Raw genomic sequence first — 57,671 nt, 5'->3', positions numbered from 1 at the left:
ACTGCAGGTAGTTGTTCGACATTCATCAATACAACTACTAATGCAATGGCGATGTAAGCTAATGCCATAACAGGTACAACAATCTCAGAAACTTTAGCGACTTTTTTAAGGCCCCCCATAATCACTAAACCGCTTAATACAGCAATTGCCACACCCACATAAATCGGGTTCAAATCAAATACAGCAGTCATTGCACCAGTAATTGTATTAGCTTGTACTGCATTAAACACTAAACCAAAACAGATTATCAGTAGGATTGAGAATAGAATTCCCATCCAACGTTGACCAAGTCCTTTCTCCATATAGTAAGAAGGACCACCGCGGTACTGACCGTCGACATCTTTTACTTTATAAACTTGCGCAAGCGTTGACTCAATCATTGCGGTTGCCATACCTAGCATCGCAATTGCCCACATCCAGAAAACTGCGCCGGGACCAGCTGCACCAATTGCGACAGCAACACCTGCCATATTACCGGCGCCGACACGGGCCGCCATACTGGTACAGAAAACTTGGAAAGAAGATAAACCATTGCGACCTGGACGGCGGCTAATGGATAAAATTTTGAGACCATGCGCAAAATGCGTAATTTGGATGAAGCCTAAGCGTACAGTAAAAAATAAACCTGCGCCTACTAGCCCATAAACTAACAATTTACCCCAGAGTAAATCGTTCATGAAATTCACAATCGTTTCTAACATTGCCATTTGCTTAAATTATTCCTTCGAATAACTTTATTTTGTAAAAAGTTGGCTTGTGATTAAGCATCAAAACAAACGCTTCGGACAAAATAAAATTATCGTATTATTTTAATAAGAGCACTCAAGTTCAATTCAGCAGGTATTTCATTTGCTTATCACATTGAATTTCAGTGAGCGAAATATTAGTTATTTATTATTTAGGATTTGATCGAGTTAACTTTACTTTTTTTAGGCACGAATGCCTAGCAAACTTTCTCAATTCTTATCGCTGATTTTTCGGTGCAAAAAATTAGCATAGAAGATCTGAACCAGCAGGTGATCAAGATCACACTTATCTAATTAGCAGCCTTTAGCTGCATCTCAAATAACAATCCTACGCCCTTCACACCCATAAGCTTTAACACAAAACCAACTTTAACCCATTTTAATTATAAAAATATTTAATAAAAAGTTAGACAAAGACCACATTATTGCAACCAAAATAAGAATACAGTGTTCTCATTAAGAATCAAATCAACTTAAATCTTAAAATACTGAGGTCACTATGACACAAGCAAATGAAATCACTTCGCTGAAAAAATTTGTTAGAGCAACGAACTTCCTTGCCACATCTCAAATCTACCTAAAACAAAATGTATTGTTCAAAAGAGCATTACAGCATGATGATATTAAGCCAAGACTGCTCGGCCATTGGGGCACTTGCCCAGGTATTAACTTCGTATACGCCAACGTCAATCGCCTCATTGTTAAACATCAAAGAGATTTCATCTACTTAGTTGGCCCAGGTCATGGCTTCCCTGCTGTACAAGCTAACCTTTTTGTAGAAGGCTCATTAAGCCATTTTTATCCAGAAACCATTCCTTATAATGAATCTGGCATTGAAGATATCTGTAAAAAATTCTCAGCAGCTTATGGCTACCCTTCTCATGCTAACCCAGAAGCACCAGGTCAAATCCTTGAAGGCGGTGAGTTAGGTTACTCGCTCTCTGTCGCATGGGGCTCAGTGCTTGATAATCCAAATCTTATTGCAGCATGCTTAGTCGGTGATGGTGAGTCAGAAACAGGTCCATTAGCTGCATCTTGGTATGCTAACCGACTTGTAGATCCTGCAACCAATGGCGCAGTACTTCCTATTGTTCATATCAACGGTTACAAGATCTCTGGTCCGACTCGCATGGGACGTATGGATCACGAAGAACTTGATCTTGAGTTTCGTGGCTTAGGTTATCACCCAATTATTGTCGATGATGAGCTTGAAGAAGATGTTTTTGTGCAAATGGCAAATGCAATGGATCTGTCTTATGAAATGATCAATGACATTCAAACTCGCGCAAGAAATGGCGAAGACGTCTGCAAACCACGTTGGCCTGTTATTTTAATGCGAACAGCGAAAGGCTGGACTGGCACTGCAGAACACGGTGGTAAAAAGCTTGAAGGTAACTGTGAGTCGCATCAAGTCATCGTTAATAAATGCGCAACGGATCCAAGCCATCTTAAAGCATTGAATGACTGGCTAGAGAGTTATAAGTTCGATGAGTTATGTGACATCAATGCTGATGGACAAATTAGCTTCGATAAAGATATTCAATCGCTTATACCACCTAAGCACTTATGTTGCGGTAGACAGCATCTAAGTTACGGCGGAGAAGTTGTACGTGCTCTAGCGCAACCTGACTTAAAACAATTGAGCTATGGGCCAGAAACACCACGAGGCACTCGAGGTGTATCTATGTACAAAATGGGTGAATGGATGCGTGATGCGTTCAAATTAAACCGTGATCAACGTAATTTACGTATCTTCAGCCCTGATGAAACCTACTCAAACCAACTTCAAGCTGTATTTGAAGAAACAGACCGTGCTTGGCAATGGCCAATTAAGAGCTGGGATCAAGATATGGCAAGAGACGGTCGTGTCATCGAATTACTGTCAGAAAACTTGTTATTCGGCATGATGCACGGTTATACCGTAACAGGTCGCCATGCAATGTTCCCAACCTATGAAGCCTTCTCACAAGTTGTGTCTTCAATGGCAGATCAATACTGTAAATATGTTTATGCAAGCCAAGGGGTTCATTTCCGCAAACCTGTACCTTCTTGTAATGTTGTGTTGTCTTCTTTATTAGAACGTCAAGACCATAATGGCTACTCTCATCAGAACCCATCCTTCTTAGGGGCAATGTTAGAGAAACACCCTGATATTATTTCAGCATACTTACCTGCAGATGGTAACTCGACTCTGACGTACACCGAGCGCGCTTATGAAGATCGCGATAAGTTAAACATCTTAGTTGCAGGTAAAAAAGAACTACCACAATGGCTATCGTTAGATGAAGCACGTAAGCAAACTCAAGACGGTGTCATGGTTTGGGATTTTGCATCGGATGAGAATCCAGATGTGGTTCTCGCTGGCTGCGGGGATTATGTCACTCAGGAATGTATGGCATCTTTAGTACTTATCCGTGAGCTATTACCTCGAGTTCGCATTCGTTTTGTCAGTGTAACTGAACTCAATAGTAATGGTTTAGGTAGTCGAGACTTCCAAGCTAAACCTTGGATGATGGATGAAATATTTACTGAAGATAAAGGCGTGGTATTTAACTACCATGGTTACCCAAATACCATCAAGAAACTTGTATTTGATTATAAAGGTAGTCGCCGCTTTAGAATCAAAGGCTACGAAGAAGAAGGTTCTACTACGACACCATTTGACATGGGTGTCCGTAATGGCACCTCACGTTATCATTTAGTGATAGATATGGCTTACAAGCTATTCCAACAAGGTGTAATTGATGAAACACAGCACGTCGCCATCACAACCGATATGTTACAACGCTTAGTTGAGCACCGTAACTACATCAAAGCAAATGGTGTAGACCCTCAAGAAATTGAAAACTGGGTGTGGACTCGATAACGGTTAGTAGATAACGATAACTCGACTAGGATATAAAGCGCCATTTGGCGCTTTATATCTTCAAACTTTATTTACCTCACCTCAAATGCGTCACTTCGGGCAAACTACACAATTGTTAAAAAGCACACCTCGCTTGCAACATTCTTACGAACTCCCTCCCCTTAAAACAGCCCAAAAAGCAAAGATTGTTAAATTAATACCAACATTGTTCTTTATTACTATGGAAAACCATTGAAATTACGACGATAATTAGCACGCTGACAAAAACATAATAGGAACACCACATAAGCGTCAGCGACACTTGTATTAAACAAATCATTTACATGTGTTTTGGTGGAGTAAAATAACAATGGACTTATACATGATGAAGAACACATTAAAAGTAGTATTACTCACCTCATTGTTACCTTTTGCTGCTTCAGCAGAGCAAGAGTTAACACCGTGGTATGTTGGTGGTGGTCTTGGTGTTAATAATTACGAACCAAACTGCGATCAAAAAACAATGAAAGTATGTGGTGAAGACGACCCTTATGCATGGGATGTTTTCGGTGGTTACTTATTCAATGATTACTTTGGTGTTGAACTCGGTTACCGTGATTTAGGTCGCGCAGAATGGACTGACTACAGCAACAAACGTAATGATGTTGGCGCTAGAGGCATGGCGTTAGGCTTAGTCGGTTTTTATCCATTTGCTGATAAGTGGAGTTTATCGGCTGAAGCTGGTGCGATGAATTACCTTATCTCAAACAAGAAAAACTATAATACTGAATATTATAGTGACAGTGGTATAGCACCATACATAGGTGCAGGTATTGGATATAACTTTACTGAAAACTTAAAGTTACAAGCTAAATATCGCCGCTACGAAAACTTAGATGACGATAAATACAATACCCTTGATATGGAAAGTAATTACTGGGGTCTTGAATTAAGCTATCGTTTCGGTGTAGATAAACCCGCTCCAGCGCCAGTCGTTGCACCGGTTGTTGCTGCACCAATTGATTCTGATAACGATGGCGTGACAGACGATATGGATAAATGTCCAGACACCCCATCGACTCACAAAGTAGATGCCCAAGGTTGTACTATTTATGAAGATGCACCTATTTCATCTCGTATGGAAGGTGTTTATTTTGATAATGATTCTGCAGTATTAAAACCTGAATCATACACTCGTCTAGAAAAAGGCGCTAAATACTTAAAAGATAATCCGCACACAACTGCAGTGATTGAAGGTCATGCATCGTTAGTAGGTAATGCTGATTATAATATGGATTTATCTGAGCGCCGTGCACAAGCTGTTGTTGACGCTTTAGTTGAAAAATACGGCATTGACGCAAGTCGATTAAAAGCCGTTGGTTTTGGTGAAGACAATCCAATTATGGAAGGAACATCACCTGAAGCTAACAAACAAAACCGTCGTATTGATGCAGTAGTAAGTGGTGCAGAGAAACGCCCTGTACTAAAATAAGTACCCAAGCTTAATTAGCCCAAATAAAAGTCGCTGCTTGCAGCGACTTTTTAATTTTGAAAGAAAAGTGACATATTTAAAAACCACAGCAGCAAAGGGATGTTATCGGTAACAATTATTTTTCATCATTATTTTTTACCTAAATAGCTAATAAATCAGGTATTAAATAACAAGATTTCATGTCTAGTTGCTCAAAAATTACTTTTTTATGTAATTTTTTTACAAATACAGTTGGAAAATACAGTAAAATCGCTTCTAATAACCGCATTCAACAAAACAACTTTGTTACTTGAGAGGGAAATTTCCATGGCGAACACGTTAGCTCAACTTAAAGCACTGACAACTATTGTTGCAGACACTGGCGACATCGAAGCAATCAAACGTTACCAACCTGAAGATGCGACAACAAACCCTTCTCTGATCTTAAAAGCAGCTCAGATCCCTGAGTACGCACCACTAATTGATGATGCAATTAATTGGGCTAAAGCTCAGTCAAATGATGTAGCGCAACAAGTAGAAGACGCAGGCGATAAATTAGCAGTTAATATCGGCGTTGAAATTCTTAAAATTGTCCCAGGCCGTATTTCGACAGAAGTTGATGCTCGCCTTTCATTTGATAAAAAAGGTTCAATTGAAAAAGCACATAAGTTAATCAAGCTTTATAAAGAAGCTGGTATCGATAAATCTCGTATTCTGATTAAACTTGCATCAACGTGGGAAGGTATTTGCGCAGCAAAACAACTTGAGCAAGAAGGCATCAACTGTAACTTAACTTTACTATTCAGTTTCGCTCAAGCACGTGCATGTGCTGAAGCCGGTGTTTACTTAATCTCACCTTTCGTTGGTCGTATTTTAGATTGGTATAAAAAAGACACAGGTCAAGATTACACTGCTGAGACCGATCCAGGTGTTGTATCAGTAACCGACATTTACAATTACTACAAGCGTCATGGGTATAATACCGTTGTTATGGGCGCAAGCTTCCGTAACATTGGCGAGATCATCGAACTTGCTGGTTGTGACCGCTTAACCATTGGGCCTGCATTACTTGAAGAGCTTGCTAATAGCGATGCAGCTATCACACAAAAGTTAGCACCAGCTACGTCAGTTGAAGCAGCACCAACCCCACTTACTGAAGAACAATTCCGCTGGGAATATAATCAAGATCCAATGGCTGTAGATAAATTAGCAGAAGGCATTCGTAACTTTGCCATTGATCAAGGGAAACTTGAAGTCATGTTAAACGAGAAGCTAGGCTAATTAATTAATCAATGGAGTGATTTGCATGACCCATTTAACTCAGAGTAATACCTGGCAGCAGTTAATTCAAAATGCATCTGTATTGCCTCATATGCGCGAACTTTTTGCTCAAAATTCACAAAGGTTTGAGCAACTCAGTGTTAAGGACTGTGGTTTATTACTAGATTATTCTAAAAACCGCATTAATGATGAAACCTTATCTTTGCTGTTCAAGTTAGCTAAAGAAGCTAACCTAAGCGATAAGATTGCAGCCATGTTTAATGGCGACATTATTAATAACACAGAAGGCCGTGCAGTACTTCATACGGCACTTCGCAGTAAGCCTGAACAGGTAATAATGGCTGAAGGCAAGAATATCGTACCTGAAGTACAGCAGACACTGGCTAAAATGCAGCAGTTTGTTGAATCAGTGCAAGATGGCCACTGGAAGGGTTATACCGGTAAAACCATTACTGATATTGTCAGCATTGGTATTGGCGGCTCCTTTTTAGGTCCAAAAATTGTCTCTCAAGCATTACGCCCGTACTGGGTTAAAGGTCTTAATTGTCATTTTGTTGCCAATGTTGATGCCACCTCTATCTGTGAAAAGTTAAAAGGTTTAGATGCAGAAACAACCCTGTTTGTTATGTCATCTAAATCATTTGGCACTCAAGAAACCTTAACCAACACGCTTAGCGCTAAAGATTGGTTCTTGGCGAATGGTGGCTCGCAGACTGATGTTGCAAAACACTTTGTTGCAGTGACTTCAAACGTCGATAAAGCCACAGAATTCGGTATTGACGCTGAAAACATTTTCCCTATGTGGGACTGGGTTGGCGGTCGTTATTCATTATGGTCAGCAATTGGCTTACCCATTGCCTTGCTAGTCGGCTTCGACAACTTTACACAGTTACTAGACGGTGCTCATCAGATGGATACACATTTTGCTCATACACCACTTGAGCAAAATATGCCTGTCATTATGGGCATGCTATCAGTGTTATATGGCAACTTCCATGATGCGCAGTCTCATGTGGTATTAACCTATGACCATTACCTGCGTGGTTTACCGGCTTACTTCCAGCAACTTGATATGGAAAGTAATGGTAAATCAGTCATGCTAGATGGTACTCAAGTTGACTTTAGTACTGGTCCGGTAATTTGGGGCGGTGAAGGCACCAATGGTCAACATGCTTATCACCAATTACTGCATCAAGGCACTGCACTCATTCCTGCTGACTTTATTATGCCGCTTCAAAGCCATAATCCGTTAGGTGAACATCATAACCAACTTGCTTCTAACTGCTTTGGACAAACCCAAGCATTAATGCAAGGGCGCACGTATGATGAGGCATACGCTGAGCTTGCAGATAAAGATATGCCAGAAGCAGAAAAAAGCCTTATTTCACAGCACAAAGTCATGTCAGGCAATAAGCCTAGCAACACATTATTAATGGATAAGCTAACCCCTACCACTTTAGGTGCTTTAATCGCACTTTATGAGCATAGAACCTTTGTTCAAGGTGCTATTTGGCAAATTAACTCTTTTGATCAATGGGGAGTTGAACTTGGTAAGGTACTTGGAAATGACGTTCTTGATAGGATTGGAGCTGAAAAAGACGCTTCAGAGCTAGATTGTTCGAGTAATGCATTAATTAATTTATATCGACAAGGTCAGATATAAACCCTAAAAAAGCCAGCATAAGCTGGCTTTTTTATTCCCTCTTATTTCTTCACATAGCACAAGTCACTAAATTAGCCAGTAAAGCTTCATTAAATTGTCAGCCCGCATTAACAAAAATGAAACAAAGCTATTGCACAATAGCGATGAAATATGATACTTATTTGCATAGAGACATCATAATAACAAGGGAGGTTTACCATGGATCGTTTAGACTATGGTGGTGCGCTAGACCAAGTTGTTGAAAGACCAACTCGCTCAAAAAGCTCAAACAAAAAACGTAAATGGCGGGAGATAGAAGCGTTAAAGGACAAACAGCGTCTACTCAAAGAACTTCAAGACATTGATACAAGTTTTGATTTTGATTTTGAAACAATGCCATTATAAGCATTAAAACTAATTGAATAGTTATTCATAAATCAAAAAATAAAAAGAGCGCATATAGCGCTCTTTTTTTTGTTTCATTTAGTTAACATTTCAAACTAAGCCTATATGCGCTTTTAAATCTTCAAAGATACTTTCATCATTGTCACTAAATAAAGGATCATCCACTAATTGCTTTTCACATTGAGATTTAATCGTATCCCAGTCCTGTGCGGTGAGTTGTTTTGCAAATAAAGGAAACAATTCACTTTCTTCGTAGTGCATATGGCTGCGCTGAATATCGACATAAGCTTGCAAATCTGTCACTAACTTTTCACGAGAAATAACCACATCAGATAGAATAAGATTCAAGCTATACATTAATGCACCCGAATACTCAGCAAGCTTTGTGTGTTCTTCGTGTAGTTGAGTATTACAGGGGCTAGAAAATTGTTTAACAAAGTAATTGTAAGTGATGTCTTCTAAAGGGTGATGACTATGCTCAGCATAGACTTGCATATATTCGACAACATCTCTGATCAACGAAAAGTTAACCGCTTCACCTTGGGAAAGTTTGTGATTTTTTTTAGCTAATACATCAAGTAAAACTGCAATATGCTTATGATCATTCATTAGCCTTTTCAATATCATTTTATCCATAACCACAATTCCTTCATGTATATAGATTAATCACACTTCGAGTATTTACAATCTACACTAGTGGTTGAATTCTTGTTATGACGAAGATCATAAAATAAATGATTGTAATAACCCCCTTTAAAAGCAATGAAAAAGCATATTCCTGAGCAATTTTTACCATAAAAAAAGCACCTTTACGGTGCTTTATAGCTTTAAACCCTACTCGTTAATTTAAGGTTTTAAATAAGTGTGCTTTTAATTGCTCAAAGTCAGGCGCTAATTCCGCTGACAATATAGGTTTATTAACCACCGCCTCAAGTTCTACAGGTAAAGGAAGGTTAATATGTAATTGCTCATCCACAACATCCTTAAACTTAGCAGGGTGAGCTGTGCCTAAAAATATGCCTGTTTCGTTAGCCTCAAGCTCATCTGTCAAAGCTTGAGCCGCAATCGCAGCGTGTGGCTCTGATTGGTAACCTAATTGGTATAAGTCACTTAACGCTTTGGTGGTTTGCAATTCCGTTAACGCTACGCCTGTTATCGATGATAATGGCCATCCCATTGTTTCGCATATTGCTTCAACTCTTGGCCAATTTGATGGTTCAGAAACATCCATAGCATTAGACATCGTCGCAACAGTCGCATTTGGTGCCCAATCACCAGCTGATAAATAACGAGGAACGGTATCATTTGAATTAGTTGCAGCGATAAAGCGCTTGATAGGTAAGCCCATCGCTTTTGCAAATAACCCAGCAGTTAAATTACCAAAATTACCACTAGGTACTGACACTACAATCTCGTTGTTACCTTTTTGCTTTGCTTGTGCAACCGCTTCAAAGTAATAACAAATCTGTGCTAATAAACGACTGATGTTAATTGAATTAGCCGAGTTTAAATGTAGCCCATCACGAACATCACTATCATCAAATGCTTGTTTTACCAAGGTTTGACAGGCATCAAAATCAGCAGTTACCGCAACAGTATGAATATTGCGCCCCAATGTAGTGAACATTTTTTCTTGTAGCTCACTGATTTTGCCTTTTGGGTACATCACCACAACTTGTACGGCATCTAAGCCATAAAAAGCATCAGCCACTGCCGCGCCGGTATCTCCAGAAGTCGCCGTTAAAATCGTTAACTTTTTATCACCAGCAAGTAAATTAACGCACTGGGCCATAAAGCGTGCACCAAAATCCTTAAATGCTAAGGTTGGTCCATGAAACAATTCTAAACAAGCGCGCTTATCATCAGCAGCAACTAACGGCGCATCAAAAGTAAATGCATTCTCAACTAACTTATCAACACTTGCTTGACCAATTTCATCAGCGAGCCAAGCGCCCAGCACTTTCTTACTTCGCTCAGCAAAAGGAAGCTGTAGCAGCTCATCAATATTCGATATTGTTGGTATTGATTTAGGGAAAAACAACCCTCTATCCTTTCCAAGTCCAAGTTGTACCGCTTCACTGAAACTGACCACTTGAGAAGGATGTTTTAAATTATATAATTCCATTTTGGTACGCCTATACAATAATAATTGAGTTACACACAACGGGTGCCAGCATCGTCGAGTTGGCAGACATGGGCAAAACCACCAGCCTGTGATAAATAATGTTTCTCAAGCCACGATTTAGCTTGCTCTGCAACGGCTAAATCATCGGTCACAGAAAATAAAGTCGGCCCACTGCCTGAAATACCTGTTGTTAGCATACCCAGCTCGGCTAATGCCTCTCTTGCTGCTGTATAGCCGGGAATAGCACTGGCACGATACGGCTCAGCCATAACATCTTTTAGCACACTGATGGCTAATGAGGCGTCTTGCTGATAGCTTGCATGGACAAAAGCACTAAGGTGTCTTGCAAAGTCAATCGCCACGGACTTGTCATATTGCTCGGGTAATAGCGCTCGCATCTTAGCCGTCGACAACGAAATCCCTGGATAAGCAACAACCCAATACCATTGTTTAAAGCTAGGGATCGTTGCGCAAACCTGTTGTGGGGTATTCAACATGAGCTGCATTCCACCTAAATAACACGGTGCCACATTATCAAAGTGAACACTACCAGAAATCATACCTTCAAACTCACCCATTAATAATAACAAGGCTTGCTGGTCAAACGGTTGTTCAAAGTGTTCATTAAGCGCATACAAAGCGGCAACTACTGAACTGGCACTCGAGCCTAATCCACTGCCGACTGGTAAGTTTTTTTCGAGCCTAATAGCAACACCTTGTTGAATCGCTAGCTTTTTAAGAAAAAACTCAGCGCACTGATAGACTATATTGTCTTTTCCATCTGCAGGTAACTTATCTGCCCAAGCGCCTGTTTGAGAGTAATGTACACCAGACTCAGCTGACTCAATCATCACCCGGTCACCAAGTAAGCTTCCATCAATTGGAGCAAGTGCAGCCCCAAGTAAGTCATAGCCGACACCGACATTCCCCATAGATGCTGGTGCATAAACTGTTATGCTCATAGCCCAACCTCTCGTGTCCAATTAAGGGTTCTTAATACATCTGCAAATGCGCCTGCAGCTGTTACATCAGTTCCAGCGCCATAGCCTCTTAGCACAAATGGGATAGGCTGATAGTATTGGCTGTAAAATGCTAAGGCGTTTTCGCCGCCTTTAACACTGTAAAGTGGATCACTTGAATCCACTTCAGCAATACGTACATAGCACTTTCCATCTTCAATTTGACCAACATAACGCAGTAACTTACCTGCAGCTTTTGCTGTTTCAACTCGCGCACTCACTTCAGCATCAAGTTTAGGAAGGTTTGCCATAAAGGTGTCGATATCCCCTGATGCATCGAAAGATGCAGGTAATACTGACTCTACGATGACATCATCTAGCTCAAGTTCCATGCCCACTTCACGCGCCAAAATTAAGACTTTTCGTGCGACATCCATACCACTTAAATCTTCACGAGGATCAGGTTCAGTAAAGCACTTTTCACGAGCAATCGACGTGGCTTCAGATAGACTCATGCCTTCATCTAGCATGCCAAAGATATATGATAATGAACCAGATAATATGCCATTAAATCGTTGCAATTTATCACCTGCAAATAACAGCTTTTTCAAGTTATCAATAACAGGAAGCCCTGCACCGACTGTTGTCTCATATAAAAACTGACGACGTTGCAACAACGCTGTGCTTCGCAATTGTTGATAATATTGATAATCACGAGTGTTGGCTTTTTTATTTGGAGTAACAACATGAAAACCAGCGTTCATTGCATCGACGTATCTGTCAGAAACCAACTCACTTGAAGTACAATCCACCAACACAGGATTAAGTAATTGCTGCTCTTTACCCCAAGCAAACAAAGCGGGTAGATCATAACTTGTTTGACAATCAGCGAGTAAAGCTTGCCAATGAGTTAAATCAACACCATCACTGTTTAACAACATTTTACGAGAATTAGCGATGCCACACACTCGCATTGTGATGTGCTGCTCTTTCAGCATTTGAGCTTGTTGGTGAATTTGCGCTAATAAACCCGCTCCTACATTGCCCGCCCCGACGAGGAACACATCAAGATATTGTTGAACATCGAAAAAAGCTTGATGACAAGCTGCAATAGCATGCTTAGTTTTACGTTGTTCAATCACAGTCGAGATTGAACGCTCAGATGAGCCTTGTGCAATCGCTACGATGTTCACACTGGCTTTGGCTAACGCACTAAAGAACTTCGCCGCCGCCCCTTTATGAGTTTTCATGCCATCGCCAATTAATGAAACAATCGCTAAATGTTGTCTTAGCTCGATTGGTTCAAGTAGCTCTGACTGGATTTCTAATTCAAACTCAAGCTCAAGCGCTTGTTTGGCCTTTTCAGCTTCATCTGTATTAACACAAAAACTAATGCTGTATTCAGATGAGCTTTGCGTGATCAAAGAGACAGAAATACCACTGCGAGAGATGGCATCTAATGTCCGACTGGCCATACCAACCATGCCTTTCATTCCCGGGCCAGAGATATTAAACATTGTTTGATCGTCAAGGTTTGAAATAGCCTTAACTTGCAATCCGGTCTTGTCAGCCTCGTTCGATACTAAAGTGCCAGGCGCAGAAGGATTAAAACTGTTTTTGATATAACAAGGGATATGATACTGAGCTATCGGTGCAATGGTTTTAGGGTGCAATACTTTAGCGCCAAAGTACGACAGCTCCATGGCTTCTTGATAACTTAACTGTTCAAGTAACTTAGCATCAGCAACAACGCGGGGATCAGTATTATAAACACCATCGACATCAGTCCAAATTTCACAACTTGATGCATCTATACATGCAGCCAAAACTGCAGCTGAATAGTCTGAGCCATTCCGACCTAAAGTGACCGTTTTACCTGACTCATTTGCCGCAGTAAACCCAGGCATAATCCAAACTCTTGCCTCTTCTAAATTTAATGCAGCAAAACGTTGTTTACTTGCTTTAATATCAACAACTGACTCTAAAGGCTTACCATGAGCTAAAAAAAGCTGCCTAGGATCAAACTGTGCAGCAGTCAACGATTTAGCCTTCATAACCTGCTCCATTAACGCAGCAGAAAGACGCTCACCCGATACAACAACTTGCGCCCTTACATGGTCAGGACATTCTCTCAACAAGGCGATTCCAGTTAATTTATCCTTCCAATCCGCCAGTTGCATAACCAACTTTTCATCTAAAACTTGTTTCTGCTCAGCAGAAATAAGCGTCTGTGCGGCACTGGAAAATAACCCTATAAACACCTGCTCAATTTGAGTTAACGTCGCGCTGTAGTCCTTACCTTGCTGCGCTAAATCCACTAATTCTAATAGTCCATTTGTTACGGTTGCAGGCGCAGACAAGACTGTTGCAACAGACTCTTGAGCCGATGACTGCTCAATAATATCTGCCGCCATGAGAAAACGTTGCCAATTGGCTAACGAGGTGCCGCCAAACTTCATTACTTTCATTTTATTACTCCATTAACTCGTTAGCTTTAGCTAAATTTATTCATAATTTATGCATAGAAACAAAAAAGCCCGCTTCTTTGTGGGAAGCGGGCTTTCGATAAAATCTTTAGGGTGTACTTAGCCCGCCCCCACAATAGTAATTGTGGTGGTTGTAGTAATAATGGTAGCTACAACATATTGATGGACATTCATTCGAACACTCTACTTATTTAAAATTTGTTTTCTTTTGTACTATTTTTGCTATTAAATTGAAAGAAACAATGCAATTAACACGAGCAAATATGTACTTGTTTTGAATTAATAACAGAATTGCTTTTTTTGCCCTCTGTTGTCAACCCCTAATAAAGCTTTATTTTTAACCGCTTATTCCAGATTGTTCTAAAATCATTGAGAAATAAGCTGCTGATGACAGTTTTTATCCGCAAATCATACAAAATGTCGCACAAAAACCCTGTTTACGTAAACGTAACCTCTTGAATGCGAAAACATAAAAAACCTAGAAAACAGCTACTTAAACTGTACCCAAAAGGACAAGTAAAGATAAAAGCATGAATAATACGATTACCAGTACTGATTGGCCGTCAACTCAACATAATAAGATGTTTTAATCTCCTCTATCATCAACTTGCTTGAAATTGTTTCATTTTAAACAAATTCAGAAACATGTGATTGAATAAGCAAAAGCTGATACAAATCATCGCACACAAAGTTAAAAAGTATTATCATGCCGCCACATTAAGAATTGGAGTCGATATGAAAATCACAAAACATTCAGCAGTGACTATTCACTACCGCTTAACAGACGCTAATGGCGAACTGATTGAAAGTTCATTTGAAGCAGAACCAATGGTTTACCTTCATGGCACAGAAGGATTAATTCCGGGTCTTGAGGTTGAACTTGAAGGCAAAGTTGCTGGTGATAAATTCGATGCAAATATCCCAACAGAACAAGCTTACGGGGAATACCACGAAGGCCTAAAACAAGAAGTGCCTTTAGAAGCTTTTGGTGATATCGAAGATATCGTTCCAGGTATGCGTTTCATTGCAGAAACAGAAATGGGTCAACGTCCTGTTCAAGTGACAGAAGTAAAAGATACCGTTGTCGTTGTAGACGGCAACCACCCTCTTGCAGGCCAAGCCCTAAACTTCAGTGTCGAAGTGATGGATGTTCGTGAAGCTACAGCTGAAGAAGTGGCTCACGGACATATTCATGCAGCAGGCGGTTGTGGCCATGATCATGCTCATGAACACGAGCAATGTGATACAGAAAAGCCTGGCTGTGATGGCAATGGTGGCTGTGGTTGTCACTAACTCAACAGCGGGTGTGAAGTGCTTAATGCTTAATTCAATGACTTAGGCTCTCAGCACTACGCCAAAAGTTTGAAATCAAAGATACGTTAGCCAATTTCATGGGTAACGTATTTTTTTTAAGTTATTATTTAAGGAGTATAAAAAAACAGCAGTGAGTATCGACAAAGATTATAGCGTTAATTTTTGATACTAGCTGATGATTAATAACAAGCGACGGAGTGCTTATGTTAATTAAACCAATCTATGAAATCCTACCATTAACTTATCTGGTTATTGGGGCTGGAAGTGTTGCCCTATTAAAAGAACCTTATGCCATCATAGCATCGTTACTGGTATATTTTTATGGCGCTCACATTTGGAATCAACGCTCGCGTAACCGCCGAACCGACAGGAAGCGAAAACGTATCGATGGGATTTTACCTGAGAGTATTTATGGTTATTTACCCTTCATTTACATTATGTCTGCGGGACTTATATTTCGATTCCTACCACGAGATTCAGGTGTCGTAATCTCTATCTGTTTATTGACCTACGGTTTATACATTTTGCTGCGCAGAATTAGCTACAGGCACCATAAGGTCCCAGTCGTTAAAATGCAGCGTTGGTAATCAAAGTCAGATCAAAATCATCGTGACCATAAAGACCCATTTATCATTAACGAGCCTTACAAAATCATATTACGGATCAATTCACGGTGTTCATTATTCATATTTTTTAGATAATTTGAACATCGTGTAATTGTAGCAATACTGACCTGATAATCTGCTGATATTTGTCGCTGACTGAGTTCACCTTGAAGTAGTAATTGGAAAACTTTTAAACGACCTGCAACGGCACTGCGTTCTTCTTCAGTTAATAGCAATTGAAATAACACATTCAACTCGTCTGAATCAGGATAACTCAACACTTTCTCAATCACGGATTCCCAATTTGCGCGCATATTGCTCTCTTTTAGTAATGCTTCAACAGTACAAAGTGTACCAAGTTTTTCTCGATAGAAATAAAAAATTTTGAATCTTTTTTATTATTGCTAAGTTTTACTTTTTACTTACAAATAGACACAAACAACACTCGCACTCAGTTCAAAATTATGTGTAAAATGTGACATGAACCTAGATGACATTTCTTAACCATATAACTAGAAAATAAGAGAAAGCTTATGAAAAGCCAGATATTAGCAATAGCAGTGAGTGCACTACTTATACCAAGTGTCAATGCGCACAACTTTGAAGATGCAGATGACGCGATTGATTATCGTAAATCAGGATTTAGCTTAATCCGTTACCAATTTGCAGACATGGGTGCCATGTTGAAAGGTAAAAAAGATTTCGATCTTAATGTTTTTCAAACTCGTGCAGCAAACCTTGAAGCGTTAGCAAAAATACCACATGAAGGCTTCATTGATGGTTCTGACAAGGGCGATACTGAAGCGCTAGCCAAAATCTGGTCAAACAAAGCTGACTTTGATAGCAAAATGACGACTTTCCAAGAGAATGCCGCTAAGTTATCAGTTGCAGCTCAAAGTGGCGATAAAAAACAAATCAAGCAGGCTTTTGGTAATACCGGCAAGAGCTGTAAAAGTTGCCACGATATGTATAAAAAAGATTAATTAATTTAATTAATCAATACAAATTAAAAGCCCACTACTAAAGTGGGCTTTTTGATCTTAACAAATCAATATCAGAATAATTAAGTATCGATTTATAAGAAAGCAACAATAGGTGCAATCAGCCAATACCCAATTACAGCACTTAATATAAGCACTAAGCTCATCGCTAAGATAGATGAAGCCATTTTCGGCGTATTTGGTAACATGCTTAACTCTTCATCTGACAGCTTTTTATTACCAGAAATCATCGCAGAAACTAAATTATTGCCTCTAATGGCATAAATCAATATGACTGAAATATGGAGGATGATACAAGCCAAAATGACGTTAAAATTGACTTTATGCAGCCATGTAAACCAACGACTAACATCTGAAGAAACCATTGAATATAGGGGACCTTCAGTAAATATGTCGTCACTAGAAAATAGACCACTGACCAATTGAAGGCTTAACACGGCCAGCATAAACAATACCATGTAACCACCTAATGGGTTATGACCAACGACTGGTGAAGTCTTTTTTCCAGTAACATAGGCCATGACTTTTTTAGGGCCTGCAATAAAGTCACTAAAACGGGCAGTTTCACTGCCTATAACCCCCCATAACAGCCTAAATATAATCAAAACCATGAAGCTATAGGCACATATTTGATGCCACTCCATTTCTCCACTATCAGCAGTCCACCAAAGTGAAAATAATAACCCAACCGTTAACCAATGGAATAATCGAGTTGGTATGTCCCATACCTTAATTTTCTTTTGTTCTATACTCATATTATTTGTCATCAAAGTTCATAGATTGTTTAGCAGTATAAAGACACTAGACCTGCTCTCATAGAGGTCTTGCGTAAAGAAGCGTAATTTTTTATGTCAATTTAACCGCTTATCAACTTATTTAGCCAAGGCTGTACAAACTAGGTGAGTTCCATGCTTGCCCATTCATTTTTACAGTAACATCGGTCAACTATCAGCAAAAAGAGTGACACTCATAAGCAAAGAAAAAGAAGTGATGGAGCAAGAGAGGATTTATGAGGTCATTTTATTATAAAAAGTGGGTCAAAAATGAATCATCACTTGGAGGCGTAAGTCATGTTATCCATTCCAATATGAGCCGATTAAAACAGGAATTCAAGCAATTTTACTGAGTTTTTTACCAAAAACGTCTAAGCGATCAAATATGAATCAAACAGTCTATTATTGGATTGAAAACGTGATTCAGATCACGCTTTTTGTTTATAAGCTTGGTAATCTGAACTTAAGCAAACAACAGAAGGTTCGAAATATGCTGAAAATCACTAGCAAGCAACTTGAAGTCACTGCACCAATTCTTGAACGTATTGAAGGACAGTTTGAAAAACTCACACGACACGATATTCAATTAATTAACCCGCACGTTATCATCACTCAGGAAAAGCAGATCTTTAAAATTGAGTCTTCTGTAGGCTTGCCAAGTGGAGAATTATTTGCCCAGGCGAAAAACGAGAACCTTTACGCAGCAATTACTGCAATGGGTAAAAAGCTGGAAAAACAGCTAAATCGCCTGACCCACAAACCACAAGCTCAACGTCACGTTTCGCCAATGGCTGAAACCGATAATGATTTTGAGTATGACTACAAGGAGGAAACAGCAGCTTGACGATCAATTTACATAACAACCAAGAGCGCATCCTCGGATGCGCTTTTTTATGTATTTAGCATTAATAACCTCAGTTTATCGATAATCTTGAGCATAATTTAATTGACACAACCTGCTCTGCACTTTAGTTTTAATGACATGAACAAATTCATTCCAAGCAATTTTATTTTCTTTTTTATTCAGCCCCCACATTGAGGCGGATTTTTTGTGTAAAAACGAAAATGAAATTAGAAGCCTCCCACTTGGGGGGCTTTTTATTAATTTATTCCTGATGCATACGGCAGTAAGTATCTCTAAGCAGTCTTTATAGAGGCAATAATGAAAAAAGCACCAGAATTAAATCAAACCCGAGAGCAAATCACTGCCCTAGACAAAGAGTTACTATCACTTCTCTCAAAGCGAAGAAGTTTAAGCTTGGATGTTGCACGTAGTAAGGAAGTCGATGTCAGACCTATCCGAGATACCAAACGTGAAAAAGAGTTACTTGCAAGACTGGTGCAACAAGGTCGAGAACACGGTTTAGACGCACATTTTGTTATCTCTTTATATCAAAGCATTATCGAAGACTCTGTACTTAATCAGCAAGCATATCTTCACGGTCGGGCTAACCCTGAAATTCAACAACCCCAATCGACTATTGCGTATCTAGGTGCTCGCGGTTCTTATTCTTATTTAGCTGCCAGTCGTTTTTGCCAGCGCAGACAAGTGGAAATGATTGATTTAGGCTGTCAGAGCTTTGATGAAATCGTAAAATCCGTAGAGCTTGGTCATGCTGACTTAGGTTTTCTGCCTATAGAAAATACTTCATCAGGTTCCATCAATGAAGTTTACGATGTTTTACAACACACATCTCTTTCTATTGTCGGTGAAACGACCATTGAAGTGGGTCATTGCTTATTGACCAAAGACGGAGCAAGCCTAGAAGATATCAAAACAGTATTTGCTCACCCGCAACCCATTAGCCAATGCAGTCACTGGCTATCACAACACCCTAAATTAACCTTGGCATATTGCTCAAGTAGTGCTGAAGCGATGCAAAATGTCATTGATGCTGACGATAATAGCGTTGCTGCTATTGGAAGTGCAGAAGGCGGAGCGCTTTATCAGCTAAGTGCGGCTGAAAATGGTTTAGCAAATCAAAAAATAAATCAAAGCCGTTTTATTGTTGTGGCAAGAAAAGCGGTCGATGTGCCTTCTCAGTTACCCGCTAAAACAACCTTGATTATGGCTACAGGCCAAAAACCTGGTGCGCTAGTTGAAACGCTACTCGTACTCAAGGCTCATAATATCAATATGAGTAAATTAGAGTCTCGCCCTATTCCTGGAACCCCTTGGGAAGAGATGTTTTATTTAGATGTTGATGCAAACTTAGCGACTGCAGAGCTTCAACAAGCGCTTAAAGAATTAGAACGCTTAACACGCTTTATTAAAGTGCTAGGTTGTTACCCATGCGAAACGGTAAAACCGACTCAATTAAATAATAGTCAATTACTTATCGAGCCCGTCAGCTCAAAAGAAACCAGTGAAAAAAGCAACACTCTCGATGATGCCCCAAAACATTCAACTTTATATCGCCAGCAAAAAACGGTCATAGAGGTTAAACAATTCAACGTCGGAAAAGGCGAGTTTGCGGCCATTAAACAACTTGATATTCCAATGGCGAATGATGCCTTTGCAGCACAAGTGAAACAAATCAAAGAAACTGGATATCAAGCAGTGTTAATGCTTAATACAGCAACAGAAAGTGTTTCCTTATCTGAGATAAAGCAATACTGTCACTTACTAGACCAAGCTGGCTTAACTAGCGTCGTGGAAGTAAATTCAGTCAGCGAAATTAACGACACGGTGAAAGTAGCTGATATGGTCTACATTTCAGGCAAAGAAATGTATAACGATGAATTGTTATGTTCTGCGGGCTCAGTGACAACACCAGTATTGTTAGAACGAAATACGATGGCAAGCACCGCTGACTGGCTTGCATCGGCAAACAAAATCCTGACGCAAGGTAATCAGCAATTAATACTCGTTGAAGCTGGTGTAAGAAGCTTTACAACACCGGAGCAATTATCTCTAGACCTTGCAGGGTTAATCGAAGTTATCGCACAAAGTCACTTACCAATACTAGGGAACACTAGTTTTGCTGTTGAAGATAATCTCGTCAGTCAACAAGCTAAAGCGATTAAACAGCTAAGTGCAAGTGGACTGATTATAGGCAATAAGCAACTAACTGACATAGCACAACAGACTGAACTTTTACATCAATTGCATCAATAGCAAACTTGTTATTAAAATCTAGCTTCTGTTAGCTTTAGCTAGCTAAATTAACAAGCAACAAAAAACCGAACTAAAGAGTTCGGTTTTTTATTTTTAGTCTTACTGTATTTGACCTTACTTTAGGTGCAAGGCTTTAGCCGTTGTTTAGTACATATTCACACTGTCATTTAGCCCTAACCAACCTTTAAAAATACGGTAGCTAAACCAAGTTAAAGCAGCCAAAAAAATCGGGATGCTGAGCCAGAGCAAAGGAATAAAGTAACCAATCAACAATAAAGTGACTAACCCAGTAATACTGTTACGTTGCCAACGTAAATGCGATGACAGCAATGAATGTGTCGCTATATTAGTTTGTGACAGGTTAATCAATAAACTAAAGAAAACAGGCAAAAAGAACAATGGAAATGCGCTCATGAGCGCGTATAAAAAGTGGCCGAGTGATAAATCTTCTGCGGTGTAAACCTCAGTCTCTGTCATTAGACTTCACTCCTATTCACGTTAAATTTAAGGGAGTTACTCAGCGTAACTCCCTTATAACCATAATCCTAGTTTCGTCATTTCGCAATATTTAGCTGACTTTTACAACCGAATTGAAACTAATTCGTTTTCATATCATTAACTGACTGCAACATTGCACGGCTTTCATGTTGAAATTGTGGAGCAAAATCACCGAACCATTTAGCCACATCTTTAAACTGGGCAACAAAAGCCTCACGATTACCAGTTTGAAGTAATGTCAGCGCATCACGATAATTATCAAGATAATCACTAATCGCAACTTGGCTGCCTTCTTGTGCAAATATTATATCGGCATACAACTCAGGATCTTGAGCAAACAAGCGACCAACCATCGCTAACTCAAGACGGTAAATCGGAGAACTAAACTGCAATAAACTCTCAATATCAGCCTCTTCTTTACACAAATTCACCCCATAAACAAAACTGGAAAAATGGCGCATTGCTTGAACTAACTGCATGGCTTTATCATGCTTTTCGGCATTTTCATTGACAATTCGAGCCCCCCAAATGGTTATTTGCTCAAGTAGCCATTGATAAGACTCCGCTCCACGGCCATCACAGACAACCACAACTTGTTTCGCTAAACTGCCAACATCAGGACCAAACATTGGATGTAAGCCAACTACAGGGCCCTTATGGGCTGCTAACATTGCATTTAACGGTTCAGACTTAATAGATGTTAAATCAGCTAATATGCACTGCTCAGGTAAGTTATTTAATTTGTCTCTGATCAGATCGCATGTAATCTTGATAGGCACAGTGACAATCACCATTCCAGCACCATCAAAAAGTTCATCAGCACGATGCCAATCATCTTTATCTAAGCTTTTAACTTGATAACCAGACAGCGTCAGCATTTGACTAAAAAGCCCACCTAATTGACCTTCGCCACCCACAATAACAATATGACCAAGATCCGTTTTAACTTGCTTGAAACCAACATCCTTCTCATTTAAATAAGACTCACGCATTAAACGACGCAAAATATCTTCAATAAGTTGAGGAGAAATATCCATCTCACTCGCCTCTTTACGGCGTTTAGCCAGCATTGAAGCTTCACGTTGCGGAGCATAAATTGGGACACCTGCAGCATGCTTAACCGTGCCGACTTGCGCAACAAGATCTAAGCGCTTTCGTAGCAAATTCAATAACTGCTTATCTACGCCATCTATTAACTCTCGTAAATTTTCTAAATCTAATGTCGTTTTTTCGTTCATGGTAGTTCAATCTCTGCAGTATTGGTCAACTACTTAGCCTCAAAGCGGGTAGGTAAAATTGCTTTTAATGATTCAGCATTACGACGCAATAATGACTCAGTCGTCGCCCAATTGATACATGAATCTGTGACAGATACGCCATAAGCAAGCTCGGGTAATGGTTTATCGCAAGCTTGATTTCCTTCATTTAAATGGCTTTCTAACATGACACCAATTACAGAGCGGTTTCCGTCGGCGATTTGCTGAAACACATCTTCGCAGACTAAGGTTTGTCTTGTGTAATCTTTAGATGAATTACCATGACTACAGTCAATGATTAATCGCGCATTCAGTTTGGCTTTATGTAATTGATTTTCACAAACGGCGACACTTTCTGCGTCATAGTTTGGGGTTTTACCACCACGTAAGATAACGTGCCCATCTGGGTTACCTGCCGTTTGCAATAATGATACTTGCCCTTGTTGGTTAATCCCCATAAAGCGATGACTACTGGCAGCTGACTTTAATGCGTTAATAGCCACATCTAGTTTGCCATCAGTACCATTTTTGAATCCCACCGGCATAGATAAGCCCGATGCCATTTCACGGTGTGTTTGCGATTCAGTCGTTCTTGCTCCAATAGCAGACCAAGTAACTAACTCTGACATGTATTGCGGACTAATAGGATCAAGTGCTTCTGTTGCCACAGGCAATTCAAGCTCTGCAAGCCAAATCATCAGCTCACGCGCCATTCTTAAGCCTTTCTCTACATCAAATGATTCATTCATATCAGGATCATTAATAAGCCCTTTCCAGCCTACTGTGGTGCGAGGTTTTTCGAAGTACACTCGCATTAAGATGTAAAATTCACCACTTAACTCATCGTGAAGTTTTTTAAGTTTTAATGCATATTCTTTTGCTGCATCGATGTCATGAATAGAGCAAGGACCTGTCACGATTAGCACACGATTGTCGCGCTTATGAACAATATCCGCCACCGTTTGGCGAGCATCTAAAATATATTGATAAGCATGATCTGATAACGGTAACTCATTTTTTAACTCAGCTGGCGTAACCAACACCTTTTCAGAACTAATGTGGACGTTGTTAATCGTATCTTGTTGCATGCTCTATACTCACTTCTGTTCGTGTTAACTCTATCTAAAAATACCACTGTAACGCTACACCATTACAAGATTGAGCTAACTATGCCTTGTTCAAGTTCACTTAGCAACCTAAAAATTTTTAATTTTGACTAATAAAACAAAAACCCGCCATATAGGCGGGTTGTTGTGCGAACACTGCATCTAATTTTTCAAGCGGGTAACTATTACTTAGTTGCCAACTTCTCACGGATACGTGCAGATTTACCTGAACGCTCACGTAGGTAGTAAAGCTTAGCACGACGAACACGACCGCGACGCTTAACTTCGATGCTAGCTACTAGTGGACTGTGAGTTTGGAAACCACGCTCAACACCTTCGCCATTAGAGATTTTACGTACAGTGAATGCAGAGTGAAGACCACGGTTACGCTTAGCGATTACCACACCTTCGAACGCCTGTAGACGCTCTTTTTCACCTTCTTTAACACGTACTTGAACGACTACTGTATCACCAGCACCAAATTCAGGTACGTCAGTTTTCATTTGCTCATCGTTGAGCATTTTAATGATATTGTTCATAACTTACTCCGTTCTAGGATTAACTGAGCTTCGACTAAACAGGTTTGTCTAAATTGTTAACAAACTCTGCTAAAAGAGTCTTTTGTTCGCCAGTCAGAGCTAGATTTTCAAATAATTCTGGTCGTCGTAAAAAAGTCCTACCAAGACTTTGTTGCAACCGCCAGAGTCTAATTTTTTCGTGGTCACCGCTTAACAACACTGCCGGAACACCAACACCATCCAAGTTTTCAGGGCGAGTATAGTGAGGACAATCCAATAAACCATCAGAGAAAGAATCTTGCTCTGCTGATGCTTGCTTACCTAGTACACCAGGTACTAGCCTTGCAACTGAATCAATGAGAGTCATCGCAGGTAATTCTCCGCCCGAAAGCACATAATCACCAATTGACCATTCTTCATCAACTTCAGATTGGATGATACGTTCATCAACACCTTCGTATCGACCACATACCAGTACCAAACTCGATGATTGACTTAACTCACTGACACCTTGCTGATCCAGCTTGCGCCCTTGAGGCGATAAGTAAATCACCTTCGCACCGTCACCTGCAGCTGCTTTCGCAGCATGAATCGCATCGCGTAACGGTTGCACCATCATCAACATACCAGGACCACCACCGTAAGGGCGGTCATCAACAGTATTATGTCGATCATGTGTGAAATCACGAGGATTCCATGTTTGCAACTCTAACAGTCCGTTTTTAACGGCTCGACCCGTCACTCCAAAGTCTGTAACAGCACGAAACATCTCAGGAAACAGGGTTACAACCCCTAACCACATATGTTGTACCTCGACTTAAAAGTCTGGATCCCAATCCACTAATATCTGTTTACTTTGCACATTCACCTCAAGGATGAACTGCTCAGGGACAAAGGGAATCATGCGTTCCGCTTTGCCAAAAGCATCTTTAACGTTAGCTTTAACAAGTAACACGTCGTTAGATCCTGTTTCCACGATCTGGTCAACACTGCCCATGTCATAGCCTTTAGTGTTTGTCACAGTACAACCAATTAAGTCACGCCAGTAGAATTCATCTTCTGACAAGTCTTTAATTTGGTCATGCTGGATGGCAATCTCACAGTTAGTAAGCAGTTGCGCATCTTCTCGGTTGTTTACGCCTTCAAGACAAGCAACAATAGCTTTACCTTGATAACGCCACTGAGCGACCTTAACTTCACGCCATTCACCTTGTTCTTTAATTAGCCAAGGCGAATAATCAAAAATACCTTCAACAGAATCGGTATAAGAAGTGATTTTCATCCAACCTTTAATACCATGACTAGAACCAATTTTGCCTAGTACGATGGGTTGTTGATTACTACTCATCTATTTATACCTTAACGCTATTAAGCAACAGCTTTACGAGCGTCTTTGATCAACTTTGCTACGCGTTCTGAAGTTGCTGCACCAGTAGCAACCCAGTGATCTACACGGTCTAGATCTAAACGTAAAGTTTCTTCTTGGCCTTTAGCTAAAGGATTGAAAAAACCAACACGTTCGATGAAACGACCGTCACGAGCATTGCGGCTATCAGCAACAACGATATTGTAAAATGGACGCTTTTTTGCGCCGCCACGAGCTAAACGAATGGTAACCATGCGTTTTAATTCCTCTAATGATTTGCTAGTTAGCAAAATAAAAACTGGGACTCCGTGTTCGCGAAGGGCCCCAGAGAAAGCCGCAAGATTTTACCTGATTTTACAATTAATGCAACCAAATCCGTCGTTTTTTAAACCAAGACATTTAAGGTTGCATCAATGAGAATTCAATCTTTACGGGACAAATTGAAAAGTCTTTATTGAATAAGGCTACGAATCAACGCCCTGGGAACTTCATTCCAGGAGGCATCATTCCGCCCATGCTGCGCATCATTTTCTTCATGCCCCCTTTACCAGACATTTTTTTCATCATTTTTTGCATCTGGGTAAACTGTTTCAATAGACGGTTAACGTCTTGAATTTGAGTACCTGAACCTAATGCAATGCGGCGCTTACGCGATCCTTTGATAATATCTGGACGTTGGCGTTCGCCAGGCGTCATAGAGTTAATAATGGCTTCCATTTGATTGGTCATTTTACCATCTTGAACTTGAGCTAATGCTTCTGGTGGAAGTTGGCCTACACCAGGCAGTTTCTCAATCATGCCCATCATGCCGCCCATGTTTTTCATTTGCTGCAGTTGTTCACGAAAATCTTCAAGGTCGAATCCACCACCAGACTTCACTTTCGAAGCAAGCTTCATCGCTTTTTCTTTATCAACACCACGCTCAACTTCTTCAATCAGGGACAATACATCGCCCATACCAAGAATACGTGATGCTATACGTTCAGGATGGAAAGGTTCTAGTGCATCGGTTTTTTCACCAACACCTAAGAACTTAATTGGTTTACCGGTAATGTTTCTGATAGATAGTGCGGCACCACCACGAGCATCACCATCAACTTTTGTCAGAATAACACCCGTTAACGGTAGCGCTTCATTAAATGATTTTGCCGTATTAGCTGCGTCTTGACCTGTCATTGCATCAACAACAAATAAAGTCTCAACTGGGTTAATCGTGGCATGGAGATCTTTAATCTCATCCATCATAGCTTCATCAACATGGAGTCGACCCGCAGTATCGACTATCACCACATCAATGAACTTTAATTTCGCATGAGCAATAGCCGCCTTTGCGATATCAACTGGCTTTTGGCTAACATCTGATGGGAAAAATTCAACTTCAACTTCAGTTGCTAGTGTTTCTAACTGTTTGATCGCTGCAGGACGATAGACGTCAGCGCTGACCACCAGTACAGATTTCTTTTCACGCTCACGCAAAAATTTCGCTAATTTAGCGACACTGGTCGTTTTACCCGCCCCTTGTAAGCCGGCCATCATTAATACTGCAGGTGGTTGAGCGGCTAAATCTAAAGCTTCATTCGCCTCACCCATTGCCTTTTCAAGTTCATTTTGGACAATTTTAATGAATGCTTGTCCTGGACTTAAACTTTTAGAGACTTCTTGACCTACGGCACGCTCTTTTACGCTATTAACAAATTGGCGTACAACGGGCAATGCAACATCAGCCTCAAGTAGTGCCATACGCACTTCTCGCAAGGTTTCTTTAATGTTGTCTTCGGTTAAGCGACCACGACCACTAATATTCTTGAGGGTGCGCGACAGTCTGTCGGATAGATTCTCAAACATGCTCTGCTGTTTACCTTAAAACGATTCGATAATTGGCGCCTATTATACCCAAACTACTTCAAGATGCGAGATTAGCCTTCAGACAGAGTATTGATGTAGGTCATTATTCGTAAATTATTTGGCGTTAAATGGAGGAAACTGTTAAATTTTGGGTCTTAGGTCACTGCCCTAATGACCTTGGTTCATGTTAATCTAAGATAAATAATTTTGTGCTGATTTTATTTTTAAAAACAACCTGCACTACTAACTTGATAGGTTTATTCCAGATGGTCATTTTTTCAGCTTCGGCTATGTTGTTTTACTGCATCGCACTTGTACTTGTTACAAGTCGATTGTTTCATGCAGAAGGACCCAACCGTAAATTAGTCGCAATCTTTGCTTCTATTGCAGTTGTGCTTCATGGCATAGCGCTATCACAAACCATTTATACTGCTGAAGGGCAGAACTTTAGTTTAACGAATGTCATTTCGTTAGTTAATTGGATCATTGCCTTTAGCTTCACCATCATAATGCACCGTTTAAAAGTGATTGTTGTCGTGCCTGTGGTTTATGCTTGTTCGGTAATATCAGTTGCCGTACTCTGGTTAATTCCACCACAGTACATTATTCATTTTGATGGCCACCCAGAAATACTCGCTCATATTGTTTTATCATTAATGGCGTATAGTGCCCTGATGATTGCCGCACTTTATGCGATTCAACTATGGCTAATTCAAAATAAATTAAAAAACAAAAAGACCATGATGAGCCCTGGTATGCCGCCATTAATGACGGTTGAAAAGCAGTTATATCACTTGGTTACTATTGGTGTGATGTTACTTACTTTATCTTTAGCAACAGGCTTTATCTTTTTAGAAGACATGTTTGAAGACGGTAAAGGCCATAAAGCGATTTTATCTATTCTCGCTTGGGTCGTGTACAGCATCATGTTATGGCAGCATTACACTATCGGTTGTCGTATTCGCACTGCCGTTATTTATACGCTTTCAGGGGCTGCCTTGCTATCGCTTGCTTATTTTGGCGCACGAATAGTAACCGAGCTCATTTTGCGATAACCCGATAATTATTTAATTAGCCGCAAGCAAACTTGACACTTATGACGAATGATTGATACTCATCATTCGTCTTTTTTTTACTACATTAACTGGAGCTATTTTTGGACGCTATTTCTACCAGCGCACTCTTCCTTTCTCTTCTGGTATTAATCCTAATCTCAGCTTACTTTTCAGGCTCAGAGACGGCGATGATGACATTAAATCGTTATCGACTTCGCCATCTTGCAGCAAATGGTCATAAAGGGGCACAACGCGCCCTAAAAATGTTGGAGCGACCAGACAGGCTTATTGGTTTAATTCTTATCGGTAATAACCTAGTTAACATTCTTGCCTCAGCAATCGCTACGATCATTGGAATACGCTTATTTGGTGATGTGGGCGTAGCCATTGCCACTGGTGTACTCACATTAGTGGTACTGATTTTTGCAGAAGTAACCCCAAAAACCGTTGCAGCCTTACACCCTGAAAAAATTGCTTTTCCATCAAGCTGGCTATTGCGTGCCCTACTCTCAGTATTATGGCCATTTGTTAAAGCGATTAACTTAATCACTTCTGGTTTTCTTCGCTTACTCGGCATTAAAAATGTCAGTGTAAATGATGCCTTAAGCCAAGAAGAATTAAGAACAGTTGTTCATGAAGCTGGCGCCCTTATTCCACAACGACATCAAGAGATGCTGATATCGATTTTAGACTTAGAAAAAGTCACGGTAGAAGACATTATGATCCCTCGTTCAGATATTTACGCAATCAATGTTAATGATGATTTTAAAACCATCAATAAACAAGTCACCCAAAGCCCACACACCAGGGTTTTGGTATATCGAGATAATATTGATGATGCTGTCGGGTTTATTCATTTACGTGATGCATTACGCCTGCAATCAAAAGAAGAATTCAGCAAGTCATCGCTATTAAGAGCCGTTAAAGAATTATACTTCATCCCTGAAGGCACTCCTCTGACTGTGCAGCTATCGAATTTTCAGCAAAACAAAGAGCGTTTTGGATTAGTTGTTGATGAATATGGCGATATACAAGGCTTAGTCACCCTTGAAGATATTTTAGAGGAAATTGTCGGCGACTTTACCACTTCGATGATTACCACTGCCAGCGAAGACATTGATATTCAACAAGATGGTAGCTTCATTATTGATGCCACAATCAACATTCGTGATTTAAATAAAGAAATGAAGTGGGACTTTTCGACAGAGGGCCCAAAAACGCTGAATGGAATCATTATCGAGTACCTTGAAGATATCCCTGATGCAGGTACCAGATTAACGATTGATAGCTACCATATCGAAGTCATAGATGTCTCGGATAATATGATAAAAACGGTTAAGGTCATTCCATTAGTGAAAGAGCCCACCAATGAGGAAGCTGAAGAGTAAAACACCAACGCTTTCTTCATCCCATAAATAAAGGCGCAAAATGCGCCTTTATTTATGGGAGAACGGCGGCGTTTACGCTGCTTGTTTTCTTTTTGCCTCAAGTGCGCGACGTTTGTCTCGGGCTATCGGCGTAATCTCTTGCTCGAGTGCTTTATTCATACCCAGCATAAAGTACAGTTCAGCCATTAAAAAAAACGGACCTATTAATAACTGATTCAAATCATCAATAAAAGCCGGTTTTGCTTTTTCGTATTTATGACCAATAAACTGAATTACCCAACCAATAAAAAATACGCCAATACCTATCATCCAAGCGCCATTAATTTGTGACACTAATGAGGATGTGATTAACACAGGAATAATAAAAATCGTCAAACCTAAGGCTAGTCCTCTGTGTAATACAAAGTAGTAAACTAAAGTGCCTATGGCGAATAGAGTTGCTACGTTCAGCTTAATCCCCTCTTCAGCGAATAAGACAAAATTAACAGGAATAAGATTAAGCAACAAAAAGACTGACCAAATAATTAACGGTACACCAACGAAGTGGGTTCGAATGTTTTTTGGGTTTAAATGCACACTTTTATAGGTTGCGAGTTGTTCTACGGCCGATTTCATCTTGAGTCCTTATTATCATTATTATGTAACACCTTGTTAACTTACCTCAAGTTAGCAGTGGAGCTCAAGCTCTAGCTTTTTCAATCAATGCCTTTAGACCAGTTATTTAATTTTCGGCACAAATAAAAAAAGCGCCGAAGCGCTTTTATAAAAACTAAAATGAGTTATTGTCGATACAACTCGTTAGGACTCAATAACCACGGTAGCAACTGCGTAGTGCTGCTCATCAGCAATTGTCAGATGCCCGCTTGTGGCGCCGAGTTCATGCATTCGTGCAAGCGCCCCGTCGGTAAAGCTCACTTGCGGTGCACCACTATCGTTATTACTGATGTGAATATGCTGAAACGATACACCTCGGCCAATACCTGTACCTAATGCTTTTGCTGCCGCTTCTTTTGCAGCAAATCGCTTTGCAAGAAAGCGATGAGGCGCACTTGAGGCTATATACACTTGTAACTCTACTGGTGTGAGTACTCGCTTTGCCAGCTTATCTCCCAAACGGGCATACTGTTGTTCAATGCGATTGATTTCAACAATATCTGTGCCAAGTCCCTTGATTGCCATTACTCGCCTCTGCGACCTTCTAGCATCAGTTTCTTCATATCTTTAACTGCGACAGCTAAGCCATCAATGGCTGCTCTAGCAATCACTGCATGACCAATATTCAGCTCATACAGTTCAGGAATAGCAGCAATCGCTTTGACATTGTGATAATGCAAACCGTGTCCCGCATTCACAACTAAGCCCTTGCTATGCGCATACTTAGCCATTTCAGTGATACGTGCTAATTCCAATGCTTGCTCTTCATCAGTTTTAGCGTCAGCATAGCAACCAGTATGAATTTCAATATATGGAGCACCAGAGGCCACAGCTGCATCGATTTGCGCTTTATCAGCATCAATAAATAAAGACACCTTAATCCCATGGCCTGCTAAACGCGTCACTGCATCAGTGATTTTATCCATCTGACCGGCAACATCTAAACCACCCTCAGTCGTTAACTCTTCACGCTTTTCTGGAACTAAACACGCATAAGCAGGTTTAACATCACAGGCGATAGAAATCATTTCTTCAGTCACAGCAAATTCAAAATTCATTCTGGTTTTTAGCGTCTTTGCTAAAAGATATACATCTCGGTCAACAATGTGGCGACGATCTTCTCTTAAGTGAATAGTAATACCATCTGCACCTGCATGTTCTGCGACTGCTGCTGCATGTACAGGATCAGGATAATCTGTACCACGCGCTTGTCGTAGAGTAGCAATATGGTCGATGTTAATTCCTAATAAAATTCCACTCACGGTAGCGCTCCTTAATCACAATAATATTTAGCGTAAATGGGTTATTAACCTCATTCACCTAGCTTAAATGACTTCTATAAATTCACTTAGCTTATTTTTTAATAAATAGTTTTCTACTTAGTAATGGCTTTGTCCCCAATAACGGTGACAAAAGTAATCTCATTAGCCCTTTTGCTTGTACCAAGTTTTCAGGCGTCAATGTCTTAGCTTTAAGGTTAATCAGCATTTCGCCTGATAACAGTTGCTTACTGTGGGTAATATGCGTGCTCGCTTGCTGAGCAACAGGTAAAAAACCTTCATCAGCGATAATACGGTAACTCATCACTGGTTCAATTTTTTCACCTTGAGTATCATAATCTAATGAAGGTAACGCCCCTAATTCAGCTAATAATTCCATTTCAAAATATCGCAGATGCTCGGAGCTAAATTCACTCGCAAGCGACATAATGCAACGGTGATAATGAATAAATAGACCTTCTGCATGTTGCCCTGAATCAAGCACCCTTACTAACAACTCATTAAGATACATCGCGGAATACAAGCTGGTAGAAGTTAACGGTAATGCAGGGGCAGCAGGCTCTATTTGGGTTATAAATTTAAGGCTTGAATCTGAAGTGTCAGATTTTGAATTGAATTGAAATATCAGTGGCTGAAAAGGTTGAATGATACTTTTAAGGTTTTTTTTACCGCTGCCCACCCGAACAAGTGCATCTATGCGACCAACACCATCGACTAACAGATTAACAATCACACTGGATTCTCTGTATGGTCGATGATGAAGTATATATCCGCGTAACATGTTAGTTATGAACAGCGTAAAACAAAACTGGTACTGACACTTGGTTAGTCTTCGCCATAGCCTAAACTGCGAAGTGCACGCTCATCGTCAGCCCAACCCGATTTAACTTTGACCCAAATTTCGAGGAAGACTTTATTATCAAACAAGGTTTCCATGTCTAATCTAGCTTGGGTGGCAATTGTACGAATACGCTCACCTTTATTACCAATTACCATGCGTTTTTGGCCTGTGCGTTCCACAAGGATTAGCGCATTGATTTGATAAACACCGTTATCCATCATCTTAAATTGTTCAATTTCAACAGTAGCATCATAAGGTAACTCGTCACCTAAGAAGCGCATGAGTTTTTCACGAACAATTTCAGATGCCATAAAACGCTGAGAGCGATCTGTCACATAGTCTTCAGGGAAGTAAAACTGCCCCTCAGGTAACGAGGCTTGCGCTAAATCTAAAATGCGTTGCACATTGGTGCCTTTGGTTGCAGATATTGGCAATATCTCATCAAAGGTAAACTTTTCAGACAGCTCAGCTAGATAAGGAAATAACGCTTCTTTATCTTTAATATTATCGACTTTGTTAATGGCTAAAACCGTTTTACGCTTACCACTGCCTTGTTGCAGCTTATTAAGCACCATTTCGTCATCTTCAGTCCAAGTCATACCGTCAACAACAAATACAACCATAGACACATCAGCAAGAGAACTGGCAGCAGCACGGTTCATTAAACGGTTAATAGCCCGTTTTTCATCAATATGAAGACCTGGGGTATCAATAAAGATGATTTGTTTCTCTTCATCAGTATGAATACCCATAATACGGTGACGAGTTGTCTGAGGCTTTTTAGAAGTAATACTGACCTTCTGCCCAAGCAACTTGTTTAATAGTGTAGATTTACCTACATTTGGTCGACCGACAATTGCAACCATGCCACAAAAAGTCACTTCATATTTGGCTTTTGCAGCTGGTGCAGCACCGTTCATCCTTGCCAATAATTCATCTAAGCTTGGCTCTACTGGCGAGCTTTCTGGCAAGTCTGTTTTTTTGGTCATTTATTAATTAACTCCAATACCTGAGCGGCTGCAAGCTGCTCAGCTTTTCTTCTTGAAGTACTGACACCCGTCACTACTTTATCTAATTCAGAAATACGACATTCGACCGTGAACGTCTGATTATGCGCATCACCTTTTACATCAACCACATTATATTCGGGCAACGGCTTTTTATAGCCTTGCAAGTACTCTTGCAAAATGGTTTTAGGATCTTTTTGATTTATACCAGGTTTAATCTCAGCTAATCGTTGCTTATACCATGTCAGTAGTAAGCGTCGACACGTTTCGATATCGGCATCTAGGTATATCGCACCGATGATGGCTTCTACAGCATCGGCTAAAATAGATTCCCGTCTAAAACCACCGCTTTTTAACTCACCAGGCCCTAAATAAAGGTAATCACCTAATTTAAACTCTTTTGCAATCACGGTTAACGTTTCACCTTTCACTAAGGTTGAACGCATACGGCTTAAGTCGCCTTCTGTGACTTTCGGAAACTGGTGATATAAAGCATCAGATATCACAATAGATAAAATCGAATCACCTAGGAACTCCAAACGCTCATTATGCTTTGATGATGCGCTACGATGAGTTAAAGCATGAGTCAGTAGATCTATATTCTTGAACTCATAACCTAATGTGCGACATAAACGGGGTAAATTTTTAATTGGTTCCATTACTTAATCGCACCTACTCTGTCAAAACGAACACCTGTTGGCACCCAAGTTGGTAACCAACTACTAGCAGGACGTTCAAACTCAAAGCTTATCCAAATCGCAACCGCTTTACCGACTAAATTGGCTTCAGGAACAAAGCCCCAAAAACGGCTATCTGTACTGTTGTCACGGTTATCACCAATGGCAAAATATTGTCCTTCAGGGACAATAAATTCGCCTACCGCTGTACCAGGCTGTTCAAAGAAGTGATTACTAAAGTCAGGGCGCGAAGGATTAATTAAAATATCATGTTCAACGTCGCCTAATTGCTCAGTGTAACGAGATAAAGGAACTCCTTCTTGAGTAAACTCACCACGATTAACACTGCTTAACTTAATCACTTTAGCACCAGGACACGCTGACTTATCTTCGCATTTAGGTTGAATCAGAAACTGTTTATTTTGATAAACAACTCTGTCGCCCGGTAAACCGATTACTCTTTTAATATAGTCGATTTCTGGTTGTTTAGGGTATTTGAATACAAACACATCACCGCGTTCTGGTTCGCCTGTTTCAACTAATTTGCTGCGCCAAACAGGATCTCGCAAACCATAACTGAATTTTTCAACCAAGATAAAATCACCAACAAGCAGTGTCGGTTTCATAGAGCCTGAAGGAATTTGAAACGGTTCATAAATGAATGAGCGAAGGATCAATACAAAGGCAATCACAGGGAAGATAGAGTGAGCAAATTCAACGACCACTGATTCACGTGTGATATTTTCTTTTGCTTCGTCTGATAAATCAGGCGTTTGCGCTTCAGCGAGTGCTAACTTTTCACGTCGTTTAGGGGCGAAGGCTATTACGTCAACAAGCCAAATTAGGCCGCTGACTAAGGTTACAATAACTAATATAAGAGAAAAATGGGCTGCCATTAGGGTTTAAGCTCCTGCCTTAACACTGTATATAGTTCAGTGTATGACACTAATAAAAAGTGATTATCCTATGTCGTGCTGTTAGGTTCACTCTGAGTAATGTTACAAAGTATATAAAATCACTTCATATGGAAAATTAACTTTTGCTCATCAAACGATAAAAACGATTATTAATGCCGGTTAATAATCATTTTTTAACTCACGTTTTTAATGATTTTTTAATAGCAACGCCGCAAGCAGCGGCGTTGTTATCACTCTTAATGTTAAATCAGTTTTCACTGACAAATTAAGAGCTTAGTCATTCAACTTTAACACGGCTAAGAACGCTTCTTGAGGTACTTCGACGTTACCGACTTGCTTCATACGTTTCTTACCATCTTTTTGTTTCTGTAAGAGTTTCTTCTTACGTGAAACATCGCCGCCGTAACACTTAGCAGTTACGTCTTTACGCATTGCTTTGACGTTAGAACGGGCAATAATTTGGCTACCAACAGCCGCTTGAATCGCAATATCGAACATTTGTCTTGGAATAAGCTCTTTCATCTTATCCACAAGCGCTAAACCACGATGGCGAATATTAGAACGGTGAATAACCATAGCTAACGCATCAACACGGTCGCCATTAATCATGATATCTAAACGTACCATGTCAGCAGGCTCAAAGCGGATGAAGTTATACTCAAGCGATGCATAACCACGACTGGTAGACTTAAGGCGATCGAAGAAGTCCATAACCACTTCAGCCATTGGCAGTTCATAAGTCACAGATACTTGATTACCGTGATAAACCATATTGGTTTGTACACCACGCTTTTCAATACACAAGGTGATGACGTTACCTAAGTACTCTTTTGGTACAAGCATATTTGCTTCTACGATAGGTTCACGGATTTCAGCAATGTTATTGATCGGCGGTAAATCTGATGGATTATCCACATACAAGATTTCACCACGTGTCATCTCAACTTCATAAACTACTGTTGGAGCTGTGGTGATTAAATCTAGATTGTATTCACGCTCTAGACGTTCTTGAATGATTTCCATGTGCAATAAACCTAGGTAACCAATACGGAAACCAAAGCCTAATGCTGAAGATGATTCTGGCTCGAAGAATAATGACGCATCATTCAAGCTTAATTTATTCAATGCCTCACGGAAGCTTTCGTACTCATCGGTAGAAATTGGGAATACACCAGCATAAACCTGCGGTGTAACCTTTTTAAAACCAGGAAGCGGCTCTTCTGCACCGTGCTTAGCATGGGTCAATGTATCACCGACTGGAGCGCCGTGAATCTCTTTAATACCAGAGATAACAAAACCCACTTCGCCCGCTTTAAGTTCTGGGGTGTCAGTTTGTTTTGGCGTAAAAATACCTACGCGATCAGCATTGTAGTTCTGACCGGTTGACATGACTTTAAACTTATCGCCTTTCTTCAATACGCCATGTTTAATACGCACTAAAGAGACAACGCCTAAGTAGCTGTCGAACCAAGAGTCAATAATAAGCGCTTGAAGCGGTGCATCAATGTCACCTTCAGGCGGTGGAATGTCTGAAACAATTGTTTCGAGTACATCCTTAATACCAATACCTGTTTTCGCTGAACAGCGAACAGCTTCCATAGCGTCGATGCCGACAATATCTTCAATCTCTGCAGCTACACGCTCAGGATCAGCTTGAGGTAGGTCGATTTTATTTAAAATCGGCACCACGTCTAAGTCCATTTCTAAAGCGGTATAACAGTTAGCAAGAGTTTGGGCTTCGACACCTTGGCCAGCGTCAACAACTAATAATGCACCTTCACATGCAGCAAGTGAGCGTGATACTTCGTAAGAGAAGTCAACGTGACCTGGTGTGTCAATGAAGTTCAGTTGATAGGTTTCGCCATCATCAGCTTTATAGTCGAGTGTAACACTCTGTGCTTTAATGGTAATACCACGCTCACGTTCGATATCCATAGAATCGAGAACCTGAGCGGCCATTTCACGGTCTGATAAACCACCACAAAATTGGATAAGGCGATCAGACAATGTAGATTTGCCATGGTCGATATGGGCAATAATTGAGAAGTTTCTAATGTGTTTCATTTGGCTGAAATGACTACTACTAAAATGATGGAAATAATGGTGCCAAATTGTACCTGAATAAGGGGTTAATACCAATCAGAATAAATGACACTGTAGAAATGAATATAAAAAAGCACCTAATAACGGATAAGAATGCGCATTTAACCGCGTTGCAAACTCACACCTTGGCCCAAGTAAGCCGTAATAACTGGGGTGGATTCAGCTTCTAACTTTGATGCTTGTCGCTTACCAAGAAGCCACGCGCCTATTCCACCTAAGGCTCCCATGACTATCGAGCTGTAGTCAGGGTTAATCAGTAGTAAATGGCTAAACCAAAGTCCTATTAACGCACCGATAAACAATCCGATTAAAGGGAAAATATAAACTAATAATGCGGCCTTAAGAATCACGCTCTCTGGCAGCGCAAGTTTGAGTAAATCCCCTACTTCACAAGCTTTGTCACTCTTAAGGGAAAACTGTTGGCGCTTAATAGAAAAAGCTTTAGCCACAGTCGAAGTGCCACAATTTTCATTATTTGAACAATGATTACAGGCACTTTTAAGTTCAATTTCAACCGTTACCCACCCCGTTTCATCATATGCAATAACGGTCGCCACTTCTTCTAACATAGATTGTGATAGTGATGTAGAACGGCTTGCATCAAGCAACTTGTTTGATTCAAGCTGCGTTGACGCATTGTCATTTGGGGTAGTTTTTGGTGGCGTAGATTGATTGGCCATAATCTGACTTATTTTAAGATAAGACTTTTAGCGATACGGTTTAAGGTATCAGAAGGCACTTTACCGACAGCAACAACTTCAACATTACCGACTTGCTCAACCACCATGGTTAAGCCATTACGTGTAATCAACTCATCAGGCATAGGGCTGTCCCCCATTCTGGCAACATACACAGAGATATTAACCAAGCCGTCTGTCAATGCGATATATTCAACCGACTCGTCGCTACCTAACAAACGGTGATGATCCTTAACCACCATATGGAAACCTGCGGGCAACCAGCTAAATTGCCAATTTTGGCCAGCAATACGCTCAGCAGGATTCATCACTGGCGGCAAGCCCTGACGTTCAGCTTCAATTAAAATACTGGCGGGTTCATTAAGTTCTAATAGTTCAATCACCATCATTTGCTCAATCAATTGTTTATCTTGATTGATCATGTCATAACGAAGTGGCAGACGGGTTTCCATATCAATCCATATCTGAGACATGAACCTATGCTCATCAACAGGCATGATTCTAATCATTTGACCTGGACGCCCAGCAATGCGGCTGCGACCTCCGAGCACAAATTGGTAGCCACGCTCAAGTGATGCTACATCTGTCGCAAAAATCGTTGGCCAAATCCCTTGAATGCGGGGGGCATTGATACTGTATGCAGGTTGATCGTGTTCGATAAACGTCACGGTATCTGCAACACGCACAGCATTTTTAGGAGGACCATTCAAATATTCTAAAAAGGCGACTTCTTTGTCGTTAACCGTGCCGTGTAGATAAACGAGAGGACGGATATGATCCGCTTGTAACTGGATAATGGAAGATTTGTATTGTTTGGTTTGAAGTGCTTGGCTCATACTTTCAAGCCAAGCTTTCGCAGACATTTCTTCTTCGGGGATACCTTCTGCTGCAACAGGGAATACCATTGCAGCAAGTACTAACAGGATTAGACGCAAGCTAACTCCAGATTAATTATTAATGTTGTTATCAGTATCGTTATTGTGCTGTACAACAACACCTGAATTCAACCTTTGTTGTAGCATGTGGTCCTGAATATATGAATTTATTCTGCGACGTTGCTCTACAACATTATCATTGTTTACAGCCGATTGACTCTGTACTGCACCTGTTTGCAAGCTAACTGGAGAAGCTGTACCAATCAATGGACGAGTATTCAGTACTGGTAGTGGCGAATCAGCATTTTGATCTTGACCGTAATTTTGAACGCCAACAATAGCAACCATAGCAACCGTAGCCGCAATCGCATACTGGCCAAATTGCTTGAAGAAAGGAACAACATTGTCCTTCTTGGTTTCTACTTCTGTGACTTTTTCATCATGCTGAGAAACTGTATCAGTTTGCGGTGCAATTATCGCAGGTTCGAGTTCGATAGCAGCAGCAATGCTTGCTGTTAGATCTAAATCAATTGTCTGCGGTAACTCTCCGCGCATAGCATCACCAATCATGTGATAGTTTTGCCATTGCTTATGTGAGCTTTCGTCTGCTGATAACTCTGCTAATGTTTTAGCATCAACTTCGCCATCAACTGCTGATGAAACCCATTCTTGACCTGATTTAAGCATTTTTCACCTGTGTCAATAAAGACTATTACTGTTCCAGCAAAGGCTGGAGTTTCTTATCGATTGATTCCCTAGCACGGAAGATACGTGATCTTACTGTACCAACAGGACAATCCATGATGTTGGCAATATCTTCGTAACTCATACCATCAAGTTCACGTAAAGAAATTGCTATCTTCAATTCTTCTGGCAACGTTTCTAAGGTTTCAAAAATCACCTTATTAATTTCATCAGACAAAACGAGACGTTCTGGTGATGCAAATTCTTTTAATGCATCGCTGCCTTCATAATATTCAGCTTCTTCTGCATCAACACTGTTAGCCGGTGTTTTTCTGCCTTGAGAAACCAAATGGTTTTTTGCAGTGTTTACTGCAATGCGATACAACCATGTGTAAAAAGCACTTTCACCACGAAAATTAGGTAATGCACGGTAAGCTTTAATAAAGGCTTCTTGTGCCACATCACTGATGTCTGCTTGATTTCTGATATAGCGTGAGATCAAGCTCATTACTTTATTTTGGTATTTCTGTACTAACAGATTAAATGCGTTTTTATCGCCACGTTGTACACGCTCAACTAACTGTTGATCACTTATTTGTCCACTCATCCGAGCCGACTACTCCTAAATCTATAATACTGATTTCTCAGTCGCTCGAATCATATTCACATTAAAGTAGACTCGCATGCTTTGAAAAAGTTCGATATTGAATGAAAAAAATTTAATTTTTTATAAAAAATGGCTAAATCTCGCTTAATAGTAATGTCTCAGTACCCAATAAAGCGGTTTTGATTTACCATTATAGAACCATATTAAGTCACCCATGATACCTTATGAAACAAGCAGTTGAACACCAATCTGATATTTTGGTTATAGGTAGTGGTGCAGCAGGACTCACGCTTGCACTCCATCTAGCTGAAAAGTCACAAGTTATTCTCCTTTCGAAAGGACCTTTAGCTGAAGGCTCAACCTATTATGCACAAGGCGGAATCGCCTCTGTATTTGATGAATCAGATACGATTGAGTCACATGTGAGCGACACGCTTATCGCTGGTGCAGGGCTTTGTGACAAAGATGTGGTGACTTATACCGCTGAGAATGCCAAAGAGTCGATGAAATGGCTAATTCAATGCGGCGTTGCTTTTGATAAAGAAGAAACCAGTGATGGCGACCAAAGTTCAGCACCTTATCATCTAACTCGAGAAGGTGGTCATAGTCATCGACGTATTCTTCACTCTGCTGATGCAACGGGTAAAGCGGTCCAAACGACACTTCAAGATCAGGCATTAGCGCATCCGAACATCAAGGTACTAGAGCGTTATAACGCCATTGATTTAATTACGACGAGAAAGCTTAATCGCCCTGGAAATCGTGTTGTTGGCGCATATGTATGGAATCGAGATGCTGAGCACGTTGAAACTGTCACAGCCAAGTTTGTCGCGATTGCCACAGGTGGAAGCTCGAAAGTTTATCAATATACCTCAAATCCCGATATTGCCAGTGGTGATGGTATTGCCATGGCTTGGCGTGCTGGGTGCCGTGTAGCGAATATGGAGTTTAATCAATTCCACCCAACCTGCTTATATCATGCTGATGCTCGCAACTATCTGCTTACTGAAGCTTTACGTGGCGAAGGTGCTTACTTAAAACGTCCCGATGGCACACGCTTCATGCCTGAGTTTGACGAACGCGCCGAACTTGCACCCCGCGATATTGTTGCCCGTGCGATAGATTATGAAATGAAGCGATTAGGTGCCGATTGCTTGTACCTTGATATCAGCCATAAGCCTGCCGACTTTGTCATCAAGCATTTTCCTACCATACATAAACGATGTTTAGAGTTTGGCATCGATATCACAAAGGATCCTATTCCTGTGGTACCAGCCGCGCATTATACCTGTGGTGGTGTAATGACTGACTTACACGGTCAAACAGACATCAATGGTTTATATGCCATTGGTGAAGTGGCCTACACTGGACTGCATGGCGCGAATCGCCTTGCGAGTAATTCGTTATTAGAATGTTTAGTTTTTGCCCGTGCTGCTGCACAAGATATTGAAAGTTTACTCAGTAAAATTCCAGCCCCAGGTCCCGTGCCCCATTGGGATGAAAGCCAAGTCAGTAATTCAGATGAAGAAGTGGTTATCGCCCATAACTGGCATGAGTTAAGATTATTCATGTGGGATTACGTCGGTATTGTTCGTACCGATAAAAGGCTAGAACGAGCATTACGACGTTGCGCCATGCTACAACAAGAAATTCAAGAGTATTACAGTAACTTTAGAGTGAGTAATAACTTACTAGAGTTACGTAATTTAGTTCAAGTTGCTGAATTAATTATTCGCTGCGCCATGGAGCGAAAAGAAAGCCGTGGCCTGCACTATAATGCTGATTACCCAGAGCAATTAGATAATCCTCAGCCCACAATTTTACAACCAGAGCGATAATCGAAGCTCGTAATGCTGGCTTGTTTCTCTGTTAAAATAAGCCAGCGTTCTATAGCAAACAGCTAAAGCAAACTGCTAGCCCATTTAATGTCAAAGCGTAGACTGCAGTTTTACTAACTCCCTACACAAACTTCTGTACTCTTTATCACTCAACATATCTGACCAAACAATTACTAACTGCTTGGTCTTTTTAAGCTTTTTAGCCGCCGTTATTTCGAACTCAATAAATATTACGGATGCAAAAACGGTCACTATTGGCGCTCGCCATTGAATAAATTCATATTGATGATTTAGCTTCCCCACACCTTGTTCTAGTAACACAAATTGAGTGTGAAATTGGCGTAAAGTAAACAAATGCTGAATGAAAAAAATCAATGCTATTGTCAGCGTTACTGCAAATACAAGCTGATAAGCCCAATGATGGATATCCGGCCAAAGAATAAAACTCGTCAAACAAATAGCGATAAGCACAAGATGAGAAAGCACTTGGCTGAATGAGGTTGTTAACGTGAACGGCATACAATACTCCTGAAATTAAGCCCGAAATTAATCAGGCTATTTGGGAGTCTCATGGCGAATAAATGGATAGAATGTTTAAGGTTGAGGACGACCACGGACAGTATTGACCATTTCTCTTAGCGCTGGGTCGGGGCAAACCTCGTGGCCCATAAACCATGCAAATAATTCCGGATCTTCACATGCCAGTAAGTCTATGAAGGTTTGTTTATCGGTATCGGAAAGTGTTTCATATTGTGAATCAACAAAAGGTTGAAACAAGACATCTAACTCTAACATCCCACGACGACAAGCCCAACGAACTCTAGCAATATTCATTAATTCCAACGCTATTCTCCTAACATCTTCTGCGGATACTTTATCTTTGATGCGAACTTCTGTATTCAACATCTTGTATTTGGGGATCGACACCTGCAAATAAATCGGTAAAGTCAGTGTCTAAAAGACGCTGAACTGCCGGATGCTGAATCATTCGCTCAGCAAACATCACATGATATTCTTCATGTATATCTTCAGTTTCACCAATCAAAACCATGCCTTGGGACAGTATATCATGTCGATAAATAGATGGAGCGACAAAAATTCCTCGCTGGAATAAACCAAATGCTTTCATCATCGCAGCATCATCGAATTCACCAAGAATACTGACATCAAGGTTTTTTTCAGCAAACCATCGATGTAACTGCTGACCTAGCGATGTTCTTTTACCTGGAATAAGTAACTTTTCTTGCTCTAAACATGCAGGGAAGTCTAAAGATGGTTTAGATGCCGCAAAAAAGCTGATGCCACACTGCCCTAGTTTCTTAGATAAAATCTCAGGATATTTTAAAGATTCACCTGCCGAGTCAGATAAAATCATATCCAACTTGTGTTCTCGTAAGCGTTGAATGAGATTTTCATGGGTCGATTCATAACAACTTAGGTGCATTGAGCCATCATTTGGAATGACAGTCAGTAAGACCCGACTCGCAAGCGCTTTTGATAGAGCAGCAGCAAAGCCAACTTCAAATAGAATTGATTCGTCTTTTTGGTAAGCCAGTAAATCCAGCATCTCATAACTTAAACTATACATTTTGTCTGCATAGCGAAATACCAATTCACCAAGCTCAGTGGGTTCTAGCGAGCGGCCGACTCGTTTAAATAGACTGCCGTTAAGACGATCTTCTAATGAGCGGATTTGACCTGTTATAGTCTGAGGTGCGAGACATAAAGCTTCGGCGGCCTTAGCCACCGAACCTTTCTTTCTAACCATCCAAAAATAATATAGATGGTTATAATTTAAATGTTGCATGTAAATAAACCAGCTAAGAGCGTTGGTTTATTTTAATCGCTGACAGTCCAACAAGCTATCAATTAATATCGATAACTCATTTAAGTTGTTAACGTTTTTAGCGGCGGTTTGTTCCTGAATAGCTAAAACGATTTCATCTTTATGCGGTTTTCTGTCTGCACAATAACTGCGATTAGCCTCTTGATAACGTTTACCAGCTCGATATTTAAGTGCACGAGACTCATATCCACTATCAGCTTCAAGACGGCTACTTGATGCATCAGTGTGATACATCAACGCACCATCTACAACGCCGTCTAAATAACTTTTACATTCGCTTGACTCAACGTTTGCTTGGCAAACATTAAACGAGGTTGCTTGAGCAGGTGCGGTAATCGCACCCATTGCTAAGGCTAACATCAACAGTTTTGTTTTCATTTTTTGCTCCGATACTACTTTGCTTCAGCTTTAGCTTTAGGAAGTACTTTATCAAGCCATACATAACCGATAACCGCAGCTAGCATAGATCCCATTAAAATACCTAAGCGAGCAAAGTCACCTAATTGTGCAGGGGCCGATTCGAATGCAAGTGATGAAATAAACACTGACATAGTGAAACCAATACCACACATAATTGAAACAGGGATAATTTGATTCCAGCTAATCCCAGGAGGTAGCTCAGCTAATTTTAGTTTTACTGCAACAAAGCTAAACAGTAATACACCTACAGGCTTACCAAGTAGCAGACCTAAAATAATACCGATAGTCACAGGCTCTGCTAATGAAGTGATGCTCATTCCCGATAGCGATAGACCAGCATTAGCGAACGCGAACACAGGTAAAATAAAGAATGTACTCCATGGGTGCAAACTATGCTCTAAATGCTCTGAAGGAGATGAGCCATCTTTAGCTCGCAGCGGAATACAGAATGCGATAATGACACCAGCCAATGTCGCGTGTACACCAGACTTAAGTACAGCTACCCAAAGGATAACGCCTAACAAACCATAAGGGATTAACGAGCTAACTCCTTTACGATTTAGCGCCACCATTAATGTGATAGAAATAGCAGCAACAATTAAACTTGTCATTGATAAATCAGCACTGTAGAACAATGCAATAATCACAATAACACCTAAGTCATCCATAATAGCTAGGGCTAATAAAAAGACTTTAAGAGCAACAGGTACACGGCTACCAAGTAAGGCCATAATACCTAATGCAAAGGCGATATCTGTTGCAGCAGGAATTGCCCAACCAACCTGAGTAACAGGGTCTGAGTAGTTAAATGCTAGATAAAATAAAGCTGGAAATACCATGCCACCAACAGCAGCAAAAGTTGGTAATGAAGCTTTAGCAACACTAGATAGTGCGCCTTCTAATAATTCACGCTTTACTTCTAAACCAATCAATAAGAAGAAAAGTGCCATCAAACCATCGTTAATCCATAATAATAATGGCTTATCAATATCTAATGAACCTATACGCACTTGGACTTCTGTATCAAGGAATCCACTGTATAAACCAGCTAATGGCGAGTTTGCCATTAACATAGCCAGTGCTACAGAGATCATTAAAATGATACCCCCTGCAGATTCTTGACTTAAGAAATTCTTAATTGCACGTTCCATAATTCACTCCAAAAAAAACAATTAATTCGAGTCTATCGGAATTTTTCAAACAATCATAATCGTTAGTTTCGCATTAATACCTCGGTATTTTCGAGGTATGTATCAAAACGCAGTGAGATTAATCACACAACACCCGCTAAACGCGAAGCAGATCGACGTTTAACTCGGAATATGCGCATTATTCAAGTTTAGGCGCATATTTATTTATTCACAATAAATTGCTCAACTGACGAAATAACATACATTACACTGTTTTAGCTGATGAATTATTAATAAAAAACTATCGAAAAAATCCAGCAAGAATAAAAGGCTATTTATTAACATAATCAGCCAAACAGACTTAAGCTAATTTGACTGCTTCCCATTGAATAACTATTAATATGAAATCAGTATAGGAATTCACTGTGAGTTTTAAACAGAAGTGAAATACAGTGTCTAAAGCGCAAAAAATGCTAACCAAGTAGGATACAACTAGTTTAGCTTGTTTTTTAGGCTTCCAGATGCAATCTCAAACAAAAAATGAAGTGAGTTAACACGAATCAGTGTAGTCGTTTATGAAGTGAATTTGAGGGAGTTTAGCTGTCATTACAGTGTAATTTACAATAACCAAATGATTTTAACGGTTTATCATAAGTGAAAAACCGTTAATACAATGAGTTAGCTTATCTGATCAGCATTAGACCGAAAAAGGATACTTAATCGCTTCATGATGCTGATAACCCACAACTTCAAAATCATCCATTGTCACCCAAGTTTCTAAATCCTTAAGGCTCTTAATGTCTGGGTTAATTTTTAATTGTGGTGAAGGAAATGGTTCGCGAGTTAGCTGCTCATTCTTCATTAGATCTAACTGGTCTTCGTAAATATGTGCATTAATAATTTTATGGTATGCGGTACCCGCCTTATTACCGGTAATTTGTGCCATTAATGCTAAAAAGGTAAACACTTGAATCTGATTAAAGTTAAGACCTAATGGCACATCACATGAACGTTGATAACTCGTTAGGTGCAAAGTATCACCTAGTAATGAGAAGGTATGTGTATGCATACATGGTCGTAAACAACCCATATCAAACTCACCTGGATTATAAAATGTAATAATCTCACCACGGTCATCAACTCCTTTGGACAAGTTATCAACAATCTTGGCTAACTGATCAACAGTACCACCTGAGGTTTTCTGCCAACGTCGACCTTGAACGCCATATACCCGCCCCATATCGTCTTCTCCTTTACGATGTGGATTAGCAAGCCAGCTAGCATTATCATTCGCGTTCATATCCCAAGTTTTAGTGCCCAAAGCCCTAAAATCTGCAGCATTATCATAACCTCGAATATAGCCAATAAGCTCAGCAATCGCAGCTTTATAAAAGCTTTTACGAGTGGTAATAATTGGGAATTGGTTATTTTTAACATCGTACTCTAAATCAGCATTAATGATGGTTAAACAACGTTTTCCAGTGCGTTCATTCTCTATCCAATGACCATTGTCTACGATGTTCTGACATAAATCTAAATACTGACGCATTGTACATTCCTATATAAAAGCTCGATAAGTTTCGGTTACCTGAAGAGACAGTCTCCGATTATTGGGTAGATGATAACAAGAATTTTATGCGGTTATCGCCATTTTTAATCCAATAACCATTAATAACAGTGCAAATATCTTTTTAAGCACAGCAGTCGGCCATACGCTTGCCATTTTTACCCCTAATGGTGCGACTAACATTGAGCTGATAATGATCCCAAACAAAGCGGGTAAGTATATAAAGCCAATGGTGCCTTGGGGTAAGTCAGGTGCATTTAAGCCTGCAATGATGTATCCAGCGGTACCAGCTAGTGCAATAAGACAACCCGTTACCGAAGAAAACCCTACAGCACTGCGCATTTGAATGCCGCAAAAGCTCAAAAATGGCACAAACAGTACCCCACCACCAATACCCATTAATCCAGCAACGATAGCAATAATCGAGGAAACCAAAAATAACACGGTAAATGCAGGCATTTGCTCATTTGCTTTAGGCTTGAATGGGAACGCCATTTGTATGGCCATAAGTATCACAAATATCGAAAATGCGGTTTGTAAATCAGCAGATGGAATTTTTTCTGAAATAAACCCAGACGCTAGTGCCCCTAACATGATACCCGGCAACATGGGTTTAAATAGATTCCATGGAACATTTCCACGTTTGTGATGAGCTAACGCAGACGAAAAAGAAGTTAAAATAATAGAGGCTAATGAGGTTGCAATAGCAACATGGGTTAACTGAGATGACTCAACACCAACCCAAGGAAGAAGATATAAAAGGGCTGGGACAATGATTAAGCCTCCGCCGATACCTAATAAGCCAGCCATGAAACCGACAAATGAGCCCAGTAACAAGCAGATTGAAAAAATCAGTAAAAGATTGTCCACAGTAAAACCTTATCCGTGTATAGCTAAATCGGCTAATGCAAAATGGCAGATAAGCCGTTTTCAGCTAAAAAGTCATTGAGTAATGTCCTGACTTGCTCCCCGTTAGAGAGTGTCAGGGCGGTATCCAAAATTTGTTCTAATGACTGTTTATCAATCCGGCGTAATAAATAATTAATTCGAGCAATACTGCCTTGGTTCATACTCAATTTGTCATAGCCCATAGCGACAAGGAGTAATGCCCCCATGGGTTCACCAGCTAGCTCTCCGCAGATACTGGCATCCAATTTATAGCGTTTACAATCAGTAATTGTCCATTTTAACGCTCTTAACACACCAGGGTGAAAGCTATCGAAAAGTGAGCTAACACTGGGGTTATTTCTATCAACGGCGAGTAAATACTGAGTTAAATCGTTACTGCCAACTGAAACAAAATCGACTCTCTTAGCCACATCTTCTAACTGAAAAAGTAACGAAGGCACTTCTAACATAACCCCAATTTTAGGTTTAGGGATTCTACGCTGTAATTCGTCAGTTAATTCTGAATAAGCTTGTTCTAGGTATAATAAAGTCCTATCAATTTCATCAAGGTTACTGACCATAGGTAGCAAAATTTGTAGCTGTGATGAGTCTACATTTGCCGTTAACATTGCCCGTAGCTGCATTAAAAATAACTCTGGATGGTCAAGGGATAATCGAATACCTCGCCAGCCAAGAAAGGGGTTATCTTCATTGATAGGAAAATAAGGTAAGGGTTTATCTCCTCCCACATCTAATGTTCTCATAACCACAGGTCTATCACGAGCAGCCGATAACACTTGTTTATACACATGAACTTGCTCAATTTCACTCGGAAATCGCTGATGTAGCATGAATGGAATTTCCGTACGATATAACCCAATCCCATCTGCACCCTCGGCCATGTCGGTACTTAACCCACTTAATAGACCAGCATTCAGATATAACTGAATACGATGGCCGTCCGTTGTCTGCGCAGGTAATGACAATTCAGCTGAGAATTGGCGTTGCTGTTCCTGATTTTCCGAAATTAAAGTGTAATATTCACGAAGCACGGATTCTGAAGGAGAAACAAGAAGCTGACCGCTAGTCGCATTAAGAACGAGTTTTTTATCGTCAATATTCGCCGCAATGACTTGATCAACGCTGACAATGGCTGGCACGCCTAATGCACGAGCTAAAATAGCGGCATGGGCGTTAACTCCCCCAAGTTCAGTGACGATCCCTGCTAGTTTCCCACGTGGGAATTCAGCTAGTAGTGTCGCATCCACTTCTTTAGCAACTAAAATAACAGGTTTTGAAGGGGCTAAATCTAACTTATCTGGCTCTATAAGTTGGCGTAATACTTTTTGTCCGAGTTCGCGAATATCGCTAGCGCGTTCTTTTAAGTAAGGATCTTCCATTGCCATAAACTGATCAATATAGCGAATTGAAACGCGGCTAACGGCAGATTCAGCTTGCCAGCCTAAACTCACCTCTCGTATGTATTCACCACCTAAACTAGCCTCATTAAGCAAGAGTTGTAACGCTGAAAATATAGATGCTATATCATCCACGTTTTCACGGTCAAAACGCTGGGACAAGGCACTGATTGCATCTTTACAACGCTGCATTGCAGCTTTCAGTCTAAGGGTTTCTTGCTCGGTATCGCTACATTGTTGATCTGGCTGCACTAAAGATATCGCGCCGCCTAATACAAATGCATCTGCAATGGCGATCCCTTTAGATGCGCTAACCCCTTTGAAAACGACTTGTTGCTGAACATTGCTAATCGCCGCTTTGTTCTTGAGGCTACGAATGACCACCGCCAGCTGCGCTGCCAGCGTCATTAAAAAGGCTTCTTCATTCTCACTAAACTGTCGAGGCTGTGGCTGCTGAACGACAATAACTCCAACCACTTGTTTTTGAAAAATAATAGGAACAGCAAGAAACGCTCGGTACTCTTCCTCTTCGACTTCAGGGAAAAACTTAAAGCGTGGGTGTGTTTTGGCGTCGGCAAGGTTAACGGCTTCTTCTTTTTCAGCAGCTAACCCCACCAGTCCTTCAGAAAGGGGCATTTTAACAAAATTGATGGCGGCAACAGCCAAGCCGTCTGTCGCCGATAAGACAAGGTGTTGTTGCTCAAGAATATATACTGAACAGCACTGAGTTTGCATCGCTAACTTTGTTTGCGAAACCAACTGTGTCAGTGCAGACTCAAGACTGCTAGCTCCAGCAACCGCTTGAGTTATATCCCTGAGCGTGTTTAACACGATTTTATCCCCTATCAGTTTACATTAATTACGGTGTCGCCCTCGTTTGCGATTAGGCTCACGTCCTTGAAACGCTAAAGTGGTGAATGCAAACTCTTTCATAACCTTACGATAAACATCTCGTTTGAAAGAAACAACTTGCCTTACTGGGTACCAATAACTCACCCAACGCCAGTCATCAAACTCAGGGTGTCCACAGGAGTTCAAATTAATACTGTCATCGCTATCTTTAAGCTGTAATAAGTACCACTTTTGCTTTTGACCAATACAAATAGGTTTACTTTCTTGTCTAATCAATCTTTTTGGTAAACGGTATCTTAACCATGAGCGTGTTGACGTTAAAATTTGTACATTTTCCGGCTTTAAACCAACTTCTTCATACAATTCACGGTACATAGCTTGTTCAGGACTTTCTCCGTCATCAACGCCACCTTGTGGAAACTGCCATGAATGTTGTCCAAACCGTCTGGCCCACATAACTTGACCAAATTTGTTACAGATTATAATGCCCACATTTGCGCGAAAGCCGTCGCTATCAATCACATGGACTCCAATGTCACTACAAATTAATGATTAGATTGTTTCATAAAGCACGGCTACGGGCAATCAACTAATAACGGCATAACTTGGGATAAAATTTAAGAATTATTACTTTTATCAACAGAAGGAAAAAATATTAATGCACATTATCCACAAAATCTGTGGATATCTCTGTTCGAAACTCACTAATAACAGTAAAACCTACATTAAAGAACATAAGCTACCGCATAATAAAAAAGTCAAATAACTAAAATAAAACTATAAAATTCAACACTATAACCCAAAAACAAAGACTAACTATAGTTATCCTAGATGACCAAAGGTCACTTTTTGACCAGGTAAATTACTTATTAATAAATTCATTTTACGGGTTTTAAGTTATACACAAAAAACAAGAGTTTTATTTCATTAATATTAAAATAAAGCTATTTTTAAGCATTGACGAACAAAAAATTATCCGTTAAGTGATACTTTTTTAAAGTTATCCATCAAATCTGTGGATAAGTATGTGTGAAATAGTAGAGCAAAAGGAGAGTAACTTAATAAATTGGTAAAACAGATTGACCAATTTAAACAAAAAAACATATTAATCAGTACATTGGGATTATTTTACTCAGTGAATAACTTTCAACAAAATCGCTGCGCAATTAATAACCAATAACAATAGATGCGTAAAAACTGCCAAACAAGTAAACTTATAATGACCAAGCCTATTTAGGGGAAAGTAAGCAATAATGATGAATAGCCAGCCAAATTCCATCGCAGAATTAATGCAAAGAGCCAATGATATGGCCGGTGTCTCATTAGGAGATATTGCAAATGAGCATCAACTCAATGTACCTGATAATTTGAAGAGAGATAAAGGCTGGATTGGTCAATTGATTGAGATGGAACTCGGCGCAACAGCAGGTTCTAAACCCCAGCAAGATTTTTTGCACTTAGGAGTCGAACTTAAAACCATTCCCATAGACCAATCTGGTCGCCCTATTGAAACAACTTATGTCACAGTTGCACCGTTAACAAATATCCAGGGCCTTACATGGGAAAACAGTGTCGTATTTCATAAGCTACAACAAGTCTTATGGATACCAGTACAAGGTGATCGAAGTATTCCGGTAGCAAACAGAAAAATAGGCACCCCTGTACTATGGAGCCCAAATCCTGAACAGTTAACCGCGTTACAACAAGACTGGGAAGAGATAATGGAGATGATCGCATTAGGGCAAGTTGAAAAAGTGACAGCTCGACACGGAGAAGTATTACAACTAAGACCTAAGGCTGCAAATAGTCACTCATTAACTGAATCAATTGCAGAAAATGGCTTAATTAAACTATCTAATCCAAGAGGTTTTTATTTAAAGATCAATTTCACCCACCAAATACTAACAAATGCGTTTGGATAACATTACAATAAATCAACATTCATAATCTATTTTGAAAGTTATTAGAATACCACTATGACAAGTAGGGTAATTTTCTATAAACTAGCCTGTCTCAAAATATCAACGGATCAGATATAAACCAGTGAAAGCACGTCGACAGACGAGAAAGCTATTATTTGCGATATTAGCATGGTGTTTAGCCATGGGCGCATTTGTCTTTTTTCGTTATTCACAAGCCCCTGAACTCCCCCAATGGGCTATGGGAAAATCAGACCTTGCCACATTAGCCATCTTCATGGGTTTTGTGTTTGGTTGTCTGCATTGGATGTCGAATTTAATCGCTGACTTTAGTGCAATCAGTCGTTTACCCTATATCTTCTCAGTTATTTTTAAAGGCTTGTTTCTACTGTTAGGCGCAATGACGCTTGCCTATGTTACCCAATTCCTAAATATGTGGGCTATTGAAAATCATCTTGTCACGCTAAGACAAATGCTCACAGCGCACATCCTTTATAGTCCTTCTTTTCAAGCATTAATCATATATCTAGTCGCTGTACGTGTAGGCCTTGCCTTTATCGAACAAATGGCACTACTTGTGGGCCCTCGAGTATTGATGAACATTGGCTTAGGTAAGTACCATCAGCCAAGATATGAACATCGACTATTCCTCTTTGTTGATATGGTATCTTCAACTGCCCACGCTGAAACACTAGGCGACTATCGCTTTAGTCGATTAATTCAAGACAGTTTTAGTATGCTGGCTGATACAGTAACTGATAATGATGCTGAAATTTATCGCTATATGGGTGATGCAGTTTTGATTCATTGGCCTCTTGAAGATGGGATCAAACAAGATCGCTGTATGAATATTTACTACGAATTTAGCCAACAACTTAACTGGCATCGACCTTACTTTGAAGAACACTATGGCTTTGTGCCTAAATTTAAAGCGGCAGCTCATTGCGGCCAAGTTGTTGCTGCTGTGGTTGGTGTTCAAAAGCAAGAAATTAGCTTTTTCAGTGATGTGTTAAATACCTTGGCAAGACTACAAGACCAATGTAACCCGCTAGGTCAAAGAATGCTTATTTCTGGGGAAGTTGCACACCGCCTAGAAAGACAAGATAGTCGATTTGAGTTATCAGATTTAGGCGCTATGAAGCTCAAAGGCAAAAAGCATGAAATTGAAGTGTATGGTGTGAGCCCTAAAAAGCCCTAAACAAGCAACTTAAGGAATATAATTGAATATCCCTAGTTAGCGCCTCTTGCCTTTGCTCCTCCAGTTCACCTTAGCTTACTCAAAAGTACTAAGCGCGCCTTATAAACTTCTTATTCCTGTTGATTTTCCCAGATAAAAAGTAAACCCGTTAGCTACGATGTAAAAACGGGTTCGAACGGAACAATCATGGTTTGTAAGAAGCAAGTACCTCTCTACCCGCTTCTTACCGATAACAAGGTATTTATCTAGATGAACTTGCTAATAAACTCCCTTTCAACAACAGGCTACTCAGGTTTAGCAAGTAAGTTCTCTAGCATTAAGCCTAATGTTCTGAATGTGGCGATTCTGCTAGTTGTTTGACGCCACACCAAGCCGATATCTCGATAAGGGCTTTCACCTGGCGGGTTCATTATATTCAACTCAGTATCTTTTAAGATCCCAGCATCAATTGCCATTTGCGGTAAGAATGTGGTGCCTAATTTGCTATCAACCATTTGAACTAATGTATGTAGACTGGTCGCAGCAAAAGGATTAATTTTGGCACTATTGCCTAACTGACAAGCAGTAATAGCATGACCAGTAATACAGTGCTCACTTTGCAGTAAGAAAATACTTTCATCTGGCATTTTTTGATAATCAATTGGGTTTATTATCCCACCCGATAACTCTTCATGAACGACCATTTTAAAAGGATCAATACCCACTTTCATACTGTGAAATCCAGTAGTATCTACCGGTAATGCAAGTATCAATAAATCCAGCTCCCCTTTTCCTAATGAGTCTAATAAGCTGTCGGTAGTGTCTTCTTTTAGCAATAAACTCAATTGTGGATAATCTTGCTGACATTGCTTTACTACACGGCTTAATAAGAAAGGTGCAATAGTTGGAATACAACCTAAGCGGATCTCTCCAGTCATAGGCTCACCCTGGTTTTTAACCAATTCAACTAAGTCATCAACATCAGTAAGCAGCTTTCTCGCTCTTTCAACAACTTCCTCACCTATTGCTGTGAACATAAATGATTTATGATCTCGCTCGATTAATTGGTAGCCCAGTTGCTCTTCAAGATTTTGAATGCCACTCGATAGAGTAGATTGACTAACAAAGCATGACTTAGCAGCTCGGTTAAAATTTTGCTCTTGGTGCAAGTTAACCAAATAGAATAGGTTTTTTAAACTCGGTAGGTTTTTCATTTAATCGATTACCCTAAGAAGATTTCATTTAAATAATGAATTAAGTCACAACAAATAACAATCACAGCTGCACGATCCATAGCTCAATTTTACTATTCTCAAAAAAAAGACCAAAAAAAAGCCCCTTGCGGGACTTTTAATGTCGCTATAAACCAGCAGTGATTATGCTTTGGCTTCTAGGAATGCTTTTAATTGCTGTAAATCTGAACCAGCATGCTCAACAATTTCAGCTAACCAAGCGTTGTGCTCAGCTTCCCATGATGACTCTTCACCATGCTGCAGTTTTTGTGCAAACTGCTGAATGCGCTTCAAACCAACTGAACCAGCAGCGCCTTTAAATTTATGAGCTTCTGCGCATAATGTATCTTTATCATTCACATCATTTGCTTTAACTAAACTACCTACATACTCAGGCATTAATTGCTCAAATAACACGACACTTTTTAATAAAGTACCTGCACCAATAGCACTACAATATTGCTCTAAAGTATTGAGATCTAAAATAGACTCTAGCTGGACTGTGGCCATTGTGGCACCTCTTTCTAATTTATTTCTGTAAAATTGGAATTTATAATACTCGCAATAATCGCCTATGCAACAACTCAGCGCTTTTCAAGTCCAATTTTCGTAAACTAATTACATGATTTTAACAAAAAATTAAAATCCGCCCATATAAATCACTGCAAAACATGCAAACTGGTTACTTTTTACACTGTTCCGCCGGTAACATAATGCCCTTGTCCGCCATTCTCGGCTAAGTTTTTGACAATTGCTACTAAGCCATCCCAACGAAAAGCACACCACTCTGGAGCAAGTAACATCGGTTTTTTAGCATATGCTGTGACTCTATGAAAAATTATCTCTTTTGGAGTATGTCTAATTAACTCACTCGCGTAGTGAGCATAATCTTCCAGACTCAATAAAGGCATTCCTTTATGTCGCCACGCCTTAGCCATGACACTTCCTTCAACAATATGTAATGGATGTAATTTTATACCATCAACACCTGTTGATATAACTTGCGTTAAACTGGAAAGGTTATCTTCAAACGTCTCGTCAGGTAAACCAAGAATCAAATGAGCACAGACTTTAATACCACGTTTTCTTGCTCTTATAACAGTGTCTTTATAACTATCAAAATCATGGCCGCGGTTAATTTTTTTTAAAGTTCCATTATTCGCGGTTTGTAAACCAAGCTCTAACCAGACTTCAATTCCTTTATCTTGATAGCTGACAAGTAAGTCCAATATATCATCCGGTACGCAGTCTGGACGGGTACCAATATGTAATCCAACAATGTCGGCATCTTTTATCGCTTCGTCATACTTTTGCTTTAACACCTGATACTCATCGTAAGTACTAGTATAAGCTTGGAAGTATGCTATATATTTAGAGGTAGAAGCGGGTGCATTTGCTAATACTGAACGTTGCTTACCTTGGCTCAGTTGTTCTGAGATGCTGGCCTCAGTCCCTTGCTCATAACTAAACGAAGAAACATTACAGAATGTACAGCCGCCTTTACCAAGGGTGCCATCTCTGTTTGGGCAAGTGAATTTGGCATCGATAGTCAGCTTTCTGATCCGTCCACCGTATTGCTGTTTACATACAGCACCAAATGTATTCACGTAATCATCTAAACCCACTGCCAATCCTCAATTTTCAAAAAGTGGCCGATGATATACAGCTTAAAGAGTAAATACTTGGTGCTATATCAAGAAATGATGAATTAATGCGATTGTTTTTTAATCAATGTCAGTACAACTTCACAAATGGTTAATTTGATTAATTTAAAATCAACTATCAAAGTGAATAAATACGCAAATTAAATAAATAGTTCACTGCAACTGTGCTTGAAAATAAATTCACTATTTATAAAACTAAATCAATTAGACTAAAGTGTTAACAAAAAGTAAAATCAAAAAGCTGACTTTTTTAAAATTCTTTTTATTCATAAGGTTATACGAGCAAAAATACAGTTTACGTTAACGTAAGGCTGGTTTTTTTTAACATCTGTAATAGACATAACAATTCATTTTGTTGAGTAATTTAAGTTTGACCTTTATTCATTATCGGGCTAATTTGAGTGGTTCGGGTGCATATCTATGAGAACTTCTCCGCATTATCCGAGTCGTATTAAGTTAGGTTTAGGGAGTTTTTGTATGAGCTTATATCATCCCAGCTTTGAGCGGGACAATTGTGGTTTCGGCTTAATAGCCCAAATGGATGGCGATGCTAGCCATCGTATTGTCCGTACTGCTATTCACGGTTTAGACAGAATGAAACACCGTGGCGGTATTGCATCGGATGGTCGCACAGGTGATGGCTGTGGACTATTAATGTCGATGCCAAAAGACTTTTTTGCTGCTGTAGCAACAGAAAATGATTGGCATCTAAGTCGTAAATTTGCTGTTGGTATGCTGTTTCTTAGCCAAGACCCAGTTAAAGCTGAAGCGTCTAAAGCTATATTAGAAAAAGAACTACAACGTGAAACATTAAGTGTTGCAGGCTGGAGAAAGGTACCAGTCAATCCTGACGTGCTCGGCGAAATTGGTCGCAAGAGCTTACCAGAGATCTACCAAGTATTAATTAACGCCCCTGTTGGCTGGCGTGAAAAAGACTTAGAACGTCGTCTATATATGGCTAGACGCCGACTTGAGCAACAAATTGTCGATGACAAGGATTTTTATGTCGCGAGTCTGTCAGGACAAGTCATCGTCTATAAAGGCTTAATGATGCCTGCAGATCTGCCGTCTTTTTATACCGATCTTGCTGATATTCGTCTTAAAAGTACGATTTGTCTTTTCCACCAGCGCTTTTCAACTAATACATCACCTAAATGGCCACTTGCACAACCATTTAGATTCTTAGCTCATAATGGCGAAATCAATACCATTACTGGCAACCGCCAATGGGCTCGTGCGCGTGCTTATAAGTTTAACTCGCCACTATTACCTGACTTACAACAAGCCGCACCTTTTGTGAATGAAACGGGTTCTGACTCCTCTTCATTAGACAACATGCTAGAAATGCTATTATCTGGTGGCATGGATTTATATCGTGCGATGCGCTTATTGATTCCACCTGCATGGCAAAGTAATCCTGAAATGGATGACGAGTTAAAAGCATTTTACGATTTCAACTCAATGCATATGGAGCCTTGGGACGGACCTGCTGGTATCGTGATGAGTAATGGTCGCCATGCTGCCTGTGCCGTCGATCGTAACGGTCTGCGTCCATCTCGCTATGTGATTACTAA

53 protein-coding genes, 1 pseudogene and 1 other annotated feature (1 of these 55 running past the window's edge) are annotated in these 57,671 nt (G+C 40.1%); of the genes and pseudogenes, 15 read left to right on the top strand and 39 right to left on the bottom strand.

Features of this window, described 5'->3' with window-relative positions:
* Positions 1-701, bottom strand: partial view of a sodium:alanine symporter family protein gene (locus tag AN944_RS15905; protein ID WP_055025660.1) — the 5' end (the start) only. The gene continues 736 nt to the left of window position 1, outside the view; 701 of the gene's 1,437 nt are visible here — the first part of the coding sequence; the start codon lies at positions 699-701; its stop codon lies off the left edge, out of view.
* A 544-nt stretch (positions 702-1,245) separates the two neighbouring features.
* Between AN944_RS15905 and AN944_RS15900 the strand changes: the two genes are divergently transcribed.
* The 5 genes from AN944_RS15900 (at position 1,246) to AN944_RS15880 (ending at position 8,390) form a co-directional block, all read left to right on the top strand.
* Complete coding sequence (locus tag AN944_RS15900) at positions 1,246-3,612, top strand: phosphoketolase family protein (RefSeq protein ID WP_055025626.1); 2,367 nt, start codon at positions 1,246-1,248, stop codon at positions 3,610-3,612.
* 361 nt (positions 3,613-3,973) lie between these two features.
* On the top strand, positions 3,974-5,083 hold the full coding sequence (locus tag AN944_RS15895) for an OmpA family protein (protein ID WP_055025625.1): 1,110 nt from the start codon (positions 3,974-3,976) through the stop codon (positions 5,081-5,083).
* Between the two features lie 306 nt (positions 5,084-5,389).
* Positions 5,390-6,343: a transaldolase gene (gene tal, locus AN944_RS15890; RefSeq protein ID WP_055025624.1), complete on the top strand. Its 954-nt coding sequence runs from the start codon at positions 5,390-5,392 to the stop codon at positions 6,341-6,343.
* Positions 6,344-6,368: 25 nt separating this feature from the next.
* The gene (pgi, locus tag AN944_RS15885) at positions 6,369-8,006 is read left to right on the top strand and encodes a glucose-6-phosphate isomerase (protein ID WP_055025623.1); all 1,638 of its coding nucleotides are present in this window, start codon (positions 6,369-6,371) and stop codon (positions 8,004-8,006) included.
* Between the two features lie 198 nt (positions 8,007-8,204).
* Positions 8,205-8,390, top strand: coding sequence for a DUF3545 family protein (locus tag AN944_RS15880; RefSeq protein WP_055025622.1), 186 nt, complete (start codon positions 8,205-8,207; stop codon positions 8,388-8,390).
* A 90-nt stretch (positions 8,391-8,480) separates the two neighbouring features.
* Here AN944_RS15880 and AN944_RS15875 read toward each other — a convergent pair whose 3' ends face one another.
* The 4 genes from AN944_RS15875 to thrA form a co-directional block, all read right to left on the bottom strand.
* Positions 8,481-9,014 carry a hemerythrin domain-containing protein gene (locus AN944_RS15875; protein WP_055025659.1) on the bottom strand — a complete coding sequence of 178 codons (534 nt, stop codon included), beginning with the start codon at positions 9,012-9,014 and terminating at the stop codon, positions 8,481-8,483.
* A gap of 217 nt (positions 9,015-9,231) precedes the next feature.
* On the bottom strand, positions 9,232-10,515 hold the full coding sequence (gene thrC, locus AN944_RS15870) for a threonine synthase (RefSeq protein ID WP_055025621.1): 1,284 nt from the start codon (positions 10,513-10,515) through the stop codon (positions 9,232-9,234).
* Between the two features lie 29 nt (positions 10,516-10,544).
* Positions 10,545-11,477 carry a homoserine kinase gene (gene thrB, locus AN944_RS15865; RefSeq protein ID WP_055025620.1) on the bottom strand — a complete coding sequence of 311 codons (933 nt, stop codon included), beginning with the start codon at positions 11,475-11,477 and terminating at the stop codon, positions 10,545-10,547.
* Positions 11,474-13,942: a bifunctional aspartate kinase/homoserine dehydrogenase I gene (gene thrA / locus AN944_RS15860; protein ID WP_055025619.1), complete on the bottom strand. Its 2,469-nt coding sequence runs from the start codon at positions 13,940-13,942 to the stop codon at positions 11,474-11,476. The genes thrB and thrA overlap by 4 nt, the downstream gene beginning before the upstream one ends.
* Positions 13,943-14,695: 753 nt before the next feature.
* On the opposite strand from thrA, the gene AN944_RS15855 reads away from it, so the two are divergent.
* A complete protein-coding gene (locus AN944_RS15855; protein ID WP_055025618.1) occupies positions 14,696-15,253 on the top strand; it encodes a peptidylprolyl isomerase in 558 nt (185 codons plus the stop codon).
* A gap of 664 nt (positions 15,254-15,917) precedes the next feature.
* On the opposite strand, the gene trpR is transcribed toward AN944_RS15855, so the two are convergent.
* Complete coding sequence (trpR, locus tag AN944_RS15845; RefSeq protein ID WP_055025616.1) at positions 15,918-16,193, bottom strand: trp operon repressor; 276 nt, start codon at positions 16,191-16,193, stop codon at positions 15,918-15,920.
* 219 nt (positions 16,194-16,412) lie between these two features.
* Here trpR and AN944_RS15840 point away from each other — a divergent pair, with 219 nt between their 5' ends.
* The gene (locus AN944_RS15840; protein WP_055025615.1) at positions 16,413-16,862 is read left to right on the top strand and encodes a cytochrome c; all 450 of its coding nucleotides are present in this window, start codon (positions 16,413-16,415) and stop codon (positions 16,860-16,862) included.
* A 92-nt stretch (positions 16,863-16,954) separates the two neighbouring features.
* Here the strand turns inward: AN944_RS15840 and AN944_RS15835 are convergent, their stop codons facing one another.
* On the bottom strand, positions 16,955-17,635 hold the full coding sequence (locus AN944_RS15835) for a cytochrome b/b6 domain-containing protein (protein WP_055025658.1): 681 nt from the start codon (positions 17,633-17,635) through the stop codon (positions 16,955-16,957).
* Between the two features lie 508 nt (positions 17,636-18,143).
* Between AN944_RS15835 and hpf the strand changes: the two genes are divergently transcribed.
* Together hpf and AN944_RS15825 are read left to right on the top strand one after the other, a co-directional pair.
* On the top strand, positions 18,144-18,497 hold the full coding sequence (gene hpf, locus AN944_RS15830; RefSeq protein ID WP_055025657.1) for a ribosome hibernation-promoting factor, HPF/YfiA family: 354 nt from the start codon (positions 18,144-18,146) through the stop codon (positions 18,495-18,497).
* Positions 18,498-18,642: 145 nt separating this feature from the next.
* Positions 18,643-18,756 (top strand) — a sequence feature (Phe leader region).
* Between the two features lie 59 nt (positions 18,757-18,815).
* The gene (locus AN944_RS15825; protein ID WP_055025614.1) at positions 18,816-20,771 is read left to right on the top strand and encodes a chorismate mutase; all 1,956 of its coding nucleotides are present in this window, start codon (positions 18,816-18,818) and stop codon (positions 20,769-20,771) included.
* 144 nt (positions 20,772-20,915) lie between these two features.
* Here the strand turns inward: AN944_RS15825 and AN944_RS15820 are convergent, their stop codons facing one another.
* The 8 genes from AN944_RS15820 to ffh form a co-directional block, all read right to left on the bottom strand.
* Positions 20,916-21,248: a hypothetical protein gene (locus tag AN944_RS15820; RefSeq protein ID WP_055025613.1), complete on the bottom strand. Its 333-nt coding sequence runs from the start codon at positions 21,246-21,248 to the stop codon at positions 20,916-20,918.
* A 119-nt stretch (positions 21,249-21,367) separates the two neighbouring features.
* Positions 21,368-22,507 (bottom strand): bifunctional chorismate mutase/prephenate dehydrogenase, encoded by a 1,140-nt coding sequence (tyrA, locus tag AN944_RS15815; RefSeq protein ID WP_055025612.1) that lies wholly within the window; start codon positions 22,505-22,507, stop codon positions 21,368-21,370.
* Positions 22,508-22,536: 29 nt separating this feature from the next.
* Positions 22,537-23,613 (bottom strand): 3-deoxy-7-phosphoheptulonate synthase, encoded by a 1,077-nt coding sequence (locus AN944_RS15810; protein WP_055025611.1) that lies wholly within the window; start codon positions 23,611-23,613, stop codon positions 22,537-22,539.
* 203 nt (positions 23,614-23,816) lie between these two features.
* On the bottom strand, positions 23,817-24,170 hold the full coding sequence (rplS, locus tag AN944_RS15805) for a 50S ribosomal protein L19 (protein WP_055025610.1): 354 nt from the start codon (positions 24,168-24,170) through the stop codon (positions 23,817-23,819).
* Positions 24,171-24,204: 34 nt separating this feature from the next.
* Entirely contained in the window at positions 24,205-24,951 is a 747-nt protein-coding gene (gene trmD, locus AN944_RS15800) for a tRNA (guanosine(37)-N1)-methyltransferase TrmD (protein ID WP_055025609.1), read from the bottom strand.
* Positions 24,952-24,966: 15 nt separating this feature from the next.
* Positions 24,967-25,497 (bottom strand): ribosome maturation factor RimM, encoded by a 531-nt coding sequence (gene rimM / locus AN944_RS15795; protein WP_055025608.1) that lies wholly within the window; start codon positions 25,495-25,497, stop codon positions 24,967-24,969.
* A gap of 20 nt (positions 25,498-25,517) precedes the next feature.
* Positions 25,518-25,769 (bottom strand): 30S ribosomal protein S16, encoded by a 252-nt coding sequence (gene rpsP / locus AN944_RS15790; RefSeq protein ID WP_055025607.1) that lies wholly within the window; start codon positions 25,767-25,769, stop codon positions 25,518-25,520.
* 217 nt (positions 25,770-25,986) lie between these two features.
* On the bottom strand, positions 25,987-27,360 hold the full coding sequence (ffh, locus tag AN944_RS15785) for a signal recognition particle protein (RefSeq protein WP_055025606.1): 1,374 nt from the start codon (positions 27,358-27,360) through the stop codon (positions 25,987-25,989).
* A gap of 266 nt (positions 27,361-27,626) precedes the next feature.
* On the opposite strand from ffh, the gene AN944_RS15780 reads away from it, so the two are divergent.
* Both AN944_RS15780 and AN944_RS15775 read left to right on the top strand, forming a co-directional pair.
* A complete protein-coding gene (locus tag AN944_RS15780; protein WP_055025605.1) occupies positions 27,627-28,415 on the top strand; it encodes an inner membrane protein YpjD in 789 nt (262 codons plus the stop codon).
* Between the two features lie 101 nt (positions 28,416-28,516).
* A complete protein-coding gene (locus AN944_RS15775; RefSeq protein WP_055025604.1) occupies positions 28,517-29,803 on the top strand; it encodes an HlyC/CorC family transporter in 1,287 nt (428 codons plus the stop codon).
* 72 nt (positions 29,804-29,875) lie between these two features.
* Here the strand turns inward: AN944_RS15775 and AN944_RS15770 are convergent, their stop codons facing one another.
* The 12 genes from AN944_RS15770 to rpoE form a co-directional block, all read right to left on the bottom strand.
* Complete coding sequence (locus AN944_RS15770; protein WP_055025603.1) at positions 29,876-30,418, bottom strand: DUF962 domain-containing protein; 543 nt, start codon at positions 30,416-30,418, stop codon at positions 29,876-29,878.
* 183 nt (positions 30,419-30,601) lie between these two features.
* A complete protein-coding gene (gene acpS, locus AN944_RS15765) occupies positions 30,602-30,982 on the bottom strand; it encodes a holo-ACP synthase (RefSeq protein ID WP_055025602.1) in 381 nt (126 codons plus the stop codon).
* Complete coding sequence (gene pdxJ, locus AN944_RS15760; protein ID WP_055025601.1) at positions 30,982-31,719, bottom strand: pyridoxine 5'-phosphate synthase; 738 nt, start codon at positions 31,717-31,719, stop codon at positions 30,982-30,984. Before pdxJ ends, acpS begins: the two co-directional genes overlap by 1 nt.
* Before the next feature lie 91 nt (positions 31,720-31,810).
* Entirely contained in the window at positions 31,811-32,518 is a 708-nt protein-coding gene (gene recO, locus AN944_RS15755) for a DNA repair protein RecO (RefSeq protein WP_055025600.1), read from the bottom strand.
* Between the two features lie 44 nt (positions 32,519-32,562).
* The gene (gene era / locus AN944_RS15750) at positions 32,563-33,567 is read right to left on the bottom strand and encodes a GTPase Era (protein ID WP_055025599.1); all 1,005 of its coding nucleotides are present in this window, start codon (positions 33,565-33,567) and stop codon (positions 32,563-32,565) included.
* On the bottom strand, positions 33,564-34,244 hold the full coding sequence (gene rnc, locus AN944_RS15745) for a ribonuclease III (protein WP_055025598.1): 681 nt from the start codon (positions 34,242-34,244) through the stop codon (positions 33,564-33,566). Before rnc ends, era begins: the two co-directional genes overlap by 4 nt.
* Positions 34,244-35,158, bottom strand: coding sequence for a signal peptidase I (gene lepB / locus AN944_RS15740; protein ID WP_055025597.1), 915 nt, complete (start codon positions 35,156-35,158; stop codon positions 34,244-34,246). Before lepB ends, rnc begins: the two co-directional genes overlap by 1 nt.
* Before the next feature lie 294 nt (positions 35,159-35,452).
* The gene (lepA, locus tag AN944_RS15735; RefSeq protein WP_055025596.1) at positions 35,453-37,243 is read right to left on the bottom strand and encodes a translation elongation factor 4; all 1,791 of its coding nucleotides are present in this window, start codon (positions 37,241-37,243) and stop codon (positions 35,453-35,455) included.
* A gap of 140 nt (positions 37,244-37,383) precedes the next feature.
* A complete protein-coding gene (locus AN944_RS15730) occupies positions 37,384-37,851 on the bottom strand; it encodes a SoxR reducing system RseC family protein (protein WP_055025656.1) in 468 nt (155 codons plus the stop codon).
* A gap of 119 nt (positions 37,852-37,970) precedes the next feature.
* Complete coding sequence (locus AN944_RS15725; RefSeq protein ID WP_055025595.1) at positions 37,971-38,915, bottom strand: MucB/RseB C-terminal domain-containing protein; 945 nt, start codon at positions 38,913-38,915, stop codon at positions 37,971-37,973.
* Positions 38,916-38,927: 12 nt separating this feature from the next.
* On the bottom strand, positions 38,928-39,542 hold the full coding sequence (locus tag AN944_RS15720) for a sigma-E factor negative regulatory protein (protein ID WP_055025594.1): 615 nt from the start codon (positions 39,540-39,542) through the stop codon (positions 38,928-38,930).
* 25 nt (positions 39,543-39,567) lie between these two features.
* The gene (rpoE, locus tag AN944_RS15715) at positions 39,568-40,146 is read right to left on the bottom strand and encodes an RNA polymerase sigma factor RpoE (RefSeq protein WP_055025593.1); all 579 of its coding nucleotides are present in this window, start codon (positions 40,144-40,146) and stop codon (positions 39,568-39,570) included.
* A 224-nt stretch (positions 40,147-40,370) separates the two neighbouring features.
* On the opposite strand from rpoE, the gene nadB reads away from it, so the two are divergent.
* The gene (gene nadB / locus AN944_RS15710) at positions 40,371-41,984 is read left to right on the top strand and encodes an L-aspartate oxidase (protein WP_055025592.1); all 1,614 of its coding nucleotides are present in this window, start codon (positions 40,371-40,373) and stop codon (positions 41,982-41,984) included.
* Between the two features lie 90 nt (positions 41,985-42,074).
* On the opposite strand, the gene AN944_RS15705 is transcribed toward nadB, so the two are convergent.
* The 9 genes from AN944_RS15705 to rppH form a co-directional block, all read right to left on the bottom strand.
* On the bottom strand, positions 42,075-42,503 hold the full coding sequence (locus AN944_RS15705) for a protein YgfX (RefSeq protein ID WP_055025591.1): 429 nt from the start codon (positions 42,501-42,503) through the stop codon (positions 42,075-42,077).
* A 75-nt stretch (positions 42,504-42,578) separates the two neighbouring features.
* Entirely contained in the window at positions 42,579-42,827 is a 249-nt protein-coding gene (locus AN944_RS15700) for a succinate dehydrogenase assembly factor 2 (RefSeq protein ID WP_119968899.1), read from the bottom strand.
* 31 nt (positions 42,828-42,858) lie between these two features.
* Positions 42,859-43,791 (bottom strand): transcriptional activator NhaR, encoded by a 933-nt coding sequence (nhaR, locus tag AN944_RS15695; RefSeq protein WP_055025590.1) that lies wholly within the window; start codon positions 43,789-43,791, stop codon positions 42,859-42,861.
* Between the two features lie 27 nt (positions 43,792-43,818).
* On the bottom strand, positions 43,819-44,208 hold the full coding sequence (locus AN944_RS15690) for a hypothetical protein (RefSeq protein WP_055025589.1): 390 nt from the start codon (positions 44,206-44,208) through the stop codon (positions 43,819-43,821).
* A 14-nt stretch (positions 44,209-44,222) separates the two neighbouring features.
* Complete coding sequence (gene nhaA / locus AN944_RS15685; RefSeq protein ID WP_055025588.1) at positions 44,223-45,401, bottom strand: Na+/H+ antiporter NhaA; 1,179 nt, start codon at positions 45,399-45,401, stop codon at positions 44,223-44,225.
* A gap of 676 nt (positions 45,402-46,077) precedes the next feature.
* Positions 46,078-46,929 (bottom strand): thymidylate synthase, encoded by an 852-nt coding sequence (locus AN944_RS15680; protein ID WP_055025587.1) that lies wholly within the window; start codon positions 46,927-46,929, stop codon positions 46,078-46,080.
* 84 nt (positions 46,930-47,013) lie between these two features.
* Positions 47,014-47,817 carry a sulfite exporter TauE/SafE family protein gene (locus tag AN944_RS15675; RefSeq protein ID WP_055025586.1) on the bottom strand — a complete coding sequence of 268 codons (804 nt, stop codon included), beginning with the start codon at positions 47,815-47,817 and terminating at the stop codon, positions 47,014-47,016.
* 32 nt (positions 47,818-47,849) lie between these two features.
* Positions 47,850-50,084, bottom strand: coding sequence for a phosphoenolpyruvate--protein phosphotransferase (ptsP, locus tag AN944_RS15670; protein WP_055025585.1), 2,235 nt, complete (start codon positions 50,082-50,084; stop codon positions 47,850-47,852).
* A gap of 24 nt (positions 50,085-50,108) precedes the next feature.
* A complete protein-coding gene (rppH, locus tag AN944_RS15665; RefSeq protein ID WP_055025584.1) occupies positions 50,109-50,627 on the bottom strand; it encodes an RNA pyrophosphohydrolase in 519 nt (172 codons plus the stop codon).
* 731 nt (positions 50,628-51,358) lie between these two features.
* On the opposite strand from rppH, the gene mutH reads away from it, so the two are divergent.
* Positions 51,359-52,027, top strand: a complete 669-nt coding sequence (gene mutH, locus AN944_RS15660; RefSeq protein ID WP_119968896.1) for a DNA mismatch repair endonuclease MutH — start codon at positions 51,359-51,361, stop codon at positions 52,025-52,027.
* A 121-nt stretch (positions 52,028-52,148) separates the two neighbouring features.
* Complete coding sequence (locus AN944_RS15655; protein ID WP_055025583.1) at positions 52,149-53,222, top strand: adenylate/guanylate cyclase domain-containing protein; 1,074 nt, start codon at positions 52,149-52,151, stop codon at positions 53,220-53,222.
* A 284-nt stretch (positions 53,223-53,506) separates the two neighbouring features.
* On the opposite strand, the gene oxyR is transcribed toward AN944_RS15655, so the two are convergent.
* The 3 genes from oxyR to AN944_RS15640 form a co-directional block, all read right to left on the bottom strand.
* A complete protein-coding gene (gene oxyR / locus AN944_RS15650; RefSeq protein ID WP_055025582.1) occupies positions 53,507-54,415 on the bottom strand; it encodes a hydrogen peroxide-inducible genes transcriptional activator OxyR in 909 nt (302 codons plus the stop codon).
* Between the two features lie 162 nt (positions 54,416-54,577).
* Positions 54,578-54,943, bottom strand: coding sequence for an Hpt domain-containing protein (locus AN944_RS15645; protein ID WP_055025581.1), 366 nt, complete (start codon positions 54,941-54,943; stop codon positions 54,578-54,580).
* 179 nt (positions 54,944-55,122) lie between these two features.
* Complete coding sequence (locus AN944_RS15640) at positions 55,123-56,058, bottom strand: TIGR01212 family radical SAM protein (RefSeq protein ID WP_055025580.1); 936 nt, start codon at positions 56,056-56,058, stop codon at positions 55,123-55,125.
* A 516-nt stretch (positions 56,059-56,574) separates the two neighbouring features.
* Between AN944_RS15640 and gltB the strand changes: the two are divergent.
* A pseudogene (gltB, locus tag AN944_RS15635) lies at positions 56,575-57,671 on the top strand (glutamate synthase large subunit); the annotation flags it as partial.

This window comes from Shewanella sp. P1-14-1, assembly GCF_001401775.1.
Taxonomy (GTDB): Bacteria; Pseudomonadota; Gammaproteobacteria; order Enterobacterales; family Shewanellaceae; genus Shewanella; species Shewanella japonica.
This window is presented reverse-complemented; position numbering and strand designations above follow the sequence as displayed.

Bases quoted from the DNA above. Each gene is read 5' to 3' on its own strand.
- pgi (WP_055025623.1), top strand. From the start codon at position 6,369: ATGACCCATTTAACTCAGAGTAATACCTGGCAGCAGTTAATTCAAAAT.
- trmD (WP_055025609.1), bottom strand. From the start codon at position 24,951: ATGTGGTTAGGGGTTGTAACCCTGTTTCCTGAGATGTTTCGTGCTGTT.
- AN944_RS15770 (WP_055025603.1), bottom strand. From the start codon at position 30,418: ATGAAATCGGCCGTAGAACAACTCGCAACCTATAAAAGTGTGCATTTA.
- AN944_RS15780 (WP_055025605.1), top strand. From the start codon at position 27,627: ATGGTCATTTTTTCAGCTTCGGCTATGTTGTTTTACTGCATCGCACTT.
- AN944_RS15855 (WP_055025618.1), top strand. From the start codon at position 14,696: ATGAAAATCACAAAACATTCAGCAGTGACTATTCACTACCGCTTAACA.
- tal (WP_055025624.1), top strand. From the start codon at position 5,390: ATGGCGAACACGTTAGCTCAACTTAAAGCACTGACAACTATTGTTGCA.
- nadB (WP_055025592.1), top strand. From the start codon at position 40,371: ATGAAACAAGCAGTTGAACACCAATCTGATATTTTGGTTATAGGTAGT.
- rnc (WP_055025598.1), bottom strand. From the start codon at position 34,244: ATGGAACCAATTAAAAATTTACCCCGTTTATGTCGCACATTAGGTTAT.
- era (WP_055025599.1), bottom strand. From the start codon at position 33,567: ATGACCAAAAAAACAGACTTGCCAGAAAGCTCGCCAGTAGAGCCAAGC.
- thrC (WP_055025621.1), bottom strand. From the start codon at position 10,515: ATGGAATTATATAATTTAAAACATCCTTCTCAAGTGGTCAGTTTCAGT.
- AN944_RS15900 (WP_055025626.1), top strand. From the start codon at position 1,246: ATGACACAAGCAAATGAAATCACTTCGCTGAAAAAATTTGTTAGAGCA.
- acpS (WP_055025602.1), bottom strand. From the start codon at position 30,982: ATGGCAATCAAGGGACTTGGCACAGATATTGTTGAAATCAATCGCATT.
- ffh (WP_055025606.1), bottom strand. From the start codon at position 27,360: ATGTTTGAGAATCTATCCGACAGACTGTCGCGCACCCTCAAGAATATT.
- AN944_RS15810 (WP_055025611.1), bottom strand. From the start codon at position 23,613: ATGCAACAAGATACGATTAACAACGTCCACATTAGTTCTGAAAAGGTG.
- AN944_RS15820 (WP_055025613.1), bottom strand. From the start codon at position 21,248: ATGACAGAGACTGAGGTTTACACCGCAGAAGATTTATCACTCGGCCAC.
- AN944_RS15690 (WP_055025589.1), bottom strand. From the start codon at position 44,208: ATGAAAACAAAACTGTTGATGTTAGCCTTAGCAATGGGTGCGATTACC.
- AN944_RS15730 (WP_055025656.1), bottom strand. From the start codon at position 37,851: ATGTTAGAAGAAGTGGCGACCGTTATTGCATATGATGAAACGGGGTGG.
- thrB (WP_055025620.1), bottom strand. From the start codon at position 11,477: ATGAGCATAACAGTTTATGCACCAGCATCTATGGGGAATGTCGGTGTC.
- rplS (WP_055025610.1), bottom strand. From the start codon at position 24,170: ATGAACAATATCATTAAAATGCTCAACGATGAGCAAATGAAAACTGAC.
- AN944_RS15825 (WP_055025614.1), top strand. From the start codon at position 18,816: ATGAAAAAAGCACCAGAATTAAATCAAACCCGAGAGCAAATCACTGCC.
- lepA (WP_055025596.1), bottom strand. From the start codon at position 37,243: ATGAAACACATTAGAAACTTCTCAATTATTGCCCATATCGACCATGGC.
- AN944_RS15720 (WP_055025594.1), bottom strand. From the start codon at position 39,542: ATGCTTAAATCAGGTCAAGAATGGGTTTCATCAGCAGTTGATGGCGAA.
- AN944_RS15895 (WP_055025625.1), top strand. From the start codon at position 3,974: ATGATGAAGAACACATTAAAAGTAGTATTACTCACCTCATTGTTACCT.
- AN944_RS15705 (WP_055025591.1), bottom strand. From the start codon at position 42,503: ATGCCGTTCACGTTAACAACCTCATTCAGCCAAGTGCTTTCTCATCTT.
- recO (WP_055025600.1), bottom strand. From the start codon at position 32,518: ATGTTACGCGGATATATACTTCATCATCGACCATACAGAGAATCCAGT.
- AN944_RS15835 (WP_055025658.1), bottom strand. From the start codon at position 17,635: ATGAGTATAGAACAAAAGAAAATTAAGGTATGGGACATACCAACTCGA.
- rpoE (WP_055025593.1), bottom strand. From the start codon at position 40,146: ATGAGTGGACAAATAAGTGATCAACAGTTAGTTGAGCGTGTACAACGT.
- tyrA (WP_055025612.1), bottom strand. From the start codon at position 22,507: ATGAACGAAAAAACGACATTAGATTTAGAAAATTTACGAGAGTTAATA.
- AN944_RS15840 (WP_055025615.1), top strand. From the start codon at position 16,413: ATGAAAAGCCAGATATTAGCAATAGCAGTGAGTGCACTACTTATACCA.
- oxyR (WP_055025582.1), bottom strand. From the start codon at position 54,415: ATGAAAAACCTACCGAGTTTAAAAAACCTATTCTATTTGGTTAACTTG.
- AN944_RS15680 (WP_055025587.1), bottom strand. From the start codon at position 46,929: ATGCGTCAGTATTTAGATTTATGTCAGAACATCGTAGACAATGGTCAT.
- mutH (WP_119968896.1), top strand. From the start codon at position 51,359: ATGATGAATAGCCAGCCAAATTCCATCGCAGAATTAATGCAAAGAGCC.
- nhaA (WP_055025588.1), bottom strand. From the start codon at position 45,401: ATGGAACGTGCAATTAAGAATTTCTTAAGTCAAGAATCTGCAGGGGGT.
- AN944_RS15880 (WP_055025622.1), top strand. From the start codon at position 8,205: ATGGATCGTTTAGACTATGGTGGTGCGCTAGACCAAGTTGTTGAAAGA.
- lepB (WP_055025597.1), bottom strand. From the start codon at position 35,158: ATGGCAGCCCATTTTTCTCTTATATTAGTTATTGTAACCTTAGTCAGC.
- hpf (WP_055025657.1), top strand. From the start codon at position 18,144: ATGCTGAAAATCACTAGCAAGCAACTTGAAGTCACTGCACCAATTCTT.
- rpsP (WP_055025607.1), bottom strand. From the start codon at position 25,769: ATGGTTACCATTCGTTTAGCTCGTGGCGGCGCAAAAAAGCGTCCATTT.
- rimM (WP_055025608.1), bottom strand. From the start codon at position 25,497: ATGAGTAGTAATCAACAACCCATCGTACTAGGCAAAATTGGTTCTAGT.
- thrA (WP_055025619.1), bottom strand. From the start codon at position 13,942: ATGAAAGTAATGAAGTTTGGCGGCACCTCGTTAGCCAATTGGCAACGT.
- AN944_RS15645 (WP_055025581.1), bottom strand. From the start codon at position 54,943: ATGGCCACAGTCCAGCTAGAGTCTATTTTAGATCTCAATACTTTAGAG.
- nhaR (WP_055025590.1), bottom strand. From the start codon at position 43,791: ATGCAACATTTAAATTATAACCATCTATATTATTTTTGGATGGTTAGA.
- trpR (WP_055025616.1), bottom strand. From the start codon at position 16,193: ATGCGCGCAAATTGGGAATCCGTGATTGAGAAAGTGTTGAGTTATCCT.